Consider the following 56086-nt stretch of genomic DNA (forward strand, 5'->3'; position numbering starts at 1 on the left):
TTTCCGAGATCCTGACGCCGGTTCAACCCAAACCCGAAGGCTTTCCGATGAACCGAGCCGCCCATCATAGCGGCTTTTTTGTTGCCGTCAATACCTTTTTGAGGAGGTTTCTGACGTCCCTTCCGCGTTGCTGTTGCGTTGCCGCAAGGCGTTGCGTCGGGGGAGGGAAAGTATGGCTGCAAACGCGGCGCTTGGGAAGGGGGTGTGAAAGATTTTTTCACTGCGCCGTCGCCAGACGCGCGTTATGCGATCCACACCACGCAGTAGATCGCATCGCATACCGCAGATCCCGCTTGGAAGCCACTCGGCAGCGCCTCCGACAGCCGGCGCTTGGCCGCGTATTTAGGCCGAGACCAGGCTCACGCGGGCGAAGGTCCGCTTGCCCACCTGCAGAACGCCTTCGAATCCGGGCGCGAAGTTCTGCTGCGGATCCTCGACCACTTCACCGGCGACGCGCACTGCGCGTTCCTTCAGCTTGCGGCTGGCCTCGGAGTTGCTGGCAGTCAGCCCAGCGGCGGTCAGCAACGCGGCGATCCGCAGCCCTTCGGCCGGCACCGTCACTTGCTGCAGCGGCAGTGCGCTGGTGTCGCCCTGCCCGGTCACCACCGCGTGCCAGCCGACGATGGCCTGTTCGGCCGCTGCCGCGTCGTGGAAGCGCGTGGTCAGTTCGCGCGCCAGGCGCAGCTTCACTTCACGCGGGTGCAGGCTGCCGGCCTGCACGTGCTGTTGCAGCTCCTGCGCCTCGTTCAATCCGATCTCGAAGGACAGCAGTTCGATCCAGCGCCACATCAGCTCATCGCCGATCTTCATGGTCTTGGTGACGATGTCGATCGGCGGTTCGCTGATGCCGATGTAGTTGCCCAGCGACTTGGACATCTTGTTGACCCCGTCCAGGCCCTCCAGCAGCGGCATGGTCAGCACGATCTGCGCCGGCTGCCCGTAGTGCTCCTGCAGGCCGCGCCCCATCAGCAGGTTGAACTTCTGGTCGGTGCCGCCCAACTCGACGTCGGCCTTCAGCGCTACCGAGTCGTAGCCCTGCACCAGCGGATACAGGAATTCGTGGATGGCGATGGATTGCTGCGCGGCGTAGCGCTTGGCGAAGTCGTCGCGCTCGAGCATGCGCGCCACCGTGTGCTGGCCGGCCAAGCGGATCATGTCGGCGGCGCTCATCTGCCCGAACCATTCGGAATTGAAGCGCACTTCGGTGCGCTCGCGGTCCAGCACCTTGAACACCTGCTCCTCGTAGGTGCGCGCGTTGGCGAGCACGTCCTCGCGGGTGAGCGGTTTGCGGGTGACGTTCTTGCCGGTGGGGTCGCCGATCATCCCGGTGAAGTCGCCGATCAGGAAGATCACCTGATGGCCGAGCTGCTGGAACTGGCGCATCTTGTTCAGCAATACGGTGTGGCCGATGTGCAGGTCCGGCGCGGTCGGGTCGAAACCGGCCTTCACGCGCAGCGGGCGGCCGGTGCGCAAACGCGCTTCCAGCTCTTCGCGCTTGAGGATTTCGTCGGCACCGCGGCCGATCAGGGCAAGAGACTCTTCAATCGTGGACAAAACGGAACTCCGACGGGTTGCATCCGGACAAACATGAATGGCGTTAAGTGCGAGTTAACCGCGCGGCCGGCGAAAACTTGAGCCGGCTCAATGGTTTGACGCGCTGTTGATCGATGTTTATGGTAGCCGAGTTTTGAGCTCGCGCTTCGGGCTCACGAGGATGCCTTGATGCAGAACAGCGAAAGCGATCAGGAACGCGCGCGCAAGCAGCGCTTCCAGCAACGTCTCCATGTCCTCCACGACACCGCACTGCATCGGCAGCTGACCCAGCACTTCCCCACCGGCCGCTGGACGCGCCGCCACTGGATCCACGCCAGCCTGTTCGCCACCATCGGCGCGCTGGTGGCCACGATCGTGCCCGGCTTCTCCAATGCCATCGACGTGCCGCTGCAGACCACGCACGCGACGCTGCCGCTGCCGTTGCCGCCGATCTCGCTGGCCCAGCAGCAGGGCGTGGCCGGCGACAGCTGGCAGGTGGTCCGCATCCAGCCCGGGCAGACCCTGGGTGCGGTGTTCGAGCAGCTCGACATCCCGGCCACGGTGATGCATCAGGTGCTGGATCACCCGGGCACCCGCGAGGCGCTGACCAAGCTGCGCCCGGGCGCCGAGATCGGCTTCGACCTGCCGGTGGCCGGCAGCCTGCGCGGCATCCGCTTCGACCGCGACGCCACTCACCGGGTGGAACTGTCGCTGCTCGGCGACGACATCCGCGAGAAGGTGACCGAGCGCGAGACCAGCACCCGCACCGCGGTCATCAGCGGCGAAATCACCAGTTCGCTGTATGTGGCCGCGCGCAGGGCCGGGCTGTCGCCGTCGGCGATCGCGACGATGACCGACGAGATCTTCAAGTACGACATCGACTTCGACAAGGACCTGCAGCCGGGCGACCGCTTCAGCGTGGTGATGGACGAGACCTGGCGCGAAGGCGAGCGGATCGACACCAGCAAGATCCTCGCTGCGACCTTCACCACCCGCGGCAAGACCTACAGCGGCTTCCGCTTCGAGCAGAACGGCAAGCCGGCCGAATACTTCGACGTCACCGGGCGGCCGCTGAAAAAGAGCTTCATCCGCATGCCGGTGTCCTACAGCCGCATCAGCTCGACCTTCGGCGCGCGCAAGCATCCGGTGCTGGGCACCATGCGCATGCACAAGGGCATCGACTACGCAGCGCCGTCCGGCACGCCGATCATGGCCGCCGGCGATGCCAAGGTGCAGTACGTCGGCACCCAGCGCGGCTACGGCAACGTGGTGATCCTGGACCACGGCAAGGGCTACAGCACGCTGTACGGGCACATGTCGCGCTTCGGCGGCATCAGGGCGGGCCAGCGCATCAACCAGGGCACGGTGATCGGCTTCGTCGGCATGACCGGCATGGCCACCGGCCCGCACCTGCACTACGAATTCCGCGTGGACGGCGTGCAGCGCAATCCGGCGTCGGTGACGATGCCGCCGCCCACGCCGCTGGCAGGCGCGGAGCTGGCCGCGTTCCGTGCGCAGACCTCGCCGGCGCTGGCCCGCATCCAGCGCGTGGAGAAGCTGATCTACGCCGACGCCGCACCGGCGAAGAACGACGCATCGCCGAAGAAGAAGAAGACCGTCGCCGCGGCCAAGCCGGCGTCCAGCGACGCCGGCTGAGCCGCACGTCGCTTCCGGGGCAGGCGCCGATTGACGCGCCGCCGCCCCTCGCCCACGCTGCGGCGCTGACCGCTGCCCAGGCCCTGCCATGCCCGAACCGACCGCCATCGACGACGCCCTGTTCCTGGGCCTGATGTCCGGCACCAGTGCCGATGGCATCGACGCCGCGCTGGTGCGCTTCGGCGCCGATGGCCGAACGCAGCTGCGCCTTGGCCGCACCTATGCCTGGGCGCCGCGCCAGCGCGAGGCGCTGATCGCGCTGGGCGAAGGCGGCGACATCGATTCGCTGGACACGCTGGGCCAGCTCGATGCCGAAGTGGCGATCGCCTTCGCCGAGGCCGCGCTGCGCCTGCTCAAGGAAGCAGGGATCGCGCCTGCCGAGGTCCGCGCGATCGGCTCGCATGGGCAGACCGTGCGCCACCGGCCGCTGGCCGATCCGGCCTTCACCTGGCAGCTGGGCGACGGCAATCGCATCGCCGAGCTGACCGGCATCGCCACGGTGTGCGATTTCCGCCGCCGCGACGTCGCCGCCGGCGGCCATGGCGCGCCGCTGATGCCGGCCTTCCATGCGGCGATGCTCGGCGCGGCGCACGAGGACCGGGCGGTGCTGAACCTGGGCGGCATCGGCAACCTGACCCTATTGCCGGCGCACGGCGACGTCCGCGGCTTCGACACCGGCCCGGCCAACGCGCTGCTCGACGCGTGGTGCCAGCGCCACCTGGGGCAGCCCTACGACGCCGGCGGCGCCTTCGCCGCCAGCGGCCAGGTCGACGAGGGCCTGTTGCAGCGCTTGCTGGGCGATCCCTGGTTCGCGCTGGCCCCGCCCAAGAGCACCGGGCGCGAGCAGTTCCACCTGCGCTGGGTGGATGCGCAGCTGGCGCCGGCCGCGCACCCGGCCGCGGCGGTGCAGGCGACCCTGCTGGAACTGACCGCGGCCACCGTCGCCGATGCGCTGCTGGCGCAACAGCCGGCGACCCGGCAGTTGCTGGTGTGCGGCGGCGGCGTGCACAACCCGCTGTTGCTGGCGCGGCTGCAGGCGCGGCTGCCCAGCGTGCAGGTGCTGTCGACCCAGGCGATGGGCCTGGATCCGGACTACGTGGAAGCGATGGGCTTCGCCTGGCTGGCGCGGCAGACCCTGGCCGGGCGGCCCGGCAACCTGCCGTCGGTCAGCGGCGCGCGCGGGCCGCGCATCCTGGGCGCCATCCACCTGGCGTGAGCGGGGCGCTGCGCGGCAGCGGCTCGGTCTGCGCCGATGGCCGCGGCGCGCGGCTCAGAATCCGGTGCCCGCCGGTAGCTCGCGCAGCGCGGCGATGGCCTCGGACAGCACATCCACTTCGGGGTTCTCGAAGCCGCTGCGCACTTCGTGCTCGCTGGCGAACAGGCCCTGCTCGATCAGGCTGAGCACGGTCTGGTGTTGGGTCCAGCCACGGGCCACGGCGATGCGGCGGATCCGATCGACCAGAATGGGGTCGATGTCGCGCAACAGCAGATCGGTCATGCGGACTCCCCAGCGGACGGCGGCGCACCCCATGCGCCGCGCCCATCATCCGCAACTCGCTGGAGGCTTTCAATCACCGGCGTGCCGATGCCTGCCTCGGGGACGCTGCAGCGTTCCCGGGCAGCGCCGATGCCGCGACGGCCATCTGCAAGCGTCAGGAAGGCGCAGCGGCCGCGCGGCGGCGCTGCTGGAATATCAGCACCGTGCACAGGATCACCACGGGAATCGCCATCAGCGCGGTCCCGATGAAGAACAGCGCGTACCCTTCCAGCAGCGTGCGCCCTTGCGCCAGCGTCTGCACCGACCAGCCGGAGAAGCCTTTCAGGGCCTTGCCGGGCATGGCGTAGAACGAGCTGAGCAATGCGTACTGAGTGGCGGTGTAGCCAATGCTGGTCAGGCTGGACATGTAGGCGATCAACGCCGTGCCGGCGAAACCATTGGCGAAATTGTCGATCGCCATCGCCGTCGCGAAGCGGGGCAGGTCCGCCCCGTCGTAGGCCAGCCAGGCAAAGGCCAGGTTCGAACACGGGCCCAGGACGGCACCAGCCAGCAACGCGGCCAGCACGCCCCAGCGGACCGAGACCAGGCCGGCAGCGGCGATGCCGAAGAACGTCGCCACCAGGCCCACCGAGCCACGCACGGCGCCGACGGTGTCTTCGGACAGGCCGAGGTCGACGTAGAACGGATTGGCCATAGGGCCCATCACAAAGTCCGCCAGGCGATAAACACTGATCGATAGCAGGATCAGGATAGCGGCGCTGCGGTGTTCCCGGAAAAAGGCAACAAACGGACCCAGCACCGCGTCGAACAAGCCCCGCGGCGTCCACAGTCGCGCCGTTTGCGCCTGCACGGCGGCAACCTCGCGCGCAGGCTCGCGCGCCATCAGCACGGCGGCCACGCCCACCGCCATCAGCGCCGCCATGACCTCGTAGGACACCTGCCACCCTACCCGCGCTGCGATCATCAGGATCAGCGCATCGGTGACCAGCAGCGCGGTGCGATAGCCCAGCGCCGATGAAGAGGTCAGCAGGCCGAGCTGTTCGCTGTTGTCGGCGATCTCGATGCGCCAGGCATCGATCACGATGTCCTGGGTCGAGGCAGCGAAGGCGACCAGGATCGCCATCACGCCGAACACGACGATGTGCTCCCAGGCAAGCCCCAGGAACAGCAGATTCCCGCCCTTGGGCTGGATCAGCGCCATGCCGACCAGACCCACCGCCACCACGATCTGCGACAGCAGCATCCAGCCGCGCCGGCGACCGAGCCTGCCCAACACGGGCACGTCGGTCTTGTCGACGATCGGTGCCCACAGGAATTTCAGCGAATAGGCCAGCCCGACCCAGGAGAGGAAGCCGATCGTGCTCAGGTCCGCGCCTTCCTTCCGCATCCAGAAGCCAAGCGTGTTGCCGACCAGGTACAGCGGCAATCCGGAACTGAAGCCCAGCAGCAGCATCGCCAGTACCTTGCGCTGACGAAGATTGGTCAGCACCTGCTTCCAGGACTGGCGGGGCTTGGCGGCGACGCTCATTCGCGGTAATCCACCACGAACGGCGCATGGTCGGAGAAGCGCTGCGCGGTGTAGATCGAGCAGCCCTGCAGGCGCTCGCGCAGCGACGGGGTCACGAACTGGTAGTCGATGCGCCAACCGACGTCGTTGGCGCGCGCGGCGCCGCGGTTGCTCCACCAGGTGTAGTCCTGGCCGTCCGGGTGCAGCGCGCGGTAGGCGTCGACCCAGCCGCGGCCGCCGGCCGGGTCGGCCTCCTCGGCACGGTCGGCGCACAGGCCGTTGAGCCAGTCGCGCTCGGGCGGCAGGCAGCCGGAATTCTTCTGGTTGGACTTCCAGTTCTTGATGTCCAGCGCCGAACGCACGATGTTCCAGTCGCCGCACAGCACGTAGTCGCGGCCGCTGTTCAGCCACTCCACGAGGATCGGCCGTAGCCAGTCCATGACCTGGAACTTGTAGCCCTGACGCAGTTCGCCCGACGAGCCGGAGGGGATGTAGAACGAGACCACGCTCAGGTTGCCGAAGCGCGCCTCCAAGTAGCGGCCCTCCTCGTCGAACTCGGGCCAGCCCAGCGCGGTACGCACCTCGTCGGGCTCGCGCTTGCTGTAGATGGCCACGCCGCTGTAGCCCTTCTTGGTGCTGGCATCGCGGAACCAGGCGCGGTAGCCGTCCGGCAGGAACGCCGGCCCGGCCAGCTGATGCTCCTGCGCCTTGGTTTCCTGCACGCACAGCACGTCGGCGTGCTGGCCGGAGAACCACTCGAAGAAGCCCTTGGTGGCGGCCGAGCGCAGGCCGTTGGCGTTGAAGCTGATGATGCGCATGGAGGAAGAACCAGGATTCGGGATGGGGGGATTGGGGATTCGTGAAAGCGTACCCCATGCGTGGACGCTGCACGGCCGCGACCAGCTATGCTTTCACGAATCCCGTCATCCCCAATCGCGAATCCCTGCACTCCAATGACCGACTACCGGCAACGCTTCCTGCAACTGGCCCTGGACGCGCAAGCGCTGCGCTTCGGCGAGTTCACGCTGAAGTCCGGGCGCCTGAGCCCCTATTTCTTCAATGCCGGGCGCTTCGATTCCGGCGCCACGATGGTGCGCCTGACGGCGTGCTACGCCGATGCGGCCGACGCGGCCGGGCTCGACTTCGACCTGCTGTTCGGCCCGGCCTACAAGGGCATCCCGCTGGCGACCGCGTTGGCCTGCGAGTATGCGCAGCGCGACCGCAACCTGCCGCTGGCGTTCAACCGCAAGGAAGCCAAAGCCCATGGCGAAGGCGGCAGCCTGATCGGCGCGCCGCTGGCCGGGCGCCGGGTGCTGATCGTCGACGACGTGATCACCGCCGGCACCGCGATCCGCGAGGCGCTGGCCATCATCCGCGAAGCGGGCGGCATCCCGGCGGGAATCCTGGTCGCGCTGGACCGGCAGGAGATCGCCGGCGAGCACGACCGGCGCTCGGCGGCGCAGGCGGTGGCGGCCGAGGCCGGCATTCCTGTGGTGTCGGTCGCGCACCTGGGCGACCTGCTTGCATTCATCGATGGAAACGCGGACCTTGTCGGCTTCCGCGAACCGCTGCTGGCCTACCGGGCACGCTACGGCTGCGATCCGTCAGGCTGACAGCAGGGGGCTGCCATGATGCCGATCCAACAACGCTGGGGCCGCGCCTTGCCGGCCCTGCTCGTGCTGCTTGCGCTGCCGGCCGCGGCGCAGCCGGCGCCGTCCAAGAAACTGTACTGCTGGAACCAGGGCGGGCAGCGCGTGTGCAGCGATGCGCTGCCGCCGGAAGCGGTGAACCAGGCGCGCGACGAATTCAACGCCAAGAGCGGGCTGCGCAGCGGCGTGGTCGGTCGCGCGCTGAGCGCCGAGGAACGCGCCGCGGCCGCCGCCGATGCCGCGCAGCAGCGCGCCGACCAGGCGGCGCTGGAGACGCGCAAACGCACCGACCAGGCGATGCTGCTGTCGTTCCAGACCGAGGAGGAACTGCGCCGGGTGTTCTCCGAGCGCATCGGCATCGTCGACAACAACATCAACACCGCGCGCTACAACGTCAACAGCCTGCGCGAGGGCCTGGTCGGGGTGCTCGCCAATGCCGGCACGCGCGAGCTGGCCGGGCAGAAAGTGGCCGGCAAGATCGCCGAGGACGTGCAGCAGCGGCATCGCGCGCTGCTGTGGCAGCTGCGCATGCAGAAGAACTTCGAGCAGCAGCGGCTCGGCCTGGACCAGGAAATCGACGATACGCTGCAACGCTATCGCGCGGCGAAGCGGCCGGGCACGGCCGCGACGACGACCGGCGGCTGAGCGCAACGCCCGGCCGGAGGCAGTGCCGGGCGACTACGCATTGCCGCGGCGGCAGGAATGTCGGGGGCTGAAGCCCCAAGTGCAACTGGCCCGCTGCTCACACGTCTTGTGGGAGCGACTTCAGTCGCGACGACCGAAGCCCGCAGGCTTGGGCAGCCCACAGGATGCAGCCGGGGCTGAAGCCCCTCCCACAGTGCACCAGCGGCTGCTCACGCGCCTGTGGGAGCGACTTCAGTCGCGACGAAATGAAGCCAGGAGGCTTGGGGCGGCCCCGGGATGCAGTCGGGGCTGAAGCCCCTTCCACAGTCCACCCAGACGGCTGCGCACGCGTCTTGTGGGAGCGACTTCAGTCGCGACGAATGAAGCCCGCCGGCCCCAGCGGCTCCGGATGCAGTCGGGGCCGAAAGCCCCTCCTACAGGAACTACGCGTGGCTGCCGGCACTCGTCGCCGCCGCGGGCGGCGGCACGCCGGGCCGGACGCGCCTCAGAATCCCGGCGCCAGCGACGGCAGCAGCGCCTGCAGCTGGCTGCGGAACAGGTCCTTGATCCGCTCCAGCGCGGCGCTGCTGTCGGCCTCGAACCGCAGCACCAGCACCGGGGTGGTGTTGGACGCGCGCACCAGGCCCCAGCCGTCGGGGAAGTCCGCACGCAGGCCGTCGATGGTGAGCAGCCGCGCGCCCGCGAACGGCGAGTCGTCCTGCTGCGCCGCGGCGACCAGCTGCGCGACCAGCGCATGTGCGTCCTGCCCGTCCAGCGGCAGCTTGATCTCCGGCGTGGACACGCTGTCGGGCAGCTCGGCCAGCACCTCGGACGGGCTCTCCTCGCGCTGCGCCAGGATCTCCAGCAGCCGCGCCGCCGCGTACAGGCCGTCGTCGAAACCGTACCAGCGCTCCTTGAAGAAGAAGTGCCCGCTCATCTCGCCGGCCAGTTCGGCATCGGTCTCGCGCATCTTCGCCTTGATCAGCGAATGCCCGGTCTTCCACACCATCGGGCTGCCGCCGTTGCGCAGCACGTAGTCCGACAGCTTGCCGGTGCACTTGACGTCGTAGATCACCAGCGCGCCGGGGTTGCGCTGCAGCACGTCGGCGGCGAACAGCATCAGCAGGCGGTCGGGATAGATCACCGTGCCTTCCTTGGTGACCACGCCGAGCCGGTCGGCATCGCCGTCGAAGGCGATGCCCAGGTCGGCGTCGAAGCGCTTCACCGTCTGGATCAGGTCTTCCAGGTTGTGCGGCTCGCTGGGATCGGGGTGGTGGTTGGGGAAGGTGCCGTCGACGTCGCAATACAGCGGGATCACTTCCGCGCCGATCGCCTCCAGCAGCCGCGGCGCCAGTTCGCCGCCCACGCCGTTGCCGGCATCGGCCACCACCTTGAGCGGGCGGTCCAGCTGCACATCGTCGGCGATGCGCTGGATGTAGTCGTCGCCGACGTCGCGCTGCTCCAGCCGCCCCGGTTCGGCGGCGGTCGGCAGGCGGCCTTCGCTGATCCGCGCGTACAGGTCGGTGATCGCCGCACCGGACAGGGTCTCGCCGCCGATCACGATCTTGAAGCCGTTGTAGTCCGGCGGGTTGTGGCTGCCGGTCACTGCCACGCAGCTGCCGGCGCGCAGGTGGAAGCTGGCGAAGTACACCACCGGGGTCGGCGCCAGGCCGATGTCGGTGACGTGGCAGCCGGCGCGGCGCAGGCCTTCGATCAGTGCCGCCGACAGTTCCGGGCCGGACAGGCGGCCGTCGCGGCCGACCACCACCTCGTTCAGCCCCTGCTCCTGCATCACCGCGCCGATCGCCTGGCCGATCAATGCGGCGACCTGCGGGCTGAGATCGCGGCCGACCACGCCACGGATGTCGTAGGCGCGGAAGATGGCGGCCGGCACCGTCTGCGCCGGGGCCAGCCTCGCCGGCGCGGCCTCGCCCTCGGGCAACGGCGGTGCCGGCGGCGGCTCCTGCTGCTGCAGGCTCTGGCGCAGGGTGGGCTCCTGCTCGGCGCCCGCGGCGGCGGCCTTGGCGCGGCTGGGCCGCGGCAGGCGGCCGCGCGCGGCCAGCAGCACCGCCAGGGTCAGGAAGCCGAGCAGGCCGGCGACGATCAGGCATGGCAGCGCGTCCAGGCCGAGCGGGCCGGCCTCGGCGTCGGGCAATGCCGCGACCACCCGCAGCCCGGTCTTGCCGATCGGGCGCGACAACGCGTCGCCGTGGTCGGCCAGGCCGCTATCGCCGGCGCCGATCACGTCGTAGCTGCCCTGGCGCAACGCCAGGTAGCCGCTGGCCGGGACCGTGGCCTGCGCCACCGGCGCGGTCAGCACGCGCAGCGGCAGGCGCAGGTAGGCCACGCCTGGGCCCGTGTCCAGGGTCACCGGCGCCGCCAGTCCCAACCGTGCCCCGCCGCCGTCGCGCACCACTGCGCTGGCGACCGCGTCGGTCAGCAGCGCCTTCTCCAGCAGCGCCAGGCGGCCGTAGCCGAAGCGGTCCACGTCGGCGTAGCCGGCGCTCAGGTCGCCGGCCAGCACCTGCGCGTCTTCCGCTTCCTTCCAGCTTTCGCGCAGCGCTTGCGCCGCCGCGGCCGCGTCGCCGCGCGCCAGGGCGGCCTGCGCCGCGGGCTGCCGCAGTTGCTCAGAGAAGCGCTTGCCGGCCGCCGCCAGCGCCTGCGACGTCTGCGCCAGCACCGCGTCGCGCGCCTGCTCCAGCGCTGTGGCGCTATGCGCTTGGCGCCATTGCTGGGCGCCGCTCCAGCCGAACCACGCGGCCAGGATGGCCAGCAGCAGCGCCAGCAGCGGTGCCGCCTTGCGCAAACCGTCCGGCGCCGGCCGCCGTTGTGTTGCCTCGCTCATGCAGACGATCCCCTGTCAGCGCACTCCGGTATGGCCGAATCCACCCGTTCCCCTGGCGCTGTCGGCGAAAGTATCCACCACCTGCAGGGCTACGCGCACGACCGGCATCACCACCAGCTGCGCGATGCGGTCGCCGGGGGCGATGGTGAACGGCTCGCGGCCGCGGTTCCAGACGCTGATCAGCAGCGGTCCCTGGTAGTCGGCGTCGATCAGGCCGGTGCCGTTGCCGAGCACGATGCCGTGGCGATGGCCCAGCCCGGACCGCGGCAGGACCACCGCGCACAGCTGCGGATCGGCGATGTAGATGGACAGCCCGCTGGGGATCAGCGCGGTATCGCCCGGCGCCAGGGTCAGCGGCGCCTCGGTGGCCGCACGCAGGTCGAGCCCGGCGCTGGCTTCGGTGGCGTAGTCCGGCAGCGGCCAGCTGTCGCCGAAGCGCGGGTCGAGCAGTTTGACCTGCAGCGGGTGCGGCGTCGGGGTGGTCATGCGTGCAGTCGCTCCGCGATCAGGGCCAGCAATTGTTCGGCCAGTTGCGCCTTGGACACGGCCGGGAAGCTCCGTGCGCCCTCCTGCCAATAGGCGGTGGCGGCATTCTGGTCGCTCTCGAAGCCGTTGCCGGCCACGCCCACCTGGTTGGCGATGATCAGGTCCAGGTGCTTGTCGGTGAGTTTGCCACGCGCGTAGCGCTCGATGTCGTGGGTCTCGGCGGCGAAGCCGACCACCAGTTTCAGCGCTTGGGTCTGCGCGGCGACCTCGGCCAGGATGTCCGGGGTGCGCACCAGTTCCAGGGTCAGCATCTCGCCGCTCTTCTTGATCTTCTGCGCGGCGACCTGCTTGGGCGTGTAGTCGGCGACCGCGGCGGTGCCGATGTAGATGTCGGCCGGCAGCGCGCCCAGCACCGCTTCGCGCATCTGCGCGGCCGAGCGCACGTCGATGCGCTGCACGCCGTCGGGCGTGGGCAGGTGCACCGGGCCGCTGACCAGCACCACCGTGGCGCCCTGACGCGCGGCGGCGGCGGCCAGGGCATAGCCCATCTTGCCGCTGCTGCGGTTGCCGAGGTAACGCACCGGGTCCAGGTCCTCGTAGGTGGGGCCGGCGCTGATCAGCAGGCGCAGGCCGTGCAGTGCGCCGGAAGCGGCCGTCGCGGGCACCGCAGCGGCCGCGGGGGCATGCGCGGGCGCGGCGCGGCCGCCGGCCAACGCGGCGACGATCTGCTCCGGCTCGGCCAGGCGTCCAGGACCGGACTCGCCTTCGGCCAGCGGGCCGTCGTTCGGTCCGATCACGCCGGCGCCGCGCTGGCGCAGCGTGGCGACATTGGCCTGGGTGGCCGGATGCAGCCACATGCGGTGGTTCATCGCCGGGCACACGGTCAGCGGCGCGGCGCTGGCCAGGCACAGCGTGGTCACCAGATCGTCGGCCAGGCCGTGGGCGAGCCGCGCCAGCAGGTCGGCGGTGGCCGGCGCCACCAGCACGTGGTCGGCCCAACGCGCCAGCTCCAGGTGGCCCATCGCCTGCTCGGCGGCGCTGTCCCACAGGCTGGTGCGGGTCGGCTGCGCGGACAGTGCCTGGAAGCTCAGCGGCGTCACGAACTGCTGCGCGCCGGCGGTCATCGCCACCTGCACCTCGGCACCCGCCTCGCGCAGCCGCCGCACCAGTTCCAGCGCCTTGTAGGCGGCGATGCCGCCGCCCACGCACAACAGCACACGCCGCCCCTGCAGGGGCCCCTCGAAAGTACCGGTCACGTCGGGAATGTCCTACCCATGCAAGAACGATTAGCTTACCCGATGGCCCTTTGCGGCCCTGATACCGTTGCGCCATATCGCCCGCCAATCTGGCGATATGCACATATCCGACTGGCCCTGCGACGAACGCCCCCGGGAGAAGCTGCTGGCACGCGGCACCCGGGCCCTCTCCGACGCCGAACTGCTGGCGATCTTCCTCGGCTCCGGCCTGGCCGGCAGCGACGCGGTCCGTACCTCGCGCGACCTGCTGCAGCGGCACGGCCCGCTGCGCGCGCTGCTCGATCGTCCGCCCGGCGAACTGGTCAGGCTGCCGGGGCTGGGCCCGGCGCGGGCCTGCCAGCTGGCGGCCGCGCTGGAGCTCGGCCAGCGCCACCTGGCTGCCGAACTGGAGCGCGGCACCACCCTGACCGACCCGGCCACGGCCGGCCGCTACTTCGCGCAGCGGTTGCGGGCGTGGCCGCACGAGGTGTTCGCGGTGCTGTTCCTGGACACGCAGCACCGCTCGCTGGCGTTCGAGGAGCTGTTCCACGGCACCTTGGACGGCGCCGAGGTGCATCCGCGCGAAGTGGTGCGGCGCGCGCTGACGCACAACGCGGCAGCGGTGATCATCGGTCACAACCATCCCTCCGGGAACCGGGAACCCTCGCCCGCCGACTACGCCGTCACCCAGCGCCTGAAGCAGGCGCTGGGGCTGGTGGACATCCGCCTGCTGGACCACTTCATCGTCGGCGACGGCGCGCCGGTGTCGATGGCGGCGCGCGGCTGGGCCTGAGCCGGGCGTGGAAGTCGCCAAAGCGCTGCGGCCGTCGGGCTCCAGGGCCCGAACACCCGGTCCCGAATCCCGCCGTCGCCGGACGGCCTGAGGTCGGGCTGAACCCGGCGCGGCCCGGGAGGCGGCGGGTCGGGTAAAATCGCCGGTTCCGCGCTTCAAGCAGAGATCACGTGAAATCCCAACTCCGCGCCCTGATCGGTCAAGGCATCGAAGCCTTGCGCGCCAATGGCACCCTGCCGGCCGACACCTTGCCGCCGGACTTCGTGGTCGAGCGGCCCAAGACCCGCGAGCACGGCGACTTCGCCACCAACGTCGCGATGCTGCTGGCCAAGGCCGCGCGCGGCAATCCGCGCGCGCTGGCCCAGCAGCTGGTCGCCGCGTTGCCGGCCAACGACGATGTGACCCGGGTCGAGATCGCCGGCCCCGGCTTCATCAACTTCCACCTCGGCCCCGGCGCCTACCAGCGCGAAGTGCTGGCGGTGATCAAGCAGGGCGAGGACTACGGCCGCAGCCTGGTCGGCAATGGCCGCACCGTGGGCGTGGAATACGTCTCGGCCAACCCGACCGGCCCGCTGCACGTGGGCCACGGCCGCGCCGCGGCGATCGGCGACTGCCTGGCGCGGCTGCTCGACGCCAACGGCTGGAACGCCAAGCGCGAGTTCTACTACAACGACGGCGGCGGCCAGATCGAGAACCTGGCGCGCTCGGTGCAGGCGCGCGCGCAGGGCAAGACCCCCGACAGCCCCGACTGGCCGGAAGAAGGCTACCGCGGCGACTACATCCAGGACGTGGCCAACGCCTACCTGGCCGGCGATTCGGTGGACCTGGAAGGCCATCTGGTCACCGGTGCCAAGGACCCGAACGACCTGGAAGCGATCCGCCGCTTCGCCGTGGCCTACCTGCGCAACGAGCAGAACCACGACCTGGCCGCGTTCGGCGTCGATTTCGACATCTACTTCCTGGAAAGCTCGCTGTACCGCGACGGCAAGGTCGAGGAGGCGGTGCAGAAGCTGATCGCCTCCGGCCACACCTACGAGGAAGGCGGCGCGCTGTGGCTGAAATCGACCGATTTCGGCGACGACAAGGACCGGGTGATGCGCAAGTCCGACGGCAGCTACACCTACTTCGTGCCGGACGTGGCCTATCACCTGACCAAGTGGCAGCGCGGCTACGTGCGCGCGATCACCGAGCTGGGCGCCGACCACCATGGCTCGCTGGCACGGGTGCGCGCCGGCTTGCAGGCGATGGACCTGGGCATCCCCAAGGGTTGGCCGGAATACGTGCTGCACCAGATGGTCACGGTGATGCGCGGCGGCGAGGAAGTGAAGCTGTCCAAGCGCGCCGGCAGCTACCTGACCCTGCGCGACCTGATCGAAGAAGCGGGCCGCGACGCCACGCGCTGGTTCCTGATCGCGCGCAAGCCCGATTCGCAGCTGACCTTCGACATCGACCTGGCGCGCCAGCAGAGCAACGACAATCCGGTGTTCTACGTGCAGTACGCGCATGCCCGCGTGTGCAGCCTGCTGCGCCAGGCGCAGGAGAAGAAGCTGGACTACGACCAGGCCGACGGCCTGGGCCAGCTGAACCGGCTGAACGATGCGACCTCGCTGGAATTGATGCTGGAACTCTCGCGCTACCCGGAAGTGGTGGAGAATGCGGGGCATGTGCTGGAGCCGCACCTGATCGCGCAATACCTGCGCGAACTGGCGACCGCGTTCCACACCTGGTACCACGGCACCCCGGTGCTGGTGGACGATGCGAGCGAGCGCAACGCCAAGTTGACCCTGGCGGTGGCGGCGCAGCAAGTACTGGCGAATGGCCTGAACCTCCTGGGCGTGTCGGCCCCGGAAAAAATGTGAGTGGAGAAGCGGTAGATGGCAGCACGACGCGGTAAGACGCAGGCGCGACGCAACAGCGGCAACGGCACGCCCGGATGGGTGTGGCTGATCGCCGGCGTGGCGATCGCGGCAGTGGTGTTCCTGGCGGCGCCCGGCCTGTTCAAGAAGGATGGCGATGGCTTCCTGCGCGTGGGCGGCCCGCGTGCCAACCCGGACGCGCAGCCGGCGCCGGTGGCCGATGCCGACGTCGACGCGGCGCCGGAACTGCCCAAGCCGGCGGCGACGGCGGCCGGCAGCACCAAGCCCGATGCCAAGAAGGATGCGCAGACGCAGTACGACTTCTACACCCTGCTGCCCGGCAAGGAAGTACAGATGTCCGACGCCGAACTGGCGGCCAGCGCACGCGCCGAAGCCAACCGCAAGGCGCGCGCGCCGCAGGCGGCCGCCACGCCGGCGACGGCAACCGCGGCGACCGCCACGGCACCGGCGAGCACGGCGGCACTGGCCAATCCGACCCCGCTGCCGGAAACCGCAGCGGCGAGCGCGCCGGCCAGCACCGCCGCCACGTCGGCCAAGCCGTCCGCGGCCGCCGCGACGCCCGCCGCAACCGCTGTCGCCGCGGCGCCGGACAACACCCGCTACATCCTGCAGGCCGGCTCGTTCGGCGCCTCCGGCGATGCCGAATCGACCAAGGCCAAGCTGGCGATGCTGGGCCTGTCGGCGCGCGTGGAGTCGGCGCAGATCAGCGGCAAGACCGTCTACCGCGTGCGCATGGGCCCGTACGGCACCGCCAGCGAACTGGCCGAGGCCAAGCAGAAGCTGACCGGCAGCGGCCTGCCGGCGATCGCCATCAAGGCGCAGTGAGGCTGGGATTGGGGATTGGGGATTCGGGAGAAGCAGCGTCTCCCACATTCCTTGCGACTCGTTGGCTTACGACATCCGTGAATTGCCTCGCCGGTCGCGAGCGCGGCTGACGGCCGCCTGGCTGCGATGACCGCCAGCAGGCGCAACGCATCGGCGCCGCTTTCGCTTTTTCTAATCCCTAATCCCTATTCCCTAATCCCGGGTCCCTAGCCACCTGGAAGCCGGCGAAGGACTGCGTCACCGGCATGATTTCCAGCCGATTGATGTTCAGGTGCGGCGGCAGCGTGGCGACCCAGAAGATCTGCTCGGCGATGTCCTCGGCGGTCATCGGCTGCGCGCCGTGGTACAGCTTGTCCGACGCGCCCTGGTCGCCATGGGTGCGGACCAGGGTGAACTCGGTCTCGGCCATGCCCGGCTCGATCGCGGTCACGCGCACGCCGGTGCCGTGCAGGTCCGAGCGCAGGCCCAGCGAGAACTGGCTGACGAAGGCCTTGGTGCCGCCATAGGCATTGCCGCCCGGATACGGGTACAGCGCGGCCACCGAACTGATGTTGATGATCGCGCCGCGGCGCTGGATCAGCGTCGGCAGCAGGCGATGGGTCAGGGTCACCAGCGCGGTGATGTTGGTGTCGATCATCGTGCGCCAGTCGTCCAGCAGCGCCGCCTGCGCCGGCGCGGTGCCCTGCGCCAGGCCGGCGTTGTTGACCAGCAGGTCGATGCCGCGAAACGCGTCCGGCAACTCGGCGAGCATCGCGTCGAGCGCGGCTTCGTCGCGGATATCGAACGCCGCCACGTGTACGCGCTCGGCACCGAACTCGGCCAGCAGCGGCTGCAGCCGCTCGGCGCGGCGGCCGGTGGCGATCACGCGCCAGCCGGCGTTGACGAAGCGGCGCACGGCGGCGGCGCCGAAACCGGAGGTGGCGCCGGTGATCAGGGCGGTCTGGGTCATTGGGGGCCGGGAATGGGAAGTGGGGGAATCGGCAATGGTAAAAGCAAACGGCAAGGCACGGGGCGCCGTACCTCAGCCGTCGCTCGCCGGTACGGACATGTGGCCCACGGCATAGGCCTGGCCGGCATCGGGCGACGGCGGCGGCGGATCGCGCCAGAGCCGCAGGCGCAGCAGATTCCACCCGTGCGGCTCGTAAGCGCTCACCGCGGCGAGCGCGCCGGCGGCAAGATCGCTACGCGCCCGCTCGGCCTCGCGCTCGCCCAGCGATTGGAGCGCGTCGGCATCGGACATCGCGACGATCTCGCGCCGCGCGTAGCGGGCGCCGTGCAGGTCCGCGGCCAGGCTGGCGGCGCACACCGTCCACAGCTGCACCGCCGGCCGTCCAAAGGCGTCCGCCAGCGCACCGAAGGCGGCGCCCGCGAGGAATGCATGCATCGCCCCGGCATCGCGCCACAGATAGAACGGCGCATACAGGTTGGCGCGGCTGGGCAGCGCGCGATCGCGGCGGTCGGCGCTGAGGTAGGCCTTGAACGCCAGTCCCGGCAGGCCGTCCAACAGCGGTCCCTTGTCGGCGATGCGGCGCCGGATGATGGCCATGTCGTAGTCGGCCGGCAACGCGATGCTGTACTGCATGGCGATCATGCGTCGGTCTCCGCTGCCGCTGCCGCGATCCCGGCACGGCCTCCGCCGAAAGACCAGTCCTGCGCTTCGGTGGTGACGATGTTCACCATCACGTCTTCCGGCGCGATGCCCGGCGCGATCGCCAGCAGTTCCACCAGGCGCCGGTAGAACGCCTGCTTGCAGGCGTCGCTGCGCGGGCGCCCGGCGGTGATCGCGATCAGCACGAAGGCATCCGAGCGCGGCCCGCCCAGGTAATGGCGGTCGAACACCAGTTCCCCCGGATCGTGCTGGTGGATGACCTGGAAGCAATCGCCGGCGGGCACGTCGAACGCCTCGTGCATGGCCTGGTAGACGCTGGCGGAGAGGGCGCGCAGATAGTCGGGCGCAGCGCCACGATGCAGCGAGATGCGGGCGTAGGGCATGGGATGTCTCCTGTTTGGGGGATCAGGCGGCCGGCGCTGGCGACGCGGTCGCGGCACGCAGCAGCGGCAGCGCCGCGGCGGCGCACGGCCAGCCGGCGTAGAACGCCAGATGGGTGATCGCTTCGGCCAGTTCGTCGCGGCGCAGGCCGTTGTCCAGCGCGCGGCTCAAGTGGAACGGCAACTGCTGCGGCCGGTACAGCGCGACCAGTGCCGCCACCGTGACCAGGCTGCGTTCGCGCGGCGACAGCGCCGGGCGCTGCCACAGGTCGGCGAACAGCACCTCGTCGGTCAGCTGCGCGAATTTCGGTGCGATGTCGCCGAACAGGGCCTGGCTGGACGTAGGGAGATCGGACATGGGCGCCTCGCGCTCGGATTGACTGCGGACAGCCTAGCCACCGAAGATGGTCCTGAAAATCGGGAAATTCAGTAGTCACCATTCGGTAAAACGGGATTTACGCCATGCGCCGCATCACCTTCGATCTCGATGCGCTGCGCAGCTTCGTCGCCGGCATCGAACTGGGAAGCTTCGCCAAGGCGGCGGATCGGCAAGGGCGCTCCACGTCCGCGATCAGCGCGCAGTTGAAGAAGCTGGAAGAACAGGCCGGTCAGGCGCTGCTGCGCCGCAGTGGCCGCGGGCTGGCGCTGACCGACGCCGGCGAGATCCTGCTGGGCTACGCACGGCGCTTGCTGGATCTCAACGACGAGGCCGCCGCTGCGCTGCACGGCTCCGTCCTGCAGGGCTGGGTCCGGCTCGGACTGCAGGAGGATTTCGGCGAACGCATGTTGCCCGACGTGCTGGGCCGTTTCGCCCGCGCCCACCCCAAGGTGCGCATCGAAGCGCGCATCGCGCGCCATCAGGAACTGCTGGCCCGGGTCGAATCCGGCCAGTTGGACCTCGCCTTGGTCTGGGACGCGGGAACGGCGTCGGCGCATCGCCAGCCGCAGGCCACCTGGCCGATGCGCTGGATCGCGGCGGCGGATGCCCCGCCCCCGGATGCGGCCGGCTGGAACAGCGACACGCCGTTGCCGCTGGTGATGCTGGACGCGCCGTGCCTGCTGCGCACGGCCGCGACCACGGCGCTGGACCGGGCCGGCATCCCGTGGCGCATCGCCTTCACCAGCGCGAGTCTGGGCGGCGTGTGGGCCGCGGTCCGCGCCGGGCTGGGACTGACCTTGCGCACGCCGGCCGGCCTGCCCGAATCGCTGACGCTACTGCCGCCGGGGGCAGGCGGCCTGCCGCTGATGCCGGTGCTGGGCCTGAACCTGCATCGCGCCGACGCAGAGCCGGCACCGGCGGTGGCGCGCCTGGCGGAGATCCTGCAGCAGCGCCTGCACGAGGCGCGCGTGGCGCACGCCGATCCGGGGTGAGCCCGTACCGCAGTACGGCGCACGAGCGGCCAGCACCGCGCCTGCGCGCAAACGACAATGCGGCCTAAGCAGCCACCGGCACCTCGGCAGGCCTGCGCTGCAGGCGTTCGCGCAGGCGCAGGAACGGCTGCTCCACCGCGTAGTGCAGCAGCGCGGCGGCCAGCAGCGCCATGCCCGCATACGTTGCGAACGCGAGCAACCCGCGCCCGTCGAGCACGGCGCCGAACCAGACCTGGGTGAGATGGAACACGGCCTTGTGGGTCAGGTACAGGCTGTAGGAGATCGCCGCCAGCCAGGCCGCGCCCGGCACCGCGCGGCGGCCGAGCACGCCGTGCAGCGAGGCGCCGGCGCAGACCAGCAGCGCCAGCCCCAGCGACAGCAGCGGCCAGCCGATCGCGTTGCCGAGCAGGCCGGTGCGTTCGCGGAACAGCCACATCGCCGACGCGCAGACCACCAACCCGGCCAGCGCCACCGCGTTCGCGTGGCGCTGCAGCCGCTGCCAGTGCTGCGGCCGGAACACCTTGAGCACGGCCAGCACCACACCGGCCAGCAGGCCGTCGAGCCGGTTCCAGGTCGGGTAGTAGAGGTCCTCGATGAACCAGTTGCGTTGCAGCCCGTCGCCGACGCGGTCGAGCGCGCTGTCGTGCAGCCAGGTCGCCGTGCGCAGCGCGATGCCGGCCAGCACCACGGCGCTGCACAGCGCGACGAAGCGCGGCGCCGACGGCCGCCGCATCGACAGCGCCGCCAGCAATGGAAACACCAGGTAGAAATGCTCCTCCACGCACAACGACCAAGCGTGCGAAAACGCCTGCTGGTTGCCGTAGTCGATGCCGAGATTCAAGGTGAAACTGGCGAACATCCACCACGGCGCGATGCCCGGCGCTTCGCGGAAGCCGGGCCAGGCCAGGTACAGCGCCAGCACCACGGCGAAGGCCGGCAGGATGCGGAACGCGCGGCGCAGGTAGAAGTCGCCGTAGCGCAGCGGCGCGCCACGCGCCAGCGGCGCCAGCACCTGGCCGCCGATCAGGAAGCCGCTGAGCACGAAGAACAGGTCCACGCCCATCCAGCCGTAGCGCGACAGCCAGGCCCAGTCCGGCCCCAGGCCGCCGACCACGAACGAGTGGAACAGCATCACCCACACGATCGCCAGCGCGCGCAACAGATCCAGTCCGGGATAGCGCATCGCGTCGCGGGGGATGAAAGGGGCGCTCAGCTTACGGGCGGTGTCGGTACCCGTCCATCGGCGCGGCGAAAACGGGCGACATGCCGCGATGAAGAACCGGAACGTCGTCCCCGTGCGAGACGCACCGGCCGCAACGATCGTGCCTGCTGCGCTCCCGTATGCGCTCGGACAACGCGGCATGACGCACTGCGCTCGCCTCGCCCATGGGCGAGGGAGCGCGTGCCGGGACTCAGCCCAGCGGCTCGTCCGACAGGTAGGTGTAGCCGGTCAGTCCCGCCTCCAGCGCCGCCGACAAGGCCTGCGCCTGCTCCGCCGGCAACTGCGCGGCGGCCACGCGCTCGGCGTAGGTCGCGCGCAGCTCGTCCAAGCGATAGCCGACGTAGTCCAGCATCACGTCGGTGGTGTCGCCACGGCGCTGCTGGGCGATGCGGTAGCCGTCGCCGTCGGCGCTGACTTCGATCGCGTCGGTGTCGCCGAACAGGTTGTGGATGTCGCCGAGGATCTCCTGGTAGGCGCCTACCAGGAAGAAGCCGAGCCGGTAGCTCTCGCCCGCGCGCAGTTCGTGCAGCGGCAGCGAGCTGTCCAGGCTCTCGTTCTCGACGTAGGTCTTGACCATGCCGTCCGAATCGCAGGTCATGTCGCAGATCACGCCGCGCCGCGCCGGCGCCTCGTTCAGCCGCTCGATCGGCAGGATCGGGAACACCTGGTCGATCGCCCACACGTCGGGGATCGATTCGAACACGCTGAAATTGACGAAGTACTTGTCCACCAGCCGCTCGTTGAGTTCGTCCAGCACCGGACGGTGACTCTTTTCCTCGCTGCTCAGGCGCTGCCGCACCGCGTGGGCGATCGCATAGAACAGGTCGTCGATGCGCGCGCGCTGCGGCAGGTCGATCTGGCCCAGCGCATAGCTGGACAGGCCTTCGGCATGGAAGTGCTGCGCTTCCTGGAACAGCTCCACCGCCGGGCGCACGTCAAGTTCGTCGTGGATCTCGCGCAGATGGCGGATCGCCGCCGGCTCGTCGGCGTGCGCGTCGGGCACGCGTCCTTCCGGCGCCTGCTCCACTTCCGAAACGTTGGCGATCAGCACCGCATGGTGCGCGGTCATCGCGCGGCCGCATTCGGTGACGATGCGCGGCGGCGCCAGGCCGTACTGCTCGCAGGCCTCGGCCAGCGGCTGCACGATGTTGCTGGCGTAGGAATGCAGCCCGTAGTTGATCGAGCAGTAGCTGCGCGAACGGGTGCCCTCGTAGTCGATGCCCAGGCCGCCGCCGACGTCGACGTGGCTGATCTTCGCGCCCAGCTTGGACAGCTCGACGAAATAGCGCGTGGCCTCGCGCATGCCGTTGGCGATGTCGCGCACGTTGGAGATCTGCGAGCCCATGTGGAAGTGCAGCAGGTTCAGCGACTCGGCGTACTCGGTGTCGCGCAGCGCCTTCCACAGGTCCAGTACCTGCCGTGGCGAGAGCCCGAACTTGGCCTTGTCGCCGCCGCTGTTCTGCCACTTGCCGGCGCCCAGCGAGGCCAGGCGCATGCGCACGCCCAGGCCCGGCTTGACCCCCAGCGCCTTGGCCTCCTCGATCACCAGGCCCAGCTCGGACGGCTTCTCGATGACGATGAAGGTCTGCAGCCCGAGCTTGCGCCCGATCAGCGCCAGGCGGATGTATTCGCGGTCCTTGTAGCCGTTGCAGACGATCAGCCCGCCGGGCCGCGACAACGCCAGCACCGCCATCAGTTCCGGCTTGCTGCCCGCTTCCAGGCCGAACCCCTCGCCCTTGTGGCTGGCCAGGGTGCCGGCCACGCCGCGGTGCTGGTTGACCTTGATCGGGTACACCGCGGTGTAGCCGCCGGCGTAGTCCCAGTCGGCCTGGGCCTGGGCGAAGGCGGCCTGCAGCTTGCCCAGGCGCTCGCCGAGGATGTCCGGGAAGCGCACCAGCATCGGCAGCTTGGCGCCGGCCGCGCGCGCGGCGTCCACCACCTCGGGCAGCGCGATCGCCACGCCGTCGGCGCCTTGCGGGCGCACGATCACCCGCCCGGCCGGATCCACGTCGAAATACCCATCGGCCCAGTGCGGGATCGAATAGGTCTTGCGGGCTTGGTCGAGGGACCAATCGCTCATCGTGGCGGCTCGGCGGGGAAAAGGGCGTGGATTGTAACGCCTGCTACGCGTGGGCTCCGTTACAATCCGCGCCGACCTGACGCGCCTCTCCCCGGCGGAGCAGGGTTGGATGGGGGTTTGGGCGCCGTGCCGCGCGGTTCGGGCGCGCGAGGCTCGCCTACCCTCATTCCGCGAAGGATTTGGGTCTGGCAACGTGCGGTCTGACTGCACGAGGCTGCGCCCCACCCTCATCCGGCGCTTCGCGCCACCTTCTCCCGGTGGGAGAAGGATGAGTCCGTCTTCTTTCTTGATTTCCTAGGAATCTCCTGCATGAGCGCCAACGACAACTGGTACATCGAACACTTCCAGCCCACCGGCTCGGCCATCGGCTACCGCATCACCGGCAAGCTGGACGAGGTGCAGTCGCCGTTCCAGAAGATCGAGATCTACGACACCACCGACTGGGGCAAGTTGATGGTGATCGACGGCGCCGTGATGTTGACCACGCGCGACAACTTCTTCTATCACGAGATGATCAGCCACCCGGCGCTGTTCACCCACGCCGCGCCCAAGCGCGTGGTGATCATCGGTGGCGGCGACTGCGGCACGCTGCGCGAGGTGCTCAAGCACCCGGGCGTGGAAAGCGCCACCCAGTGCGACATCGACGAGCAGGTCACGCGCATGGCCGAGAAGTACTTCCCGGAACTGTGCGAATCCAACGCCGACCCGCGCGCCGAGCTGCTGTTCGACGACGGCATCGCCTACATGGCCAATTGCCCGGCCGGCAGCGTGGACATCGTCATCGTCGACTCCACCGATCCGGTCGGCCCAGCTGAAGGCCTGTTCAACAAGGCGTTCTACGCCAGCTGCTTCAAGGCGCTGAAGGACGACGGCATCCTGGTGCAGCAGTCCGAATCGCCGTTGGCGCTGCTGGACCTGATCAAGGAAATGCGCGCGGAGATGGGCAAGGCCGGCTTCGCCAGCTTCCACACCGTGCCGTTCCCGCAGCCGTGCTACCCGACCGGCTGGTGGAGCGTGACCCTGGCGCGCAAGCACGGCGGCTTCGAGTTCCGCGAAGCCGACGCGGCGGCCAAGCCGTTCGCCACCCGCTACTACAGCGCGCACCTGCACACCGGCACCCAGGTGCTGCCGCCGTTCGTGGCCGAAGCGCTGGGCGGATGAGTCCCTGGCGGGAGCGCAGCGCGCTCCCGCCGACCGGAGTCGGTGTGGGCAACGCCTCGCCCCGGGCGTGCGGTGCCGGCATGGGCGATGCGCTTCAGGCGGAGTGCGGCATCGATCCGCGCTAAAGGCAACGTGTCTCCGCCGGCGTCGCAGGCCGCGCCGAAACCGCAGTGGCGCCATTCGCGATGCAGGCAGCTTCGCGGATGGCGGGCTGCGGCACCCAGCCCGCGCTACAGCGCGTCCGCATCCAGTTCGCCGGTGCGGATCCGCACCACCGTGCCCAGGTCGTAGACGAACACCTTGCCGTCGCCGATCTTGCCGGTGCCGGCGGCCTTGACGATCGCCTCGAGCACGCGCTCGACCTGGTCCTCGCTGACCGCCACTTCCAGCTTCACCTTGGGCAGGAAATCGACCACGTACTCGGCGCCGCGGTACAGCTCGGTGTGGCCCTTCTGCCGGCCGAAGCCCTTGACCTCGGTGACGGTGATGCCGGCCACGCCCTGCGCGGCGAGCGCCTCGCGCACGTCGTCGAGCTTGAACGGCTTGATGACGGCCATGATCATCTTCATGCGGCTTTCTCCAATCACAATGGCGTCAGGATAACGCGGTTGCGCGATGCCCGGCCGCCGGGTTCAAATGGCCGTGCGCCCCATCGCCGGAATTTTCCGACAGCGCGCCGCGCCGGACACCGATGGCCCCGAACCGCAGGGTGCCGCAGTCTGGCGCTACCTGCCGGAGCACAGCCATGATCGACCTCAACCACCTCGACGACCTCGCCCGCCGCCTCAGCGATCTGGTGCCGCCGGGCCTGCGCGAATCCCGCGACGAACTGCAGAGCACCTTCAAGAGCGCGCTGCAGGCCGGGCTGGGCAAGCTCGACCTGGTCACCCGCGAAGAATTCGAAGTCCAGCGCGCGGTGCTGTTGCGCACCCGCGAGAAGCTGGAAACGCTGGAACGCAGCGTCGCCGCGCTGGAAGCCGCGCGCAGCGGCGACGCGCCCTCCACGCAAGCCTGAACCACCCGCCACCATGAGCCTGGCGCTGGTGCACAGCCGTGCCCGCGCGGGGGTGCTTGCGCCTCCGGTTCGGGTCGAGGTCCATCTATCCGGCGGGCTGCCGGCGACGCAGATCGTCGGCCTGCCCGAGGCCGCGGTGCGCGAATCGCGCGACCGCGTACGCGCCGCCATCCTCTGCGCGCAGTACGAGTTCCCGGCACGGCGCATCACCGTCAACCTGGCCCCTGCCGACCTGCCCAAGGAGGGCGGCCGCTTCGACCTGCCGATCGCCCTGGGCATTCTTGCCGCCGCCGGGCAACTGGACCCGCAGGTGCTGGGCAACTACGAGTTTCTCGGCGAACTGGCGCTGACCGGCGAACTGCGCCCGGTCGACGGCGTGCTGCCGGCGGCGCTGGCCGCCGCGCAGGCCGGGCGCACCCTGATCGTGCCGGCTGGCAACGGCCCCGAGGCGGCGCTGGCGCAGCACGTGCAGGCGTTCACCGCGCGTACCCTGCTTGAAGTGTGCGCCCTGTTGAACGGCACCAAGACATTGCCGGCGGCCGAAGCCCTGCCGGCCGCGGCCACGCTGTTCCCCGACCTGAGCGACGTGCGCGGGCAGGCGCAGGCGCGGCGTGCGCTGGAGATCGCCGCCGCCGGCCATCACCACCTGCTGCTGATCGGCAGCCCGGGCTGCGGCAAGACCCTGCTGGCCTCGCGCCTGCCCGGGATCCTGCCCGAGACCAGCGAGGCCGAGGCGCTGGAAGCGGCGGCGATCGCATCGGTCAGCGGCCGCGGTCTGGATCCGGCGCGCTGGCGGCAACGTCCATACCGGTCTCCGCACCACACCGCCAGCGCGGTGTCGCTGGTCGGCGGCGGCACGCATCCGCGTCCGGGTGAAATCTCACTAGCGCACCATGGGGTGCTGTTCCTGGATGAATTGCCCGAATGGAACCGGCACGCGCTGGAGGTGCTGCGCGAGCCGCTCGAATCGGGAACGGTCACGGTGTCGCGCGCCGCACGCAGCGCCGAGTTCCCGGCCCGCTTCCAACTGGTCGCAGCGATGAATCCCTGCCCCTGCGGCTGGGCCGGCGATGCCAGCGGCCGCTGCCGCTGCAGCGACGACGGCATTCGCCGCTACCGCGCGCGCATCTCCGGCCCCTTGCTGGACCGCATCGACCTGCACGTGGACGTGCCGCGGCTGCCGCCGCAGGCGCTGCGGGCCGATGCCGCACCAGGCGAAAGCAGCGCCGCCGTGCGTGCGCGGGTGGAGCAGGCACGACAACGCCAGCTGGCGCGCGCCGGCCGCGCCAACGGCCATCTCGGCCACAGCGAGACCCTGCGCGACTGCCGCCTGCAATCGCGCGATGAAGCGCTGCTGGAACACGCCATCGACCGCCTGCGGCTGTCGGCACGTTCGCTGCACCGCATCCTGCGCGTGGCGCGCACCATCGCCGACCTGGACGGAAGCGACACCATCTTCACCGCGCACCTGACCGAAGCGATCAGCTATCGGCAACTGGATCGGGGTGCAAATGCCCAAGCTGCCGTTGCAGCAGGCTAGAGCCTCATGACGCGTTATCGCTTGCAGGGTGCTGTCGCCGAAGACGCACGTTTCACCTAACGGCCACGCGCGCTCGGCTTCAACTTCAAGCCACGAAGACTCTGCATTTCCATTTGCTGCAACTCCATGATCGATTCCACATAGATGGCTTCGCCCTTCTATCCAACCTTCCTGCCAGAAAGGCGGCCGTGCGATGGGAAATCGCTTGGGGTCTTCCATCGACATGCCTCAGCCCAACGCCAACGCCACGAACTCCGCCAGCAACGCATTGCAACGCCTTGCATGAGTGAAGGTCATGCCGTGCGAGGCGCCGGCGAGTACGTGGCGGCGTGCGTCGGGCAGCCATCCGGCCAGCGCCGCAGCGTTATCGCGGTATTGGGCGGGGCTCAGTTCGCCTGCGACCAGCAGTACCGGCATCGACAGGCGCGCGGCCTGCTCCGCCTGGTAGGCCGGCAGCGCGTCGCCGATCTGCGGCGCCAGGGTCTGCGCGTTGTCGCGCACCATCTGCCGGAACGACGCGCTGCTGCGTGCCCAGGCGCCCGGCTGGCTGACCGAATCGACGAAGCATTCCAGTCCCGCGTCGACCTGTCCGTCGCGCAGCAGGGCGATCGCCCGTGCGCGGATCGCCACCACGTCCTCGGGCAGGCCCTGCGGCTGTGGGCCGCCAGGGTCGAACAGGCTCAGGCTGGCGACGGCGGCCGGCTGCTGCAACGCGGCCTGCCAGGCCACCGCAGCGCCGCGCGAGTGACCGACCAGATGCACCGGCCGGCCGTAGCCGGCGATGAACGCGGCGACCTGTTGCGCATGCCAACGCCAGCCGAAGCGATGCCGCAGCGACGATGGCAACTGCGGGAAATACTGGCCCAGGCTCAGCGCGGCGAGCTCGAAGCGCTCGGACAGGCCGCGTAGCTGCGGCACCCAGTAGCGGTAGTCGCACAGCGCGCCGTGCACCAGCACCACCGGAGCACCGTCGCCGAGCCGCAGGTAGGCCAGCGCATCGTCGTCGCCCAGCAAGTGGACCGCAGGCTTGCCGAGCGGGGTGCGCGGACCGATCACCGGCGGCCTCCGGCAAGGCGCCGCCGTAACGAAGCCCGCACCACGCCATTCATCGCGACCTCGATGACACGGCACCGGAGAGGATGCCAAAGTTGCCCGTCACTGGAGCGCCGCGAGCGCAGAAACCACGGCCGCCAGTCCCAGCGGTGGCGCCGGCATGACGGAGGCCGCCTTGCTGCGCGCGCCGCATGCTCTGGCGATGCAGCCCAGCGAATCCAGCCCGCCATCCCAGGGGAGCGGCGGCGGCACGCGCCCCACCCACCGCCGGTCGTCGCCGCAACGCCAAAGGCGATGCAGGCCAGCGGCGAAGGAATTCCAGGCAAGACGGACGATGATGCGGTGCGCGCGGAGAGACGCGCGGTACGCGCCAGCCTTTCAACGCAGAGGGTGCCAGCTCGACGTCCCGAGCAGTATGAGTACAGGCAGCGGCGTCATACGCCACAGGCCGTCGATCGCCGCAGCGCCGAAGGCGGTGTCCACCACCGGCAGGATTCGCGGTCGAAGAGGCCATGCAGGCTGGGGAGGATGTGGTGCGCCCGGAGGGATTCGAACCCCCGACCAATGGCTTCGGAAGCCACTACTCTATCCGGCTGAGCTACGGGCGCAACGGACGCGCATTCTAACGGCAAACCGCGCGCCGCGTCTCCCCCATGCCGATCGCATGCCGCCGCGGTCGGTCCGGCATTCGTATACCCGCCTGCGATGCTGCCACTGCGGCAACCCATCGACCGGCCGGCGGCTTCGGCTTCGGCGGTGGCGGGAGGGCTGGCGATCGGCAATCGGCGTCGGACTCCACACTACAAGGCCACGTAACCGGCTCCTGGGCCGGAATCCATCCGTCACGGCGCAAATATGCAGGCCCTCACCGCCCGCGGGCGGCGCCTGCTGCCGCCGAGCAAGCCCGGCTGCTACCCTTGTGCGATGGGTTACGAACGCTACGAAACGCCCGCCGCGCTGCCGCCGCGCGCGCGCCTGGGCCAGTACTGGAAACTGCTGCGCGGCGACCGTCCGATCGGCGCGCTGCTGCTGCTGTGGCCGACCTGGTGGGCGCTGTGGCTGGCCGCCGACGGGATGCCGCCGCTGTGGACGCTGTTCGTGTTCACCGCCGGGGTCTGGCTGACCCGCTCGGCCGGCTGCGTGATCAACGACTACGCCGACCGCTGGCTGGATCCACAGGTCGAACGGACCCGCATGCGCCCGCTGGCCACCGGTGCGGTCAGCGGACGCGAGGCGCTGGCGGTGTTCGCGCTGCTGATGCTCGCCGCCTTCGCGCTGGTGCTGACGATGAACGCGCTGACCATCGGCCTGAGCGTGGTCGGGTTGTTCCTGGCCGCCAGCTACCCCTACCTGAAGCGCTATACCTACCTGCCGCAGGTCTATCTGGGCATGGCCTTCGGCTGGGGCATCCCGATGGCGTTCGCGGCGATCCGCGGCGAGGTGCCGGCCCTGGGCTGGCTGCTGTACGCGGCCAACATCCTGTGGGCCACCGCCTACGACACCTGGTACGCGATGGTCGACCGCGAGGACGACCTGCGCGCCGGCTCCAAGTCCACCGCGATCCTGTTCGGCGACCTGGACCTGGTCGCGCAGGGCATCCTGTATGCGCTGATGTTCGTCGCGCTGGCCTTCGTCGGCACCCGCGGCGCGCTGGGGATCTGGTACTGGGCCGGCCTGGGCGTGGCCGCGCTGCTGGTCGCCTACGAATTCCGCATCGCGCGAACCCGCGAACGTGCGCCGTGCTTCCGCGCCTTCATGCACAACAACTGGGTCGGCCTGGCGATCTTCGCCGGCATCGTCGCGGCGTTGGCGGTGCGCGCGCCGTAGCGCCGAGGCGAGACGCGCGCCCAGCGCCGACCTCAAGGCCGTCGTCGCGCCGCAGCCGATCCCGGTCGCGCGGGCAAGCCCTAGGGCTTGCCGCTGCCGGCGGGCGTTTCCGCCGCCGGCGCATGCGTCAACAGCGCGAACACCCGCTGCTGCTCCTGCACGTTTTCCAGCCCGCTGATCCGCAGGCTGTCGCCAGGAAGCGGCGACATCACCGTCGCCACGGTGAGCACCTGGCCGTCGGCGAGCAGCGCGATCGGCTTGCCGATGTTCTGCTCCGTCGCCCGGGTCAGGCGCCCGTCGTGCCCGGGGAACTTCAGATCGAGCGCAGGCCGGCCATCGTCGCCGTCCACGCGCGCGACAGTGGCGGCGCCATCGACGGCCAGCAATGCCTGCGGCGCCAGATACACCGGCCGTCCCTGGTACGCGGCCTCGGCATAGCCGGCCTGCGGCGCATGGCTGGCCAGGCGCCATTCGATCTTCGCCTTCACCGCACTCGCGCTCGCATTCGCGTCGGCGCTATCGGGCGAAGGCGCGTAGCTGCACCCGCTCGCGCCGAACACGCACAACGCCAACGACAGTCCCAAAGTTCTCAAGCGCATCGCCATCTCCCGCAGTTCGTTTGGCGACATCATAGAAGAACAAGCCGTTGTGGCCTGGCGCAGACCGCTGTCCCAGCCGCGTCACGCAGAAGAACGTGCCATGCACCGCGCTGCGGAACCCGTGCGCCAGCGGCCGATTGCGTCGGGTCGTGGCATCTGCGCGGCACGGCCAGGCGCAAAGCCCGCTAGACACCCGATCAGCCATGTCCTCGCTGCCGCTGCCTGGTCCGGGCAACCACAACAGCAACCGCCCCTGCATGCGTTACAGATCGCGCGACCACGGCCAGCGCCAGACACGCATGTCCGTACGCATGCCCAGATGAGCTGCCACGCCGTTGCCGTCGCAGTGCTTATCGCCACCGCGGCACGCAAGCCACCAGCGCGCTCACGGCACCCGCGCCACCACCCACGCATCGACCCTGGTCACGCCAGCCCGGCGCAGCGCCTGTGCCGCGGCGTGCAGGGTCGCGCCGGTGGTCATCACGTCGTCGATCAGCGCCACGTGCGTCGGCAATGGCGCCCGCACCGCAAACGCATGGCGCAGGTTGCGGCGGCGCGCGCGGGCATCCAGCTCGGACTGCGGCGCCGTCGCGCGCACGCGCTGCAGGCCATCGCACAGCGGCAGGCCCAGCGCGCGCGCCAGTGGCCGTGCCAGTTCCAGGGCCTGGTCGTAGCCGCGCTGGCGCAGCCGCGCCGCATGCAGCGGCACCGGCAACAGCGCCTGCGGGCGCGGCAACCCGGCGCAGCGCGCCTGCAGCAACGCCGCCAGCAGGCGCCCGGCGGCCAGGTCCTGGTGAAACTTGAAGCGGCGCAGCAGGCCGTCGATCGGCGCGGCGTAGACGCAGGCGCTGGCCACCAGGGCCAGCGGCGGCGGCTTGCGTTGGCAGGCGCCGCAGAACTGGGCGGCGTCCAGCGTCGGCAACGGCAGCGCGCAGGCCTGGCAGGCGCTGGCGTTCCAGGGCAGCGCGTCGCGACAGGCCGGGCACAGGTCCAGGCCGGCGACGCCGGGCTCGGCACAGATCAGGCAACGCTCCGGCAGCATGCAGCGCTGCAATCGCTGCCACCATCCGTCAACCTTGTCAGCGCCATGAAAGTTGACAGCAATGTCCATGCTTACCAGACTGCCCGCTTTCCCAGCCGCTTACCGTCAGGAAACTCCCATGTCCGCTGTCGTCCGACACGACTGGCAACGCCAGGAATTGCTCGCCCTGTTCGATCTGCCGTTCCCGGAGCTGCTGCACCGCGCCGCCGCGGTCCATCGCGAGCATTTCGACCCGGCGCAGGTGCAGGTCTCCACGCTGCTGTCGGTAAAGACCGGCGGCTGCCCGGAGGACTGCGCCTATTGCCCGCAGGCGCAGCGCTACGACACCGGCGTGGACGCGCAGAAACTGATGAGCACCGAGGCGGTGCTGGCCAAGGCGCGCCAGGCCAAGGCCGCCGGCGCGTCGCGCTTCTGCATGGGCGCGGCGTGGCGCTCACCGAAGGACCGCGACATCCCCAAGGTCGCGGCGATGATCCGCGAGGTGAAGGCGCTGGGCCTGGAGACCTGCGCCACCCTGGGCATGCTCGACGGCAAGCAGGCGCAGGCGCTGAAGTCGGCCGGGCTGGACTACTACAACCACAATCTGGACACCGCGCCGGACTTCTACGACACGATCATCCACACCCGCCAGTACCAGGACCGCCTGGACACGCTGGCCCACGTGCGCGATGCCGGCATGAAGACCTGCTGCGGCGGCATCGTCGGCATGGGCGAATCGCGCGAGCAGCGCGCCGGCCTGCTGCAGGCGCTGGCCAACCTGCCGGTGCACCCGGACTCGGTGCCGATCAACCGCCTGGTCCAGGTCGCCGGTACCCCGCTGCACGGCACGGTCGAACTGGATCCGTTCGAGTTCGTGCGCACCATCGCCGTGGCGCGCATCGCGATGCCGCAGGCGATGGTGCGGCTGTCGGCCGGCCGCGAGAGCATGAGCGACGAACTGCAGGCGCTGTGCTTCTGCGCCGGCGCCAACTCGATCTTCTACGGCGAAAAGCTGCTGACCACCGGCAACCCGGACACCGCGCGCGACCAGGCCTTGTTCGCGCGGCTCGGGCTGTCGCCGATGCAGGTGACGGTGGACGCCAACGCGCACGACCATCCCGGCACCGTGCATGCGGACATCACCGCACCGGCGCCGGTCAGGCCGGCGATCGCCGCGGCGCTGGTCTGAGCTCGGCCCGACCTGCAGCGTCTCGCGCCGCGCCGACCCGCGCGTCCATCCGCCGATCCGGCCGTCCATCGCCCGCATCCCCGGCGCGGCCGGGGACGCGCTACGCTAGCCGGCCAGACCTCCATGCCCTCGCCGCCCATGGCCCGTCCCGATCTGCACGACCGCATCCAGTCCTTGCGCAAGCTGCGCGAGGCGCAGGGCCGCATCCGCGTGCGCCGCAGCGTCGGCCGCCGCGACGGCGTGCGCGTGGAACTCGACGGACGCTGGCTGACCGGCTTCTGCAGCAACGACTACCTGGGCCTGGCGCAGCAGTTCGAAGTACTGGCCGCGCTGCAGGACGCGGCCGCACGCGAAGGCGTCGGCGCCACCGCCTCGCATCTGGTCTGCGGCCACCATGCGCTGCACGACAGCCTGGAGCGCGAGGTCGCTGACTGGCTCGGCTACCCGCGCGCGCTGCTGTTCGGCAGCGGCTTCCTCGCCAACCTGGCGGTGCAGCAGGCGCTGCTGAGCGAAGAGGACGACGTGTGCGTGCAGGACCGGCTCAACCACGCCAGCCTGCTCGACGCCACCCGCCTGGCCGGCTGCCGCCTGCGCCGCTATCCGCACCTGGATGCGGAGGGCGCGATGCGCCAGCTCAAGCACGCCGCCGAAGGCGCGGCGATGCTGGCCACCGACGGCGTGTTCAGCATGGACGGCGACATCGCCCCGCTGCGCTCGCTGACCCTGGTCGCACGCATGCAGCAGGCGCTGATGTACGTGGACGATGCGCACGGCATCGGCGTGGTCGGCCCGCATGGCCGCGGTTGCGTGGCCGAGGCCGGCCTCGGCGTGGCCGACGTGCCGCTGCAGCTGGTGACCCTGGGCAAGGCGCTGGGCGGCTACGGCGCGCTGGTGGTGGGCGACGAGGCGTTGATCCGGCATCTGGCCGAAACCGCGCGGCCGTATCTGTACACCACCGCGCTGCCGCCGGCGCAGGCCGCCGCTTCGCTGGCCGCGGTGAAGCTGGCGCGGCGCGACCAGTGGCGGCGCGAGCGCCTGGCCGAGACCATCGCGGCGTTCCGCGGCGGCGCGCGCCGCCACGGATTGGAACTGATGGCTTCGGACACGCCGATCCAGCCACTGCTGTGCGGCGACGAGGCCAGCGCGCTGGCGCTGTCGGCGGCGTTGGAGCAGGCCGGTTTCCTGGTCTCGGCGATCCGTCCGCCGACCGTCCCGGAAGGCAAGTCGCGGCTGCGGGTGACGCTGTCGGCGCTGCACACGCCGGCGCAGGTGCAGGCATTGCTGGACGCGCTGGCGCTGGCCCGCGACCGCCTGGCCGTGCATCCGGTCGGCCTGCCGGCGTGAGCGGCCCGGCGTGAGCGACGGCGACCTTGCGGCACGCCGCGAGGTGTGGGACGCACTGTCGGAGCTGTATCTGGACGACGACGTCGCCGCGCGGCACGCGCATATCGCCGCCGTGCTTGCCGCCTCGCCCTTTCCGCCGGACACGCTGCAACGGATGCTGCTGCACGACGTGCATCCGCGCCTGGCGCCGAACCTGCTCAGCGTGGCCGGGGTCTGGCAGGGGTTCAATAGCGACGGATTGAGCACGGCGATCCAGCGGCGCGAAGGCGTGCAACGCTGGCCGGCCTGGCGCACCCGCGCGTATCCGCGGCAGCAGTGGCGGTTGCTGCTGCCGCGGCTGCTGGCGCTGCGCGCGGCACGCTGACCGCGGCAGCGCGATTTCCTTCTCCATTCGGCACACGATCGACGATGCATATCGAAACGCTGGGGCAAGGCCCCGATCTGGTTCTGATCCACGGCTGGGCGCTGCACGGCGGCATCTTCGCGCCGCTGGTCGAACGCCTGTCGGCGCAGTTCCGCATGCACCTGGTGGACCTGCCCGGCCACGGCCACAGCCGCGGCGACGACACCCCGCTGGCGCTGCCGCACGTGGTCAACGCGATCGCCGCGGCGACGCCGCCGGCGGCGTGGCTGGGCTGGTCGCTGGGCGGACTGTTCGCGCTGCACGCCGCAGCCACCCAGCCGCAGGTACGCGGCTTGGCGATGCTCGCGGCGACGCCGCGTTTCGTGCGCGGCAGCGACTGGCCGCATGCGGTCGAGCCGCAGGTGTTCGCACAGTTCGGCCGCGACTTGGCCGAAGACTACCGCGGCACGCTGGACCGCTTCCTGGCGCTGGACACGCTGGGCTCGGCGCACGCGCGCGCCGAACTGCGCACGCTGCGCGAGACGCTCGCCGCACGCGGCGAACCCGATGCGCAGGCATTGCAGGACGGACTGACGCTGCTCGAACGCACCGACCTGCGCCGCGCGCTGCCGGGCCTGCGCGTGCCCAGCCTGTGGATCAGCGGCCAACGCGACCGGCTGGTCTCGCCCGCCGGCATGGACGACGCCGCGGCGCTGGCGCCTCATGCGCAGACGTTGCACATCGCCGGCGGCGGCCACGCACCGTTCCTCGGCCACGCCGATGAGGTGGCGCAGGCGTTGCGCGGTTTTCTCTCCGTCCTGCAGTGATGCCCTTGTGGAAGGGGCTTCAGTCCCGACGCCGTACCGGTAAATGCGTCGGGACTGAAGTCCCTCCCACAAGGGAAAAATCGACCGCGCAGTAGACGGCGGCCACGCACCGTTCCTCAGCCATGCCAATGATGTGGCGCAGCCGTTGCGGGGATTTCTCTCAGGCCTGCAGTGATGCCCTTTGTGGGAGGGGCTTCAGCCCCGACGCCTGATCGGTAAAGCGTCGGGACTGAAGTCCCTCCCACTGGAGAAAATCGACTACGCAGCAGGCGGCGACCACGCACCCCTCCTCGGCCATGCCGATGAGGTGGTGGAGGCGTTGCGCGGGTTTCTCTCCGGCTTGCAGTGATGCCCTTGTGGGAGGGGCTTCAGCCCCGACGCCTGATCGGTAAAGCGTCGGGACTGAAGTCCCTCCCACGCGTGAAAACCGTCCTCGCAGATCACCGTGACGGCCTCGGCCGTCTGCGATGACGCCAACGCTCTGGTAGATGCGCGGCGCGGTGCGCGGACTGATGGGCATGCCTGCTTCTGTAGGAGGGGCTTCAGCCCCGACCGGGCCTTGCCGGAAAGGCCCGGTCGGGGCTGAAGCCCCTCCTACAGAAGAGCAGGACGCGGCCAGGCACACCACCGCGCTGGCCGCCGCCACGCCGATGCCCGATCATCGTGGTTTCCCTCGATCGGAGCATCTGCATGGACTTGGGCATCGCCGGCAAATGGGCGCTGGTCTGCGCCGCGAGCAAAGGCCTTGGCCTGGGTTGCGCGCGGGCGCTGGCTGGCGAAGGCGTCAACGTGGTCATCGTGGCGCGTGGGCAGGCCGCGCTGGATGCGGCGGCAGCCGGCCTGCGCGCGCTGCCCGGCGCTGGCGAGGTGATCGCGGTAGCCGCGGACATCGCCACCGAGCCAGGACGCGCCGCCGCACTCGCCACCTGCCCGCAGGTCGACATCCTGGTCAACAACGCCGGCGGCCCGCCGCCTGGCGATTTCCGCGACTGGGAACGCGAGGACTGGCTGCGCGCGCTGGACGCCAACATGCTGGCGCCGATCGCGCTGATCCGCGCCACCGTCGATGCGATGCAGGCGCGCGGCTTCGGCCGCATCGTCAACATCACGTCCTCGGCGGTGAAGGCGCCGATCGACAGCCTGGGCCTGTCCAACGGCGCGCGCGCCGGGCTCACCGGCTTCGTCGCCGGCTTGGCGCGGCGCACGGTCGCGCACAACGTCACCATCAACAACCTGTTGCCGGGGCAGTTCGACACCGACCGGCTGCGCGGCAACTTCGCCCATGCCGCACAGCAAAGCGGCATCGACGTGGACACGCTGGCCGCGCAGAAACGCCAGCAGATCCCGGCCGGGCGCTTCGGCACCGCGGACGAGTTCGGCGCGGCCTGCGCGTTCCTGTGCAGCGCGCAGGCCGGCTACCTCAGCGGGCAGAACCTGTTGCTCGACGGCGGCGCTTATCCGGGGACGTTCTGAGGGCCGGACTCGGGACTCGGGACTCGGGACTCGGGACTCGGGACTCGATCGTTCGCGATCGGCGGATTGGTCGCAATGCCGGCATGGCGCCGATGACTGCGCAGGGTGCGGCAATGCGGCTGGCCGCTGCGCGCTGCGGCCGGCGATAATGCGCCGATGGATTCCTCTTCGTTCGACGCCCACCACATCCGCCGCGCGTTCTCGCGCGCCGCCGCCAGCTACGACGCCGCCGCGGCCCTGCAGCACGAGGTCGAGAAGCGCCTGCTGGAATCGCTGGACTACCTCGGCGATCGCGTCCCGCAGGTGGTGCTGGACGTGGGCAGCGGTCCGGCGCATGCCGCCGCGACGATGAAGAAGCGCTGGCCGCGCGCGCAGGTGATCGCGCTCGACCAGGCGCTGCCGATGCTGCACCAGGCTAAGCGCCAGGCCGGCTGGTGGAAGCCGTTCGGCCGGGTCTGCGCCGATGCGCGCGCGCTGCCGCTGGCCGAGCACAGCGTCGACGTGATCTTCAGCAACCTGTGTCTGCAGTGGGTCGAGGACCTGCCCGCGGTGTTCGCCGGCTTCCGCCGCGTGCTCAAACCCGGCGGCCTGCTGCTGTGCTCCAGTTTCGGCCCGGACACGCTGATCGAACTGCGCGAGGCGTTCGCCCAGGCCGACCGCGAAGCGCCGCACGTGAGCCGCTTCGCGCCGATCGCGCAGTTCGGCGATGCGCTGATGCTGTCCGGCTTCCGCGATCCGGTGCTGGACCGCGACCTGTTCACCCTCACCTATCCCGACCTCGGCGCATTGATGCGCGAACTGCGCGCGATCGGCGCGACCAACGCCCTGAACGCGCGCCGCCACACGCTGACCGGACGCGGCCGCTTCGCCGCCGCCAGCGCCGCCTACGAGACGCTGCGCAACGCCGACGGCAAGCTGCCGAGCAGTTGGGAAGTGATCTACGCCCACGCCTGGGCGCCGCCGCCGGGCGCGCCGATCCGCGAGGGCGGCAGCGAGATCGCCGCGGTGCCGGTGTCGGCGATCCCGATCCGCCGCCGCGGCGATTGAGGCGACGCTTCGCTGCGGGACTAGGGACTAGGGACTCGTAAGAGCCAGGAAGCGGATCGCTACCTGTAGGAGCGGCTTTAGCCGCGACGGGCGTTACCGTAACGCCTGTCGCGGCTGAAGCCGCTCCTACATGACAGCCAGGCGGCCGTAGTTCGGCCGCAGCACGCGCTCGCGCGTGCGACCGCTCAGGCCGAAACCTGCTCGATCCAGTCTTGCAGGTTGTAGTAGTTGCTGACCCGGGCGATCTTGCCGTCGCGGATGTCGAAGAACGCGCCGCCCGGCAGCACGTAGGTCTGCCCGCGCGCCGGCGGCAGGCCTTCGTCGGTGTGGTGGTATTCGCCGTGCACCACGTACTCGGCGGCGGCGCGGCGGCCGTCCTGCCCGCCCAGCACCACGATGTCGCGCAGCTGTTCGCGGTAGCTGGTGTTCATCCGCTGCAGGAACGCGGCGAAGGTGTCCTTGCCGATCTCGCGCGCACCCTGGTTGAGGTCGTGCGCGACGTCGTCGGTCAGCTTGTCGAGCATGGCCGCCCAGTCGCCGCGGTTGAACGCGTCGTAGTAGGACAGCACCAGTTCGATGGCGCGGTCTTGTTCACGGGTCCCATCGATCTTCATCGCCACCACCTTCTGCCATGCGGAAGGCCCATGATACGGCGGCCGGGCGCGCTCAGGCGCCCGGCGCCACCAGGTCGCGGTGGAAGAAGTAGACCTCCTGCACCAGGAAGCGCCAGCGGGTTTGGAAGCTGCGGAAGCGGGTGCTCGGCGTCGAGGACGCCAGCGCGTCGATCTGCAGCTCCCGGCACAGGCGCAGCGCGCGCGCCATGTGCAGTGGGTCGCTGACCACGATCGCCCGGTGCAGGCCGTGGGCGCGCATCAGTTCGCGCGCCTGGATCAGGTTCTGGCGGGTAGTACGCGAGACGGTCTCGATCAGGATCGCATCGTCCGGCACGTCGTGGCGCAGCGCGTAGCGGCGCGCCACCTGCGATTCGGCGAAGCGCGCGCCGTTGCCGCCGAAGCCGCCGGTGAAGATCAGGGTCGGCGCGTAGCCGCGCTGGTACAGGTCCAGGCCGTGGCGGATGCGTTCTTCGAACACCGGCGAGGGCTTGGCGTCGTAGGCCGCCGCGCCGAGCACGATGATCGCGTCGGCCGGCGCCGCCTGGTCGCGGTCGCCGACCCACACGATGTAGATCGCCACGCCCAGCAGCCACAGGCTCAGCACGGCGCCGAGCCGTCCGATCCAGCCCAGCCAGCCGCGCCGTCGCCGCGGCTTCAAGCCGTCCCCCACGGCAAGGCGTCCAGGTCGACGTTGCCGCCGGACAGGATCACCCCGACCCGGCGCCCGGCGAAGCGCTCCGGCTGCGCCAGCACCGCCGCCAGCGCGATCGCCGAGGAGGGCTCCACCACCTGCTTGAGCACCTGCCACAGCAAGCGCATCGCCGCCACCGTCGCGGCGTCCTCGACCACGATCGCCTCGGCGTGGCCGTGCAGCAGCGCGAAGTTGGGCGCCCCCAAGGTGCCGCGCAGGCCGTCGCAGAGGGTGTCGGGGACGAAGTCCAGGCGGCGCTCGCCGGCCGCCAGCGAACGCGCGGTGTCGGCGGCGCCGGCCGGCTCGGCCAATAGCAGGCGCGCCTGCGGCGCCAGTGCCGACAGCGCCAGGCGGCTACCGGCGGCCAGGCCGCCGCCGCCGACCGGCACCACCAGCAGGTCCAGCGGGCCGCTGGCGCCGAGCAGTTCCAGCGCCGCCGTGCCCTGGCCGGCGATCACCGCGGGGTCGGTATAGGGATGCACCAGGGTCGCGCCGGTCTGCTGCTGCACCTGCGCGCACAGTGCCTCGCGCGCGGCGATCGTGGCCTCGCACTGCCACAGGGTGGCGCCGTGCCGGGCGATATTGGCCAGCTTGGTCGCGACCGCGCCCTCCGGCACCACCACATGGCAGCCGATGCCGCGGGTGCGCGCGGCCTGCGCCAGCGCCGCGCCGTGATTGCCGGAGGAATGGGTGACCACGCCGCGCGCGGCCTGCGCCTCGCTCAATGCCCATACCGCGTTGCAGGCGCCGCGGAACTTGAACGCGCCGCCGCGCTGCAGGTGCTCGGCCTTGAAGTGCAGGGTCGCGCCGGTCAGGGCGTCCAGCGCCTGCGAGCGCAGGACCGGGGTCACCCGGGCATGCGGCGCCAGACGCGCGGCCGCGGCCGTCACATCGGCGAAAACGGGCAGTGAAGATGAGAACATGCGTGAAAGGTTAACGTATCGGCATAGGCTCGCGCCGCCACAGCTACCGGCGCAGCGCAGCCGTTGCGCGCGACTTAAGCGTTCAATCAACGACGAAGCGGGTTAAGGGGGCATTCAATGCAACGCGCAGAACCTGTCAGTCAGCCTCTGGGAGAGGAATCGCCATGAACATGCGCCTGATCTGGGCCGCTGGACTGCTGGCCACGCTGGGCGGCTGTGCCACCTACGACTACGCCGGCAGCGACCAGGGCGGTTATTACCGCGGCTCGCCCTCGGTCGAATACCGCTATCCGCCCGGCTATTCCAACGGTTACTACCCCTACGGCGCCGTTCCCTACGGCTATGGTGCCGGCTACTACGGCTATGGCTACTACGGCTATGGCGGCCCGTACTACTACCGCGACCGCGACTACTACGGCCCGCCGCGCCACCGTCCGCCGCCGCGCCCGCGGCCCGACGACAATGGCCGCCCGCCGGACCGTCCGCCGCCGCCCGTCATCGGCGGGCGCGACCGGGGCAAGGCGCCGTGGCGCGACATGGACCGGCTGCGCCGTCCGGACGCGGCCAGTGCCGCTCCGCGCCCGCAGTCGATGCAGCCCCGCCCGGCGGCCGCGCCGCGCCCGGCGGCCGCGCCGCGCCCGGCCGCGGCACCACGCCCGGCTGCGCCGCGACCCGGCAATCTGGGTCGCAGCAATGGGACGCGGCGCACATTAGAGCCCTAAGAAAGTGCTTGATTTCACGCAGGCACAAGACGCACTCTACGTCGTACGGGGTGACCGCCTGCGTCGCTTTATGACCCGCTAGGGATCGCCCCACCGTCTATGTCGATGTCCGACAGGGAAATCTGGATCCCCCCTGTTCCGGCCCTGTCGGGCGTCGGCGCCTAAAACGAAAAGCCCCGGTTCGCCGGGGCTTTTCGCGTTCGGGCCCTGCGGTTGCTGGCTTCGGGGCCGAATCGCGGACATAAAAAAGGGCCGGCAGTCCCCCGACTACCGGCCCCCAGCTCCCCCAACGTGCGCGTGACTGGCCCCTGTTCCAATTCCAGTCGTACGCCCCTGACGCAATGCCACGTTGGGTGCAGTAGGGATATCTGCAGATGCCGTGCCAACTTTAGGGCCGAATCCGCAAACTGTGATGCAACCGCTAAAATTCCCGCTTTCCGGCGTTCGCGACCCTGCGAGCGCCCCCATTCCGGCCCCCGCGGCCCGGTTGACGAGTTCCTGATGAGCGATTCCTTCTACCGCTACGACGTCATCGTGATCGGCGGCGGCCACGCCGGCACCGAGGCGGCGCTGGCGGCCGCGCGCGCCGGCGCGCGCACCCTGTTGCTGACCCATAACGTGGAAACCGTGGGCGCGATGAGCTGCAACCCGGCCATCGGCGGTATCGGCAAGGGCCATCTGGTCAAGGAGATCGACGCGCTCGGCGGGGCGATGGCGCATGCCGCCGATCTGGCCGGCATCCAATGGCGCACGCTCAATGCCTCCAAGGGTCCGGCGGTGCGCGCCACCCGCTGCCAGGCCGACCGCAACCTGTACCGCGGCGCGATCCGGCGCCTGGTCGAGGCGCAGCCGAACCTGACCCTGTTCCAGGCCGCCGTGGACGAGCTGATCGTGGCCGGCGAGTGCGTACGCGGCGTGGTCACCCAGACCGGCCTGCGCTTCGAGGCGGCGGCGGTGGTGCTGACCGCCGGCACCTTCCTGGCCGGCAAGATCCACATCGGCCAGACCCAGTACGCCGGCGGCCGCGCCGGCGACCCGCCGGCCACTGCGCTGGCGCAGGCGCTGCGCGACGGCCGCTTCGGCGTGGACCGGCTCAAGACCGGCACCCCGCCGCGCATCGACGGGCGCAGCCTGGACTACGCGGCGATGGAGGAGCAGCCCGGCGACGATCCGCTGCCGGTGATGTCCTTCGTCGGCGACGTCGGCCAGCATCCGCGCCAGGTCTCGTGCTGGATCACCCACACCACCGAGCGCACCCACGCCATCATCCGTGGCGCGCTGGACCGCTCGCCGCTGTACACCGGCCAAATCGAGGGCATCGGCCCGCGCTACTGCCCGTCGATCGAGGACAAGGTGGTGCGCTTCGCCGAGAAGGCCAGCCACCAGATCTTCGTCGAACCCGAAGGCCTGGACGTGGCCGAGATCTATCCCAACGGCATCTCCACCTCGCTGCCGTTCGACGTGCAACTGGAACTGGTGCGCTCGATCCGCGGCTTCGAGCGTGCGCACATCACCCGCCCCGGCTATGCGATCGAATACGACTTCTTCGACCCGCGCGGGCTGAAGGCCTCGCTGGAGACCAAGGCGATGCCCGGGCTGTTCTTCGCCGGCCAGATCAACGGCACCACCGGCTACGAGGAAGCCGCCGCGCAGGGCCTGATCGCCGGACTCAACGCCGCACGCCAGGTGCGCGGGCTGGAGCCGTGGTCGCCGCGCCGCGACCAGGCCTACATCGGCGTGCTGATCGACGACCTGATCACCCACGGCACCACCGAGCCATACCGCATGTTCACCAGCCGCGCCGAATACCGGCTGCAGCTGCGCGAGGACAACGCCGACGCGCGCCTGACCGGCATCGGCCGCGAGCTGGGCCTGGTCGGAGAGACGCGCTGGGTGCGGTTCCAGGCCAAGCAGGAGGCAGTGGCGCGGGAGAACGAACGGCTGCGCGCGCTGTGGGCCACGCCGGGCAACGCGCTGGGCCGCGAGGTCGCGGCGACGCTGGGCGTAGCGGTCAGCCGCGAGACCACCGTGCTGGACCTGATCAAGCGCCCGGAACTGGGCTATGCCGCGTTGATGCGGGTGCCGTCGCTGGGCCCGGGCGTGGACGACGCGCAGGTCGCCGAACAGGTCGAGATCGGCATCAAGTACGCCGGCTACCTGGACCGCCAGCGCGACGAGATCGCGCGCCAGCAACGCCACGAGGACACGCCGATCCCCGAGACCTTCGACTACGCGCAGGTGCGCGGGCTGTCGGCCGAGGTGCAGCAGAAGCTCGAGCGCGTGCGCCCGCAGAGCGTGGGCCAGGCGCAGCGCATCCCCGGCATGACCCCGGCGGCGATCTCGCTGCTGCTGGTGCACCTGGAGCGCGCGCGGCGCAGCCGGGTGGCGTAAGCGGCGGCTGCGCGGCATCCTGTCCCGCCCCTACAAGGACGACAGGCCATGGAGATCCACCCGCTCGCGCCGGACAAGCGCGCCGCCGTGCTGGACGCCCTCGACGGCATTGAGCGCAGTCACGATGTACGCATCCTGCTGGCCTGCGAGTCCGGCAGCCGCGGCTGGGGGTTTTCCTCGCCCGACAGCGACTACGACGCGCGCTTCGTCTATGTGCATCGGCCGGAGTGGTATCTGACCGTCAACGAACGCACCGGACCGGGCGAGCCGCAGCGCGACGTGATCGAACTGCCAATCGACGCCGACCTGGACGTCAGCGGCTGGGACCTGCGCAAGGCGTTGCGGCTGGTGTCCAAGTCCAACCCGACGCTACTGGAATGGCTGCAATCGCCACTGGTCTACCGCCAGGATCCTGCCGCCAGCGCCGCACTGCTGGAGATGGCGCGCGGGTTCTACTCGCCGCTGGGTACCTGGTGGCACTACTTCAACATGGCCAAGAGCAACTACCGCGGCTATCTGCGCGGCGAACGCATCCGCACCAAGAAATATCTGTACGTGCTGCGCCCGGTGCTGGCCTGCCAATGGATCGAACGCGGGCACGGGATGCCGCCGATGGCCTTCGAGCTGCTGCTGGAGGCGCTGCTGCCGTCGGGGCCGCTGCGCGACGCGATCGATGCCTTGCTGGAGAAGAAACGCGCCGCCGCGGAAATCGAGGACGGTCCGCGGGTCCCGGCGATCAGCGACTTCCTGGACGCCGAGCTGGCGCGCATGGGCGCCGCCGCGCCGCGCCTGGCGGCTGGCAGCGGCGATCCGCGGGCGCTGGATGCGCTGTTCCGCCAACTGATCCGCGCCGATGCCTCCGCTTAGCGTCGGGTACATCGCGCATGCCCCTGTAGGAGCGGCTTCAGCCGCGACGAGCGAAGTGGTGGATTTGCGGCAACGAAGCGCGTCGGGCTGAAACCCCTCCCGCATTACACCGAACGCGTTGCCGCAAGCCCTTGTGGAAACGACTTCAGCTACGACCAACGAAGCGGAGGAGTTGCCGCACTTGAAAGCGCCAAGGCCGAAGTCTCTCCTGTCAATCACGATCAGCAACATGAGGCGAATAGCGCGCCACCAACCGCACCGCTTGCACGCCAGCCGTGCATCCAGCTGCCGGAGATGGCGTACATGTGATGAACATCGTCATCGGCCACCGCTGCGCCAGGCAGCGCACGGTGGCGAGCGGCGCGCTTCGGCGAGAACACGTTCTCTGCAGCGCGCCCTGTCGCGGCGCACCGCCGCGTGCGCTCAGTCCTCGTCCGCCGCGGCCTCGCGGCCCTGCTGGCGGATGATCGCTTCCTGACGCGCATCCTCGATCGAATCGCGCACCGCACGCACGTCGGCGCGGCGGGTGTCGAACACGAAGCGGCCGGTGAGCGCGCTGTCCGGGCGTAGCTCGCCCTTCTCGTACAGCGCCCACATCTCCTCACCGTAATGGGTTTCGTTGAGCTCGGGGGCGAAGCGGCCCAGGCAGTCGCGCAGGTTGTGCACGTCGCGCAGCAGCATGTCGCGCGCGGCGTTGTTGCCGGCGGCGCTGACCACCTGCGGGAAATCGATCACGATCGGGCCGTCGGCGGCGACCAGCACGTTGTATTCGGACAGGTCGCCGTGCACCAGGCCCAGGCACAGCATCTTCACCACGTCGCCGATCAGCTGCGCATGGAACGCGCGCGCCTGCTCCGGCTCCAGCTCCACCTCGCCTAGCCGCGGCGCGCTCTGCCCGTCGGCATCGGTGACCAGGTCCATCAGCAGCACGCCGTGGAAATACCCGCGCGGTTGCGGCACGTGCACGCCGGCGTCCACCAGCTGGTACAGGGTGTTGGCCTCGGTGTCCTTCCACGCGGCCTCCTGCTCGCGGCGGCCGAACTTGGTCGCCTTGCCCATCGCCCGCGCCTGGCGGCTGCCGCGCACCTTGCGGCCCTCCTGGTACTGCACGCGCGCCTGGAAGCTGCGCTGCGCCATGTCCTTGTAGACCTTGGCGCACAGCACCTCGTCGCCGGCCTGGACCACGTACACGGCGGCCTCCTTGCCACTCTTGAGCGGACGCAGCACGCTGTCGATGACGCCATCCTCGATCAGCGGCTGCAGGCCCTGGGGGGTTTTCATCGGACGCGGGGCACCTTGGGGGGAAAACCGGATTATGGCGCAACCGCGCCTCGGCGCCCGGCCGCCGCCGCGCCGCTGTCTACGCTGGCGGAGTAAAGTAGCGGCGCCGCACCCGCCGATGGCGGCCGTCGCGGCCGTATTCCACGTATCAACACGGCAGAGGGTGTCATGAGCAAGGGCCTGGACCAGAAGAAGAGCGACAAGAAGCAGCCGACCAAGACGCTGAAGGAAAAGCGGGCGGCCAAGAAGGAAAAGAAGAAGTAGCCACGGCCGCCTGCGGGCGGTCGCGCAGCACCCGGGGCGGCGGCGAGGCCGCGCACGCTATCATCGGCGCGCGCGACATCGCCGTCGCTTTTTCCGTCTGGAGGCCCTCGTGAACCCCTTGCGTCCGTTCCTGGACAAGACGCCGCAGCTCGGCGCCCGCGTCTACGTGGATCCGGCCTGCACCATCATCGGCGACGTGGTCCTGGACGAGGACGTGTCGGTGTGGCCGGGCACGGTGATCCGCGGCGACGTCAACCACGTGCGCATCGGCGCGCGCAGCAACATCCAGGACGGCACCATCATCCACGTCAGCCACCACAGCCCGTTCAACAAGGCCGGCCATCCGACCCTGATCGGCGCCGACGTGACCGTGGGCCACGGCACCATCATCCATGCCTGCACCATCGAGGACCTGTGCCTGATCGGCATGGGCGCGTGCATCCTCGACGGCGCCACGGTGAAGAAATACGGCTTCGTCGGCGCCGGCGCAGTGGTCGGGCCGGGCAAGACCGTCGGCGAGCGCGAACTGTGGCTGGGCAACCCTGCACGGCTGGCGCGCACGCTCAGCGACAAGGAGGTCGAAAGCCTGCACTACTCCGCCCAGCACTACGTGCGCTTGAAGGACCGCTACCTGGGCAGCGCCGCCGGCTAGGGTGTCCGCCGGCGGGCGATTGTCGAACGCGGCGCTTTGCGCGACACTGCGCGCCTCTGGCGTGGGGACGCCACCGAACGGATTCGACGATGACCAAGACGCTTTCGCTGCGCGGCCTGCTGGCCGCTTTCCTGCTTGCGCTCGGCGCCGGCGCCGGGCCGGCCATGGCCGAGGACGGCGAGGACGGCATGACCGCCGAGCAGTTCGTCGCCTCGCTGCAGTTCCAGGACGGCCACATCGAAGTGCCGCAGGCCAAGGTCCATTTCGACCTGAACCACGACTTCCGCTATCTCGGCAAGGACGACGCGCGCCGGGTGCTGGAGACGTACTGGGGCAATCCGCCCGACGACACCGTGCTGGGCCTGATCGTGCCGCGCCAGCCCGCGCTCGACGAGCAGGGCAGCTGGGCGGTGGCGGTCACCTATGCCGACGACGGCTACGTGTCCGACGAGGACGCCAGCAAGATCGACTACAAGGACATGCTCGCGGACATGCAGAAGGAAACCCGCGAGGAGAACACGCAGCGCAAGGAAGCCGGCTACGAGACCGTGGACCTGGTGGGCTGGGCGGTGCCGCCGCGCTACGACGCGGCCAACAAGAAACTGTACTGGGCGCGCGAACTGGCGTTCCAGGGCAACGAGGGTCACACCCTCAACTACGACATCCGCGTGCTCGGCCGCCACGGCTACCTGAGCCTCAACGCGATCGCCGGCATGGACGAACTGGCACAGGTGCGCGAGGGCATGCAGCAGCTGCTGCCGATGGCCGAGTTCGACAGCGGCGCGCGCTATGCCGACCACAACCCGTCCACCGACAAGATCGCCAGTTACGGCCTGGCCACGCTGATCGGCGGCGGCCTGGCGGCCAAGGCCGGCCTGTTCGCCAAGCTCGGCCTGGTGCTGGCCAAGGCTTGGAAGCTGGTGGCGCTGGCGCTGATCGCGCTGGCCGGCGGGATCGGCAAGCTGTTCTCCGGGCGCAAGCGCGACGGCGGCACGGTGCGCTGAGCTGGCCGCGCAGCGCCGATCGCCCGACCGGTGCCGCATCCTGCGCCGGCGCCACGCCGTCGCGCTGGCGGCAGCGCGACAACGGCGCACCGGCTGGGCAATTGGCGCCGCGCCGGCTAAAGTCTAGGTTCGGAGCAGGACGCAGTCGAGATCACGCATGCCGCCACAGGCAGCCGGCCGGACGGAAGAACGGCCACCCTACATCGCAGGCGCGCACACGCGCCGCGCCGCGACCCGGCGATGAGCGGCATGCTCGACACCTACCGTGAAGTGATCACGCCCGAAGGCGTGCCGCTGCACCTGCCGGCCGCCGGCGCGGTGCCGCGCGCGCTGGCCTGGCTGATCGACCTGGCGGTGCGGTTCGGCGTGCTGACCCTGATGGGCATGCTGCTCGGCGCGCTCGGCGGCTTCGGCCAGGGCCTGTACCTGGTGGCGATGTTCCTGGTGTTCTGGGCCTACCCGATCGTGCTCGAAGGCTGGCTGGGGCAGACCCTGGGCAAGAAGGCGCTGGGCCTGCGCGTGGTCTCGCGCGACGGCGCGCCGGCCGGATGGATGGCGGCGATCACCCGCAACCTGCTGCGCACCGTGGACATGCTGCCGTTCGGCTACGCCATCGGCCTGATCGCCTGCCTGTTCGACGTGCACGCGCGGCGCCTGGGCGACATGGTCGCCGGTACCCTGGTGATCCACCAGCCGCCGCGCCACGAAGCGGCCTTGCCGCCGATCGCCAGCGCGGTCGCGCCGCCGCGCAGCCTGCTGCCGGCCGAGCAGGCGGCGTTGATCGCCTTCGCCGAACGCGCGCCGCGGCTGGCGCCGGCACGGCAGCTGGAACTGGCGACGCTGGCGCTGCCGCTGACCGAGACCCCCGGCCAGGGCGGCGTGCTGCGGCTGTACGCGATGGCCAACTGGTTGCTGGGGCGGCGATGAGGCAGGAGCAGTTCATCGCCCGCCACCAGCACGAGTGGGAGGCCTTCGAGACCTGGCTGCAGACGCATGGACGCAAGCGCGCCGCGGATGCGCCCGACCACGCCGCGGACGCGGCGCGGCTCGCCGACGAGGACGTGCCGGCGCGCTACCGGCGGCTGTGCCAGCAGTTGGCGCTGGCCCGCAAGCGCGGCTACAGCCCGCTGGTCACCGCGCGTCTGCAGCAGCTGATGCAACAGGGCCACACCGAACTGTACCGGCCGCCGCGGCCGCGCTGGCGGCGCGCGGCCGAGTTCCTGTTCGCCGATTTCCCGCAGCTGGTGCGCAGCCAGGCCGGCTACATGGCCGCGGCCACCGCGCTGTTCGTGGTGCCGCTGGTCACCATCTTTGTGCTGCTGCAGTACCGGCCGGAACTGATCCACGGGCTGATGGATCCGATGCAGGTCGCGCAGATGGAGCGGATGTACGACCCGGCCGCGGCCGCGCACAAGCTCGGCCGCGACAGCGGCGACGACTGGCAGATGTTCGGCCACTACATCATGAACAACATCAGCATCGGCCTGCGCACCTTCGCCAGCGGCCTGCTGGCCGGGCTGGGCACGGTACTGGTGCTGCTGTTCAACGGCATCACCATCGGCGCGGTGGCCGGGCACCTGCACCAGATCGGCTATGGGGTCACGTTCTGGCGCTTCGTCGCCGGGCATGCGCCGTTCGAACTGACCGCGATCGTCATCGCGGGCGGCGCCGGCCTGCAACTGGGCCTGAAGCTGCTGGCGCCGGGCCGGCGCCGGCGCATCGACGCGCTGGTCGAAGGCGGCGTGATCGGCGCCAGGCTGTGCCTGGGCGTGGCGTTCATGCTGCTGATCGCCGCCTTCATCGAGGCGTTCTGGTCCTCGATCGGGTCGTTGCCGGCGGTGGTGAAATACAGCGTGTCCGCTGCGCTGTGGACGCTGGTACTGGTGTGGCTGTGGCGCGGCGGACGCGGCATGGCGGAGGCCGGCGATGCGGATTGAGCGCCTGGACGTGGTGTTGCGCGCGCGCTCGGCCTGGGAGGCGATGGAGCTGGGCAGCGCGCTGGTGCGCCGCCATGCCGGCGCGATCTGGAAGCCGTGGCTGCTGTTCACCCTGCCGCTGTTCGCGCTGCTCAATCTCGGCGCCTGGGCGATCGACCAGATCTGGCTGGCCGGGCTGCTGCTGTGGTGGCTGAAGCCGGTGCTGGACCGGATCCCGCTGTTCGTGATCTCGCGCGGCGTGTTCGGCGACGTGCCGCGCGTGCGCGACACGCTGCGCGCGCAATGGCGCTGGGGTTGGGGCCCGATGTTCGGCTACCTGACCTGGCGCCGGCTGAGTCCGGCGCGCACCGTGTTCCTGCCACTGGAACTGCTCGAAGGAGCCAGTCCCGAACAGCAGCGGCAGCGCCGCCGCACCCTGGGCGGCGCGGTCTACGGGCATGCGCTGCTGCTGGCCAGCGTGTGCTGGCATTTCGAACTGATGCTGTGCCTGGCCTGCATCGCCGCGATCCTGATGTTCGTGCCGGTCGACCTGCTGCCGGAGACGCTGCGCGCGGCCTGGGCGCTGATCGGCGAGGAAAACCCGGCCTGGGCCGATATCGGCCTGAACCTGTTCGGCTGGCTGGCGATGACGCTGATCGAGCCGTTCTTCGTCGGCGCCGGCTTCGGCCTGTACCTCAACCGCCGCACCGAGCTTGAAGCCTGGGACGTGGAGATGGCGCTGCGCCGGCTGCGCGAGCGGCTCAGCGGCGCCGCGCCGCTGCTCCTGCTGGCCGTGGTCCTGCTCGCTGCGCCGGGTGCCGCGCTGCGCGCGCAAACCGCAGCGCCGGGCAGCGACGCTCCGGTAGCGGCCGACCCGCATGCGCCGTCCTCCGACCCGGCGACGGAAGCGCCGCACGACGCCGCCAACGCCGCGGACGACGGCACCGCGATGGGCGATCCGGCCAAGACCCAGGACGATAGCGATGACGAAGACGAAGACGCCGCCGAGCCGGTGGCGCTCGACGACATCTTCGACACCGTCCCCGCCGCCGACGCGCGCTTCGATCGCGCCGCCGACCGCGCCTACGAGGATGCGCTGCTGTCCGGCAAGCGCAGCATCGGTTACTGGAAGAAGCGCGACCGCGACGAGGAACAGAAGGAAAAGAAGCCCGACGCCAAGGCCAACCCCGGCGCGATCGCGGCCTTGGCCGCCAGCGTGGGCCGGGTGTTCGCGTTCATCGGCGAATGGGGCATGTGGCTGCTGGCCGGCGTCCTGGTGCTGGTGCTGCTGCTGACCGTCAAGCACTGGCTGCCGTGGATGCGCGGCGGCGTGCGCCGGCGTGCGCCGGCCGAGGCGCCGGTAGCGCATGCGCCGGTGCTGGCGCCGGAGCCGCTGCCCGACGACGTGCCGACCCGCGCGCGCCGCCTGTGGCGCGAAGGCCAGCAACGCAACGCGCTGGCGCTGCTGTACCGGGCCAGCGTGCAGACCGTGTGCGAACGCGCCAACCTGGTGTTGCCGCCGGGCGCCACCGAGGCGCAGTGCCTGCGCGCATCCAGGCGCCTGCCCGAGGAAGCGGACCGCGGCCTGTTCGCGCGCATGGTCCGCACCTGGCAGTACGCCGCCTACGCCGGCCGCCTGCCCGACGATGCCGCCTTCGACGCGCTGCTCGACGAACTGCAGCAGCAATACCGGTGGCGCGCATGAACAGCGGCACGCGCAATGCGCTGATCTTCCTGCTCGGCCTGATCGTGGTCGGGGTGCTCAGCGCCTGGTTCCTGGGCCGCTACGAACGCGCCGAGCGCCAGCTCGTGCTGCCGCCGCGCGGCGAGGCCGCGTACAACCCGCTGTACGCGTTGCGCCAGACCTTGCGCGCCGACGGCGTGCGCGCCGAGTCGCGGCAGCGCCTGGACCTGGCGGCGATGCAACTGCAGCCGCACGACAGCGTGCTGCTGCTCGGCGACCCGCGCACCTTGAGCAAGGCCGACAGCGATGCGCTGCTGGCCTGGGTCGAGCGCGGCGGGCACCTGATCCTGCGCACGCCGTCGGCCGATGACGAAGCGAGCAAGCCGCCGATCCTCGACGCGCTGGGCGTCGAGCTCGAAGAGGGCGAGCCGGGCGGCTGCCTGCATCTGGCCATCCCCGGCCAGCCGCAGCACGACGAGTTCTGCAACGGCCGGCGCTTCCAGATCGATGAGGATGCGGCGATCAACTGGTGGGGCGGCAGCGAGGACTATGCCTACGCGCGCCTGCCGCACGGCGACGGCAGCGTCGACGTGCTGGCGGAAATGGATTTCCTGCAGAACGGCAGCAATGGCGACAACCGCCTGGACGACGACGCAGCGGACGCGGCGCCGACCCCGCCGCGCGGCGGCCTGCGCGACGTGCCGCATCGCCTGCTGGCCCGGCAGATCCTGGCGCCGAACTATGGCCTGGGCACCGTGCACCTGGTCTACGCGGCGGAACTGCCGTCGCTGTGGGCCACCCTGTTCACCCGCGGCTGGCCGGCCTGGCTGCCGGCGCTGCTGATGCTGCTGGCCTGGCTGTGGTCGCGCACGCAACGCTTCGGCCCGCTGCGGGCAGCGCCCGCCGGCGACCGCCGCTCGCTGCTGGAACACGTCCGCGCCAGCGGCGAGCACCTGTTCCGCTACGGCAAGGCATCGCTGCTGTACGCGGCGATGCGCCAGGCGTTCCTGGCGCGGCTGCGCCGGCGCGCGCCGCTCGCCGCCGCGCTGGAGGGCCCGGCCCAGGCCGCCGCCATCGCCGAGCGCCTGCAGCTGTCGCCGGCCCAGGTCGAACAGGCGTTGCAGCCGCCCGCGCCCAAACAACACGCCGCCTTCCGCGATCGCATTCGCCTCCTCGTCCAGATGAGAAACCAGTTATGACCACCGCCCCCGCCGAATCCGTCGCCCCCCTCACCGGCCCCGCCCTGATCGAACGCGTCGAGGCGATCCGCGACGCGGTCGGCCAGGCCTTCATCGGCCAGCCGGAGGTGCTCGAGCAGATCCTGATCGCGCTGCTGGCCGGCGGCCACGTGCTGATCGAAGGCGTGCCCGGGCTGGGCAAGACCCTGCTGGTGCGCGCGCTGGCGCAGGCGCTGGAACTGAACTACGCGCGCGTGCAGTTCACCCCCGACCTGATGCCCAGCGACGTCAGCGGCCATGCCGTGTACGACCCCAAGACCGAGAGCTTCAAGATCCGCCGCGGCCCGGTGTTCACTCACCTGCTGCTCGCCGACGAGATCAACCGCGCCCCGGCCAAGACCCAGTCGGCGCTGCTGGAAGTGATGCAGGAAGGCCAGGTCACCATCGAGGGCAAGGCCTTCCCGCTGGCGCCGCCGTTCCTGGCCCTGGCCACGCAGAACCCGGTCGAGCAGGAAGGCACCTATCCGCTGCCGGAAGCGCAGCTGGACCGCTTCCTGCTGAAGATCCTGATCGACTATCCGCAACTGGAGGACGAGAAGCGGATGGTGGAAGCGGTCACCACCGGGCGCAGCGCCGGCGACTTCGACCTGTCGCAGGTGCCGCGCGTGCTCAGCGCCGACGACGTGGTGGCGATGCAGCTGGGCACCGCGGCGATCGCGGTGGACCCGCAGGTGATCGACTACGCGGTGCGCATCGTCGCCGCCACCCGCAGCTGGCCGGGCATCGCGCTCGGTGCCGGCCCGCGCGGCAGCATCGCCCTGATCCGCGCCGCGCGCGCGCAGGCGGTGCTGTCCGGCCGCGACTTCGTCACCCCCGACGACATCCGCGACATCGCCAAGCCGGCGCTGCGCCACCGCATCGCCCTGGCCCCGGAACTGCAGATCGAAGGCCAGAGCGCCGACGACGCGCTGGGCGCGTTGCTGGCGAAGGTGGAGGCGCCGCGGAAATGAGGCTGCTTGGGAAGCGGGACCGGGGACCGGGGACCGGGGACCCGGACAAGCGCGGCATCGGCGCTGCGGATACCTGGATCCTGGCTTGCAGCCACCGCAGCCCGACCCCGCGTCCGCCCCATGACCACCGGGTCCCCGGTCCCTGGTCCCTGGTCCCGACGTCCCCATGAGACCCGCCCCGCCCCTGCTGGTCCTGCTCGGCCTGTGGGCGCTGTGCGGCCTGGCCGCGGCGTTGCAGTTCCTGCCGCTGTGGCCGTGGCAGGCGCTGGGCGCGGCGATCGGCGCGATCGCGGCAATCGATGCGTGGCGGCTGTGGCGCCGGCCGACGCCGCAGCTGCGCCGCGAGCTGCCCGAGGCCTTGCCGCTGGGCGTGGAGCGCGAGGCCGGGCTGCGCATCGACAGCGCGCAACGGCAGACGCTGGACGTGTTCGACCTGGTGCCCGGCGGCTGGTGGATGCAGGGCATGCCGCGGCGGGTGCGCGTGCCCGCCGCCAGCGAAACCCACCTCACCTACCGGCTGCGCCCCACCGCGCGCGGCCGTTTCGAGTTTCCCGGCACGCACCTGCGCCTGCACTCGGCCTGGCGCCTGTGGCGGCAGCGGCGCGTCGCCGGCGCGGTGCAGACGGTGCGCGTGTACCCGAACTTCGCGCCGCTGACCCGCTTCGCCCTGTTCAGTGCCGAACAGGCGTCGCGGCTGGTCGGCGCGCACCTGAAGCGGCGCCGCGGCGAAGGCACCGACTTCCACCAGATGCGCGAGTACCGCGTCGGCGACAGCCTGCGCCAGATCGACTGGAAGGCCACCTCGCGCGCGCGCAAGCTGATCTCGCGCGAATACCAGGACGAGAAGAACCAGCAGCTGCTGATGCTGATCGATACCGGGCGACGGATGATGGCCAGCGAAAGCGGCCTGTCGCATTTCGACCACGTGCTCAACGCCGCGCTGGTGGTGTCGTACCTGGCGCTGCGCCAGGGCGATGCGGTGGGGCTGATGGCCAGCGGCGGCGACGCGCGCTGGGTCGCGCCGCAGCGCGGCATGGGCACGGTCGATGCGCTGCTGCGCGCCAGCTACGACCTGCAGCCGCAGGCGGTGGCCACCGACTACCTGGTCGCGGCCACCGAACTGTCGCTGCGCCAGCGCCGGCGTTCGCTGGTGATGCTGGTCAGCAACGTGCGCGACGAGGACATCGAAGACCTGCTCGCCGCGGTGCGGCTGCTGCAGCGCCGCCACCTGGTGTGCGTGGCCAGCCTGCGCGAGCGCGAGCTGGACCAGGCGCTGGCGCAGGAGGTCGGCGACCTGCAGCAGGCGGTGCAGGCCGGCGCGGTGGCGCGCTACCTGCAGCAACGCGGCGACGCCCACGAGGCGCTGCGCAGCCACGGCGTGATGGTGCTCGACGTCACCGGCGAGGAACTGCCGGGCGCGCTGGTGGAGCGCTATCTCGCGGTCAAGCGCGACGGATTGCTGTAGTCCCGCGCTCGCCGCGCGGACGATGCCGTAGACAAGTCTGCGCGGCGCCGCAACGACGCTGCGCTGCCGGCTGAGGCGTTTATGACCGGATGAAACAGGCGCTCGGCCGTGCCGCGCTTCGCGCTGCGTGGTCCGCGCGTTGATGCACTACGCATTTATATTTCACGCGTCGCCATTTTCTTGGCAGTTGTGGCAGAAACTTTACAGCCGCCGTCACAAAAGCGTTCGCGGATAGTCATTTATCGCTCCTAAGGTCCTCGCCGCATTGCAGCGGTCTTCATAAGCGGCAGCACGCCGCGCGCCGAAGTCAGGGGATATTTTCAGATGGAGTTGCGAATCTTCGCAGCGCTCGGCTTGGCCGTGTGCGGCGCGCCGTGCGCCTTCGCCGCGGACGCGCCGACCGCGCGTTTCGACGTGATGGCCTACCAGGTCGTCGGCAATACCGAACTGAGCGCGGCGGACATCGAGCGCGTGGTGTATCCGTTCCTCGGCCCGCAGCGCAGCGAGGCCGACGTGGAAGCGGCGCGCGCCGCGTTGCAGACGCGGTACGCCAACAAGGGCCTGGCCACGGTGGCGGTGAGCGTGCCCGAACAGGATGCGGGCAACGGCCTGGTCACCCTGCAGGTGAGCGAGCAGCGCATCGGCCGGCTGCGCGTGAACGGCGCCAGCTATTTTTCTCCGGACGCCGTCGAGCGTGGCGCGCCGTCGTTGAAGGAAGGCACGGTGCCCAACTTCAAGGACGTGCAACGCGACATCGTCGCGCTGAACCAGTTGCCCGATCGGCGGGTGACGCCGGACATCAAGCCCGGCGTCGGGCCGAACACGGTGGACGTCGATCTGAACGTGGACGACAACCTGCCCCTGCATGGCTCGGTGGAACTGAACAATCGCAGCAGCGCCAACACCAGCGACCTGCGCCTGAACGCCACGCTGCGCTACGACAACCTGTGGCAGCGCGGCCACAGCATCAGCCTCTCGGCGCAGACGGCGCCGGAGCGCACCTCCGACGCCAAGGTGCTGTCACTGTCCTACCTGGCGCGCCTCACCGATTCGCCGTGGTCGCTGCTCGCCTATGCGGTGCGCAGCGACAGCGACATCGCGGTGATCAGCGATTTCAACGTGATCGGCAACGGCACCCTGGCCGGCGTGCGCGCGATCCGGGCACTACCGGCGCAAGCCGGGTTCTTCCACTCGCTGAGCCTGGGCATCGACTACAAGGACTTCAAGGAAGAGTCCAATTTCGGCGCGAGCGTGGACTCCTCGCCGATCAAGTACTACCCGCTCAATCTCGCCTACAACGCCGACTGGGCGGGCGAGCGCACGCACAGCAGCTTCGGCGCCACCTTGACCGCCAATCCCGGCGGTCTCGGTGCCGGTGCCGACCGCTGCGGCAACGACCATTGCAATCCTTCCGCGCCGGGCAGCTTCGACTACAAGCGCTACAACGCGCGCCCGAACTTCTTCCACGTGCGCCTGGAAGGCTCGCATACGCGCACGCTGGGCAAGGACGTTCAGCTGTTCGGCCGCGCGCAGACGCAGCTGGCCGCCGAGCCGTTGATCAGCAACGAGGAAATGAGCATCGGCGGCATGGACACGGTGCGCGGCTATAAGGAAAGCGAAGCGCTGGGTGACTACGGCGTGACCGCACAGCTGGAACTGCGCAGCCCCTCGTTCGCCAGCTGGTTTGGTGCCGCCGCGCAGGAGGCGCGCGCGCGCGCCTTCGTCGACGGCGGCTACGTGCGCATCCACAAGCCGCTGCCCGAGCAGACCCCGAGCGAGACGCTGGTCAGCGTCG

General features: G+C 70.3%; 52 protein-coding genes and 1 tRNA gene (1 of these 53 cut by a window edge). 30 read left to right on the plus strand and 23 right to left on the minus strand.

The annotated features are described in order from the left end of the window. On the minus strand, window positions 1-221 hold a 221-nt coding region (locus tag J2Y70_RS14615), incomplete at its 3' end, for a hypothetical protein (RefSeq protein WP_309918949.1). 121 nt (window positions 222-342) lie between these two features. Continuing rightward, a complete protein-coding gene (tyrS, locus tag J2Y70_RS14620) occupies window positions 343-1554 on the minus strand; it encodes a tyrosine--tRNA ligase (protein ID WP_309918951.1) in 1212 nt (403 codons plus the stop codon). Between the two features lie 168 nt (window positions 1555-1722). Here tyrS and J2Y70_RS14625 point away from each other — a divergent pair, with 168 nt between their 5' ends. Both J2Y70_RS14625 and J2Y70_RS14630 read left to right on the plus strand, forming a co-directional pair. Further along, window positions 1723-3189, plus strand: a complete 1467-nt coding sequence (locus tag J2Y70_RS14625) for a M23 family metallopeptidase (RefSeq protein ID WP_309918954.1) — start codon at window positions 1723-1725, stop codon at window positions 3187-3189. Between the two features lie 88 nt (window positions 3190-3277). Beyond that, window positions 3278-4405, plus strand: a complete 1128-nt coding sequence (locus J2Y70_RS14630; RefSeq protein WP_309918957.1) for an anhydro-N-acetylmuramic acid kinase — start codon at window positions 3278-3280, stop codon at window positions 4403-4405. A 54-nt stretch (window positions 4406-4459) separates the two neighbouring features. On the opposite strand, the gene J2Y70_RS14635 is transcribed toward J2Y70_RS14630, so the two are convergent. From J2Y70_RS14635 to J2Y70_RS14645, 3 genes are all read right to left on the minus strand, one after another. Next, entirely contained in the window at window positions 4460-4687 is a 228-nt protein-coding gene (locus J2Y70_RS14635; RefSeq protein WP_309918960.1) for a hypothetical protein, read from the minus strand. A 154-nt stretch (window positions 4688-4841) separates the two neighbouring features. Next, window positions 4842-6215 (minus strand): MFS transporter, encoded by a 1374-nt coding sequence (locus J2Y70_RS14640; RefSeq protein ID WP_309918964.1) that lies wholly within the window; start codon window positions 6213-6215, stop codon window positions 4842-4844. After that, the gene (locus J2Y70_RS14645; protein ID WP_263396050.1) at window positions 6212-7012 is read right to left on the minus strand and encodes an exodeoxyribonuclease III; all 801 of its coding nucleotides are present in this window, start codon (window positions 7010-7012) and stop codon (window positions 6212-6214) included. The genes J2Y70_RS14640 and J2Y70_RS14645 overlap by 4 nt, the downstream gene beginning before the upstream one ends. Before the next feature lie 135 nt (window positions 7013-7147). Here J2Y70_RS14645 and pyrE point away from each other — a divergent pair, with 135 nt between their 5' ends. Both pyrE and J2Y70_RS14655 read left to right on the plus strand, forming a co-directional pair. After that, window positions 7148-7807: an orotate phosphoribosyltransferase gene (pyrE, locus tag J2Y70_RS14650; protein ID WP_263396051.1), complete on the plus strand. Its 660-nt coding sequence runs from the start codon at window positions 7148-7150 to the stop codon at window positions 7805-7807. Window positions 7808-7822: 15 nt separating this feature from the next. Continuing rightward, complete coding sequence (locus J2Y70_RS14655; RefSeq protein ID WP_309918970.1) at window positions 7823-8488, plus strand: hypothetical protein; 666 nt, start codon at window positions 7823-7825, stop codon at window positions 8486-8488. 484 nt (window positions 8489-8972) lie between these two features. Here the strand turns inward: J2Y70_RS14655 and J2Y70_RS14660 are convergent, their stop codons facing one another. Genes J2Y70_RS14660 through coaBC form a run of 3 tightly spaced genes read right to left on the minus strand, consistent with a single transcriptional unit; the run spans window position 8973 to window position 13054 of the window. After that, entirely contained in the window at window positions 8973-11312 is a 2340-nt protein-coding gene (locus J2Y70_RS14660) for a phosphomannomutase/phosphoglucomutase (protein WP_309918973.1), read from the minus strand. A 15-nt stretch (window positions 11313-11327) separates the two neighbouring features. After that, window positions 11328-11798, minus strand: a complete 471-nt coding sequence (dut, locus tag J2Y70_RS14665; RefSeq protein WP_263396054.1) for a dUTP diphosphatase — start codon at window positions 11796-11798, stop codon at window positions 11328-11330. After that, on the minus strand, window positions 11795-13054 hold the full coding sequence (gene coaBC, locus J2Y70_RS14670; RefSeq protein ID WP_309918977.1) for a bifunctional phosphopantothenoylcysteine decarboxylase/phosphopantothenate--cysteine ligase CoaBC: 1260 nt from the start codon (window positions 13052-13054) through the stop codon (window positions 11795-11797). The genes dut and coaBC overlap by 4 nt, the downstream gene beginning before the upstream one ends. 97 nt (window positions 13055-13151) lie before the next feature. Between coaBC and radC the strand changes: the two genes are divergently transcribed. The 3 genes from radC (at window position 13152) to J2Y70_RS14685 (ending at window position 16528) form a co-directional block, all read left to right on the plus strand. Further along, the gene (radC, locus tag J2Y70_RS14675) at window positions 13152-13826 is read left to right on the plus strand and encodes a DNA repair protein RadC (protein ID WP_263396056.1); all 675 of its coding nucleotides are present in this window, start codon (window positions 13152-13154) and stop codon (window positions 13824-13826) included. Between the two features lie 170 nt (window positions 13827-13996). Continuing rightward, window positions 13997-15685, plus strand: a complete 1689-nt coding sequence (gene argS, locus J2Y70_RS14680) for an arginine--tRNA ligase (protein WP_309918981.1) — start codon at window positions 13997-13999, stop codon at window positions 15683-15685. Between the two features lie 15 nt (window positions 15686-15700). Further along, window positions 15701-16528: an SPOR domain-containing protein gene (locus tag J2Y70_RS14685; RefSeq protein WP_309918984.1), complete on the plus strand. Its 828-nt coding sequence runs from the start codon at window positions 15701-15703 to the stop codon at window positions 16526-16528. Window positions 16529-16706: 178 nt separating this feature from the next. Here the strand turns inward: J2Y70_RS14685 and J2Y70_RS14690 are convergent, their stop codons facing one another. The 4 genes from J2Y70_RS14690 to J2Y70_RS14705 all read right to left on the minus strand — a co-directional run bounded on the left by J2Y70_RS14690 (window position 16707) and on the right by J2Y70_RS14705 (window position 18875). Continuing rightward, complete coding sequence (locus J2Y70_RS14690; protein WP_309918986.1) at window positions 16707-17477, minus strand: SDR family NAD(P)-dependent oxidoreductase; 771 nt, start codon at window positions 17475-17477, stop codon at window positions 16707-16709. A 72-nt stretch (window positions 17478-17549) separates the two neighbouring features. Further along, window positions 17550-18119, minus strand: a complete 570-nt coding sequence (locus J2Y70_RS14695) for a DUF4865 family protein (protein ID WP_309918989.1) — start codon at window positions 18117-18119, stop codon at window positions 17550-17552. After that, window positions 18116-18520 (minus strand): tautomerase family protein, encoded by a 405-nt coding sequence (locus J2Y70_RS14700; RefSeq protein WP_309918992.1) that lies wholly within the window; start codon window positions 18518-18520, stop codon window positions 18116-18118. The genes J2Y70_RS14695 and J2Y70_RS14700 overlap by 4 nt, the downstream gene beginning before the upstream one ends. A 22-nt stretch (window positions 18521-18542) precedes the next feature. After that, window positions 18543-18875 carry a carboxymuconolactone decarboxylase family protein gene (locus tag J2Y70_RS14705; RefSeq protein WP_309918996.1) on the minus strand — a complete coding sequence of 111 codons (333 nt, stop codon included), beginning with the start codon at window positions 18873-18875 and terminating at the stop codon, window positions 18543-18545. Between the two features lie 104 nt (window positions 18876-18979). Here J2Y70_RS14705 and J2Y70_RS14710 point away from each other — a divergent pair, with 104 nt between their 5' ends. Beyond that, on the plus strand, window positions 18980-19888 hold the full coding sequence (locus tag J2Y70_RS14710) for a LysR substrate-binding domain-containing protein (RefSeq protein WP_309918999.1): 909 nt from the start codon (window positions 18980-18982) through the stop codon (window positions 19886-19888). 64 nt (window positions 19889-19952) lie between these two features. Here J2Y70_RS14710 and J2Y70_RS14715 read toward each other — a convergent pair whose 3' ends face one another. Then, window positions 19953-21071 (minus strand): acyltransferase, encoded by a 1119-nt coding sequence (locus J2Y70_RS14715; RefSeq protein ID WP_263396064.1) that lies wholly within the window; start codon window positions 21069-21071, stop codon window positions 19953-19955. Between the two features lie 229 nt (window positions 21072-21300). Beyond that, window positions 21301-23190: an arginine decarboxylase gene (gene speA, locus J2Y70_RS14720; protein ID WP_309919003.1), complete on the minus strand. Its 1890-nt coding sequence runs from the start codon at window positions 23188-23190 to the stop codon at window positions 21301-21303. A 309-nt stretch (window positions 23191-23499) separates the two neighbouring features. Between speA and speE the strand changes: the two genes are divergently transcribed. Continuing rightward, entirely contained in the window at window positions 23500-24351 is an 852-nt protein-coding gene (speE, locus tag J2Y70_RS14725) for a polyamine aminopropyltransferase (protein ID WP_263396066.1), read from the plus strand. A 230-nt stretch (window positions 24352-24581) separates the two neighbouring features. Here the strand turns inward: speE and J2Y70_RS14730 are convergent, their stop codons facing one another. After that, window positions 24582-24920 carry a P-II family nitrogen regulator gene (locus tag J2Y70_RS14730; RefSeq protein WP_263396067.1) on the minus strand — a complete coding sequence of 113 codons (339 nt, stop codon included), beginning with the start codon at window positions 24918-24920 and terminating at the stop codon, window positions 24582-24584. Window positions 24921-25096: 176 nt separating this feature from the next. On the opposite strand from J2Y70_RS14730, the gene J2Y70_RS14735 reads away from it, so the two are divergent. Both J2Y70_RS14735 and J2Y70_RS14740 read left to right on the plus strand, forming a co-directional pair. After that, the gene (locus tag J2Y70_RS14735) at window positions 25097-25366 is read left to right on the plus strand and encodes an accessory factor UbiK family protein (protein WP_309919006.1); all 270 of its coding nucleotides are present in this window, start codon (window positions 25097-25099) and stop codon (window positions 25364-25366) included. A gap of 13 nt (window positions 25367-25379) precedes the next feature. Next, complete coding sequence (locus tag J2Y70_RS14740) at window positions 25380-26906, plus strand: YifB family Mg chelatase-like AAA ATPase (RefSeq protein ID WP_309919009.1); 1527 nt, start codon at window positions 25380-25382, stop codon at window positions 26904-26906. Between the two features lie 228 nt (window positions 26907-27134). Here the strand turns inward: J2Y70_RS14740 and J2Y70_RS14745 are convergent, their stop codons facing one another. After that, entirely contained in the window at window positions 27135-27962 is an 828-nt protein-coding gene (locus tag J2Y70_RS14745; protein WP_309919011.1) for an alpha/beta fold hydrolase, read from the minus strand. A gap of 528 nt (window positions 27963-28490) precedes the next feature. Beyond that, a tRNA-Arg gene (locus tag J2Y70_RS14750) sits at window positions 28491-28567 on the minus strand. Between the two features lie 316 nt (window positions 28568-28883). On the opposite strand from J2Y70_RS14750, the gene ubiA reads away from it, so the two are divergent. Continuing rightward, window positions 28884-29786: a 4-hydroxybenzoate octaprenyltransferase gene (ubiA, locus tag J2Y70_RS14755; RefSeq protein WP_309919496.1), complete on the plus strand. Its 903-nt coding sequence runs from the start codon at window positions 28884-28886 to the stop codon at window positions 29784-29786. An 80-nt stretch (window positions 29787-29866) separates the two neighbouring features. Here the strand turns inward: ubiA and J2Y70_RS14760 are convergent, their stop codons facing one another. Further along, on the minus strand, window positions 29867-30274 hold the full coding sequence (locus J2Y70_RS14760) for a preprotein translocase subunit SecD (RefSeq protein WP_309919014.1): 408 nt from the start codon (window positions 30272-30274) through the stop codon (window positions 29867-29869). A 496-nt stretch (window positions 30275-30770) separates the two neighbouring features. Continuing rightward, window positions 30771-31496 carry a ComF family protein gene (locus J2Y70_RS14765; protein ID WP_309919016.1) on the minus strand — a complete coding sequence of 242 codons (726 nt, stop codon included), beginning with the start codon at window positions 31494-31496 and terminating at the stop codon, window positions 30771-30773. 49 nt (window positions 31497-31545) lie between these two features. Between J2Y70_RS14765 and bioB the strand changes: the two genes are divergently transcribed. The 6 genes from bioB (at window position 31546) to bioC (ending at window position 37629) form a co-directional block, all read left to right on the plus strand. Next, window positions 31546-32595: a biotin synthase BioB gene (gene bioB / locus J2Y70_RS14770; protein WP_309919019.1), complete on the plus strand. Its 1050-nt coding sequence runs from the start codon at window positions 31546-31548 to the stop codon at window positions 32593-32595. 138 nt (window positions 32596-32733) lie between these two features. Next, window positions 32734-33939 (plus strand): 8-amino-7-oxononanoate synthase, encoded by a 1206-nt coding sequence (gene bioF / locus J2Y70_RS14775; RefSeq protein WP_309919499.1) that lies wholly within the window; start codon window positions 32734-32736, stop codon window positions 33937-33939. 10 nt (window positions 33940-33949) lie between these two features. Continuing rightward, window positions 33950-34303 carry a hypothetical protein gene (locus tag J2Y70_RS14780; RefSeq protein WP_309919023.1) on the plus strand — a complete coding sequence of 118 codons (354 nt, stop codon included), beginning with the start codon at window positions 33950-33952 and terminating at the stop codon, window positions 34301-34303. Between the two features lie 44 nt (window positions 34304-34347). After that, complete coding sequence (gene bioH / locus J2Y70_RS14785; RefSeq protein WP_309919026.1) at window positions 34348-35109, plus strand: pimeloyl-ACP methyl ester esterase BioH; 762 nt, start codon at window positions 34348-34350, stop codon at window positions 35107-35109. Between the two features lie 690 nt (window positions 35110-35799). Further along, window positions 35800-36582, plus strand: coding sequence for an SDR family oxidoreductase (locus J2Y70_RS14790; RefSeq protein ID WP_309919029.1), 783 nt, complete (start codon window positions 35800-35802; stop codon window positions 36580-36582). Window positions 36583-36738: 156 nt separating this feature from the next. Next, window positions 36739-37629: a malonyl-ACP O-methyltransferase BioC gene (gene bioC / locus J2Y70_RS14795; RefSeq protein ID WP_309919032.1), complete on the plus strand. Its 891-nt coding sequence runs from the start codon at window positions 36739-36741 to the stop codon at window positions 37627-37629. A gap of 185 nt (window positions 37630-37814) precedes the next feature. On the opposite strand, the gene J2Y70_RS14800 is transcribed toward bioC, so the two are convergent. The 3 genes from J2Y70_RS14800 to J2Y70_RS14810 are packed head-to-tail and all read right to left on the minus strand — an operon-like array spanning window position 37815 to window position 39857. Further along, on the minus strand, window positions 37815-38243 hold the full coding sequence (locus J2Y70_RS14800; RefSeq protein WP_309919033.1) for a ketosteroid isomerase-related protein: 429 nt from the start codon (window positions 38241-38243) through the stop codon (window positions 37815-37817). Between the two features lie 52 nt (window positions 38244-38295). Then, a complete protein-coding gene (locus J2Y70_RS14805; protein WP_263398553.1) occupies window positions 38296-38874 on the minus strand; it encodes a YdcF family protein in 579 nt (192 codons plus the stop codon). Window positions 38875-38897: 23 nt separating this feature from the next. Beyond that, window positions 38898-39857 carry a pyridoxal-phosphate dependent enzyme gene (locus J2Y70_RS14810; protein WP_309919038.1) on the minus strand — a complete coding sequence of 320 codons (960 nt, stop codon included), beginning with the start codon at window positions 39855-39857 and terminating at the stop codon, window positions 38898-38900. A 164-nt stretch (window positions 39858-40021) separates the two neighbouring features. On the opposite strand from J2Y70_RS14810, the gene J2Y70_RS14815 reads away from it, so the two are divergent. The 3 genes from J2Y70_RS14815 (at window position 40022) to J2Y70_RS14825 (ending at window position 43837) form a co-directional block, all read left to right on the plus strand. Further along, a complete protein-coding gene (locus J2Y70_RS14815) occupies window positions 40022-40579 on the plus strand; it encodes a hypothetical protein (protein ID WP_309919041.1) in 558 nt (185 codons plus the stop codon). Window positions 40580-41080: 501 nt separating this feature from the next. Continuing rightward, the gene (gene mnmG, locus J2Y70_RS14820; RefSeq protein ID WP_309919043.1) at window positions 41081-42970 is read left to right on the plus strand and encodes a tRNA uridine-5-carboxymethylaminomethyl(34) synthesis enzyme MnmG; all 1890 of its coding nucleotides are present in this window, start codon (window positions 41081-41083) and stop codon (window positions 42968-42970) included. Between the two features lie 48 nt (window positions 42971-43018). Then, window positions 43019-43837: a nucleotidyltransferase domain-containing protein gene (locus J2Y70_RS14825; protein ID WP_309919046.1), complete on the plus strand. Its 819-nt coding sequence runs from the start codon at window positions 43019-43021 to the stop codon at window positions 43835-43837. Window positions 43838-44260: 423 nt separating this feature from the next. On the opposite strand, the gene J2Y70_RS14830 is transcribed toward J2Y70_RS14825, so the two are convergent. Continuing rightward, entirely contained in the window at window positions 44261-45118 is an 858-nt protein-coding gene (locus J2Y70_RS14830; RefSeq protein ID WP_263112047.1) for a PA4780 family RIO1-like protein kinase, read from the minus strand. Between the two features lie 373 nt (window positions 45119-45491). On the opposite strand from J2Y70_RS14830, the gene J2Y70_RS14835 reads away from it, so the two are divergent. The 9 genes from J2Y70_RS14835 to J2Y70_RS14875 all read left to right on the plus strand — a co-directional run. Next, on the plus strand, window positions 45492-46034 hold the full coding sequence (locus tag J2Y70_RS14835; RefSeq protein WP_263396085.1) for a gamma carbonic anhydrase family protein: 543 nt from the start codon (window positions 45492-45494) through the stop codon (window positions 46032-46034). A gap of 89 nt (window positions 46035-46123) precedes the next feature. Continuing rightward, window positions 46124-47038 (plus strand): DUF2167 domain-containing protein, encoded by a 915-nt coding sequence (locus tag J2Y70_RS14840; protein ID WP_263396086.1) that lies wholly within the window; start codon window positions 46124-46126, stop codon window positions 47036-47038. 240 nt (window positions 47039-47278) lie between these two features. Further along, window positions 47279-47965, plus strand: coding sequence for an RDD family protein (locus J2Y70_RS14845; RefSeq protein WP_309919052.1), 687 nt, complete (start codon window positions 47279-47281; stop codon window positions 47963-47965). Further along, entirely contained in the window at window positions 47962-48975 is a 1014-nt protein-coding gene (locus J2Y70_RS14850; RefSeq protein ID WP_309919056.1) for a stage II sporulation protein M, read from the plus strand. The genes J2Y70_RS14845 and J2Y70_RS14850 overlap by 4 nt, the downstream gene beginning before the upstream one ends. Then, window positions 48965-50659 carry a DUF4129 domain-containing protein gene (locus J2Y70_RS14855; RefSeq protein WP_309919059.1) on the plus strand — a complete coding sequence of 565 codons (1695 nt, stop codon included), beginning with the start codon at window positions 48965-48967 and terminating at the stop codon, window positions 50657-50659. The genes J2Y70_RS14850 and J2Y70_RS14855 overlap by 11 nt, the downstream gene beginning before the upstream one ends. Continuing rightward, on the plus strand, window positions 50656-51837 hold the full coding sequence (locus J2Y70_RS14860; protein WP_263396090.1) for a DUF4350 domain-containing protein: 1182 nt from the start codon (window positions 50656-50658) through the stop codon (window positions 51835-51837). Before J2Y70_RS14855 ends, J2Y70_RS14860 begins: the two co-directional genes overlap by 4 nt. After that, window positions 51834-52826 carry a MoxR family ATPase gene (locus J2Y70_RS14865; protein ID WP_263396091.1) on the plus strand — a complete coding sequence of 331 codons (993 nt, stop codon included), beginning with the start codon at window positions 51834-51836 and terminating at the stop codon, window positions 52824-52826. The genes J2Y70_RS14860 and J2Y70_RS14865 overlap by 4 nt, the downstream gene beginning before the upstream one ends. Before the next feature lie 166 nt (window positions 52827-52992). Next, a complete protein-coding gene (locus tag J2Y70_RS14870) occupies window positions 52993-54291 on the plus strand; it encodes a DUF58 domain-containing protein (protein WP_309919064.1) in 1299 nt (432 codons plus the stop codon). A gap of 324 nt (window positions 54292-54615) precedes the next feature. Further along, window positions 54616-56086 carry the 5' portion of a ShlB/FhaC/HecB family hemolysin secretion/activation protein gene (locus J2Y70_RS14875; RefSeq protein ID WP_309919067.1) on the plus strand. The gene runs 140 nt beyond the window's last position, so the window shows 1471 of its 1611 coding nt (coding positions 1-1471); it begins with the start codon at window positions 54616-54618; the stop codon falls past the right edge of the window.

The organism is Xanthomonas sp. 1678 (genome assembly GCF_031455575.1).
GTDB lineage: Bacteria > Pseudomonadota > Gammaproteobacteria > Xanthomonadales > Xanthomonadaceae > Xanthomonas_A.

Coding starts and splice junctions, on each gene's coding strand:
- J2Y70_RS14625 (WP_309918954.1), top strand. CDS start 1,723: ATGCAGAACAGCGAAAGCGATCAGGAACGCGCGCGCAAGCAGCGCTTC.
- J2Y70_RS14630 (WP_309918957.1), top strand. CDS start 3,278: ATGCCCGAACCGACCGCCATCGACGACGCCCTGTTCCTGGGCCTGATG.
- J2Y70_RS14635 (WP_309918960.1), bottom strand. CDS start 4,687: ATGACCGATCTGCTGTTGCGCGACATCGACCCCATTCTGGTCGATCGG.
- J2Y70_RS14640 (WP_309918964.1), bottom strand. CDS start 6,215: ATGAGCGTCGCCGCCAAGCCCCGCCAGTCCTGGAAGCAGGTGCTGACC.
- J2Y70_RS14645 (WP_263396050.1), bottom strand. CDS start 7,012: ATGCGCATCATCAGCTTCAACGCCAACGGCCTGCGCTCGGCCGCCACC.
- pyrE (WP_263396051.1), top strand. CDS start 7,148: ATGACCGACTACCGGCAACGCTTCCTGCAACTGGCCCTGGACGCGCAA.
- J2Y70_RS14655 (WP_309918970.1), top strand. CDS start 7,823: ATGATGCCGATCCAACAACGCTGGGGCCGCGCCTTGCCGGCCCTGCTC.
- J2Y70_RS14660 (WP_309918973.1), bottom strand. CDS start 11,312: ATGAGCGAGGCAACACAACGGCGGCCGGCGCCGGACGGTTTGCGCAAG.
- dut (WP_263396054.1), bottom strand. CDS start 11,798: ATGACCACCCCGACGCCGCACCCGCTGCAGGTCAAACTGCTCGACCCG.
- radC (WP_263396056.1), top strand. CDS start 13,152: ATGCACATATCCGACTGGCCCTGCGACGAACGCCCCCGGGAGAAGCTG.
- J2Y70_RS14685 (WP_309918984.1), top strand. CDS start 15,701: ATGGCAGCACGACGCGGTAAGACGCAGGCGCGACGCAACAGCGGCAAC.
- J2Y70_RS14690 (WP_309918986.1), bottom strand. CDS start 17,477: ATGACCCAGACCGCCCTGATCACCGGCGCCACCTCCGGTTTCGGCGCC.
- J2Y70_RS14695 (WP_309918989.1), bottom strand. CDS start 18,119: ATGATCGCCATGCAGTACAGCATCGCGTTGCCGGCCGACTACGACATG.
- J2Y70_RS14700 (WP_309918992.1), bottom strand. CDS start 18,520: ATGCCCTACGCCCGCATCTCGCTGCATCGTGGCGCTGCGCCCGACTAT.
- J2Y70_RS14705 (WP_309918996.1), bottom strand. CDS start 18,875: ATGTCCGATCTCCCTACGTCCAGCCAGGCCCTGTTCGGCGACATCGCA.
- J2Y70_RS14710 (WP_309918999.1), top strand. CDS start 18,980: ATGCGCCGCATCACCTTCGATCTCGATGCGCTGCGCAGCTTCGTCGCC.
- J2Y70_RS14715 (WP_263396064.1), bottom strand. CDS start 21,071: ATGCGCTATCCCGGACTGGATCTGTTGCGCGCGCTGGCGATCGTGTGG.
- speA (WP_309919003.1), bottom strand. CDS start 23,190: ATGAGCGATTGGTCCCTCGACCAAGCCCGCAAGACCTATTCGATCCCG.
- speE (WP_263396066.1), top strand. CDS start 23,500: ATGAGCGCCAACGACAACTGGTACATCGAACACTTCCAGCCCACCGGC.
- J2Y70_RS14730 (WP_263396067.1), bottom strand. CDS start 24,920: ATGAAGATGATCATGGCCGTCATCAAGCCGTTCAAGCTCGACGACGTG.
- J2Y70_RS14735 (WP_309919006.1), top strand. CDS start 25,097: ATGATCGACCTCAACCACCTCGACGACCTCGCCCGCCGCCTCAGCGAT.
- J2Y70_RS14740 (WP_309919009.1), top strand. CDS start 25,380: ATGAGCCTGGCGCTGGTGCACAGCCGTGCCCGCGCGGGGGTGCTTGCG.
- ubiA (WP_309919496.1), top strand. CDS start 28,884: ATGGGTTACGAACGCTACGAAACGCCCGCCGCGCTGCCGCCGCGCGCG.
- J2Y70_RS14765 (WP_309919016.1), bottom strand. CDS start 31,496: ATGGACATTGCTGTCAACTTTCATGGCGCTGACAAGGTTGACGGATGG.
- bioB (WP_309919019.1), top strand. CDS start 31,546: ATGTCCGCTGTCGTCCGACACGACTGGCAACGCCAGGAATTGCTCGCC.
- bioF (WP_309919499.1), top strand. CDS start 32,734: ATGGCCCGTCCCGATCTGCACGACCGCATCCAGTCCTTGCGCAAGCTG.
- bioH (WP_309919026.1), top strand. CDS start 34,348: ATGCATATCGAAACGCTGGGGCAAGGCCCCGATCTGGTTCTGATCCAC.
- J2Y70_RS14790 (WP_309919029.1), top strand. CDS start 35,800: ATGGACTTGGGCATCGCCGGCAAATGGGCGCTGGTCTGCGCCGCGAGC.
- bioC (WP_309919032.1), top strand. CDS start 36,739: ATGGATTCCTCTTCGTTCGACGCCCACCACATCCGCCGCGCGTTCTCG.
- J2Y70_RS14800 (WP_309919033.1), bottom strand. CDS start 38,243: ATGAAGATCGATGGGACCCGTGAACAAGACCGCGCCATCGAACTGGTG.
- J2Y70_RS14810 (WP_309919038.1), bottom strand. CDS start 39,857: ATGTTCTCATCTTCACTGCCCGTTTTCGCCGATGTGACGGCCGCGGCC.
- J2Y70_RS14815 (WP_309919041.1), top strand. CDS start 40,022: ATGAACATGCGCCTGATCTGGGCCGCTGGACTGCTGGCCACGCTGGGC.
- mnmG (WP_309919043.1), top strand. CDS start 41,081: ATGAGCGATTCCTTCTACCGCTACGACGTCATCGTGATCGGCGGCGGC.
- J2Y70_RS14825 (WP_309919046.1), top strand. CDS start 43,019: ATGGAGATCCACCCGCTCGCGCCGGACAAGCGCGCCGCCGTGCTGGAC.
- J2Y70_RS14830 (WP_263112047.1), bottom strand. CDS start 45,118: ATGAAAACCCCCCAGGGCCTGCAGCCGCTGATCGAGGATGGCGTCATC.
- J2Y70_RS14840 (WP_263396086.1), top strand. CDS start 46,124: ATGACCAAGACGCTTTCGCTGCGCGGCCTGCTGGCCGCTTTCCTGCTT.
- J2Y70_RS14845 (WP_309919052.1), top strand. CDS start 47,279: ATGAGCGGCATGCTCGACACCTACCGTGAAGTGATCACGCCCGAAGGC.
- J2Y70_RS14850 (WP_309919056.1), top strand. CDS start 47,962: ATGAGGCAGGAGCAGTTCATCGCCCGCCACCAGCACGAGTGGGAGGCC.
- J2Y70_RS14855 (WP_309919059.1), top strand. CDS start 48,965: ATGCGGATTGAGCGCCTGGACGTGGTGTTGCGCGCGCGCTCGGCCTGG.
- J2Y70_RS14860 (WP_263396090.1), top strand. CDS start 50,656: ATGAACAGCGGCACGCGCAATGCGCTGATCTTCCTGCTCGGCCTGATC.
- J2Y70_RS14865 (WP_263396091.1), top strand. CDS start 51,834: ATGACCACCGCCCCCGCCGAATCCGTCGCCCCCCTCACCGGCCCCGCC.
- J2Y70_RS14870 (WP_309919064.1), top strand. CDS start 52,993: ATGAGACCCGCCCCGCCCCTGCTGGTCCTGCTCGGCCTGTGGGCGCTG.